51 protein-coding genes and 1 riboswitch are annotated in these 55,259 nt (G+C 70.7%); of the genes, 21 read left to right on the forward strand and 30 right to left on the reverse strand.

From position 1 onward, the window contains the following. Positions 1-371: 371 nt before the first annotated feature. Positions 372-1,940: a recombinase family protein gene (locus IMZ11_RS31145; RefSeq protein WP_228645999.1), complete on the reverse strand. Its 1,569-nt coding sequence runs from the start codon at positions 1,938-1,940 to the stop codon at positions 372-374. A gap of 64 nt (positions 1,941-2,004) precedes the next feature. On the opposite strand from IMZ11_RS31145, the gene IMZ11_RS31150 reads away from it, so the two are divergent. From IMZ11_RS31150 to IMZ11_RS31170, 5 genes are all read left to right on the forward strand, one after another. Continuing rightward, entirely contained in the window at positions 2,005-2,781 is a 777-nt protein-coding gene (locus tag IMZ11_RS31150) for an ABC transporter ATP-binding protein (protein ID WP_228646000.1), read from the forward strand. Beyond that, positions 2,781-3,506 (forward strand): ABC transporter permease, encoded by a 726-nt coding sequence (locus IMZ11_RS31155; RefSeq protein ID WP_228646001.1) that lies wholly within the window; start codon positions 2,781-2,783, stop codon positions 3,504-3,506. The genes IMZ11_RS31150 and IMZ11_RS31155 overlap by 1 nt, the downstream gene beginning before the upstream one ends. Before the next feature lie 10 nt (positions 3,507-3,516). Next, positions 3,517-4,650 carry a sensor histidine kinase gene (locus IMZ11_RS31160; protein ID WP_228646002.1) on the forward strand — a complete coding sequence of 378 codons (1,134 nt, stop codon included), beginning with the start codon at positions 3,517-3,519 and terminating at the stop codon, positions 4,648-4,650. Continuing rightward, the gene (locus IMZ11_RS31165) at positions 4,647-5,252 is read left to right on the forward strand and encodes a response regulator transcription factor (RefSeq protein WP_228646003.1); all 606 of its coding nucleotides are present in this window, start codon (positions 4,647-4,649) and stop codon (positions 5,250-5,252) included. The genes IMZ11_RS31160 and IMZ11_RS31165 overlap by 4 nt, the downstream gene beginning before the upstream one ends. 444 nt (positions 5,253-5,696) lie before the next feature. Beyond that, complete coding sequence (locus IMZ11_RS31170; protein WP_228646004.1) at positions 5,697-6,032, forward strand: hypothetical protein; 336 nt, start codon at positions 5,697-5,699, stop codon at positions 6,030-6,032. Positions 6,033-6,549: 517 nt separating this feature from the next. Here the strand turns inward: IMZ11_RS31170 and IMZ11_RS31175 are convergent. Next, positions 6,550-7,359 (reverse strand): SGNH/GDSL hydrolase family protein, encoded by an 810-nt coding sequence (locus IMZ11_RS31175; RefSeq protein ID WP_228646005.1) that lies wholly within the window; start codon positions 7,357-7,359, stop codon positions 6,550-6,552. A 152-nt stretch (positions 7,360-7,511) separates the two neighbouring features. Here IMZ11_RS31175 and IMZ11_RS31180 point away from each other — a divergent pair, with 152 nt between their 5' ends. After that, the gene (locus tag IMZ11_RS31180; protein ID WP_228646006.1) at positions 7,512-8,741 is read left to right on the forward strand and encodes an isochorismate synthase MenF; all 1,230 of its coding nucleotides are present in this window, start codon (positions 7,512-7,514) and stop codon (positions 8,739-8,741) included. Here IMZ11_RS31180 and IMZ11_RS31185 read toward each other — a convergent pair. Together IMZ11_RS31185 and IMZ11_RS31190 are read right to left on the reverse strand one after the other, a co-directional pair. Further along, on the reverse strand, positions 8,716-9,366 hold the full coding sequence (locus IMZ11_RS31185) for a YigZ family protein (protein ID WP_228646007.1): 651 nt from the start codon (positions 9,364-9,366) through the stop codon (positions 8,716-8,718). The two genes, IMZ11_RS31180 and IMZ11_RS31185, sit on opposite strands and share 26 nt — an antisense overlap. 61 nt (positions 9,367-9,427) lie before the next feature. Continuing rightward, positions 9,428-10,540, reverse strand: coding sequence for a winged helix DNA-binding domain-containing protein (locus IMZ11_RS31190; RefSeq protein ID WP_228646008.1), 1,113 nt, complete (start codon positions 10,538-10,540; stop codon positions 9,428-9,430). 121 nt (positions 10,541-10,661) lie between these two features. Between IMZ11_RS31190 and IMZ11_RS31195 the strand changes: the two genes are divergently transcribed. Further along, positions 10,662-11,405, forward strand: coding sequence for a GntR family transcriptional regulator (locus tag IMZ11_RS31195; protein WP_061258598.1), 744 nt, complete (start codon positions 10,662-10,664; stop codon positions 11,403-11,405). Here IMZ11_RS31195 and IMZ11_RS31200 read toward each other — a convergent pair. The 4 genes from IMZ11_RS31200 to menB form a co-directional block, all read right to left on the reverse strand. After that, entirely contained in the window at positions 11,392-12,021 is a 630-nt protein-coding gene (locus IMZ11_RS31200; protein WP_228646009.1) for a DedA family protein, read from the reverse strand. The two genes, IMZ11_RS31195 and IMZ11_RS31200, sit on opposite strands and share 14 nt — an antisense overlap. An 88-nt stretch (positions 12,022-12,109) precedes the next feature. Further along, positions 12,110-13,774 (reverse strand): 2-succinyl-5-enolpyruvyl-6-hydroxy-3-cyclohexene-1-carboxylic-acid synthase, encoded by a 1,665-nt coding sequence (gene menD, locus IMZ11_RS31205; RefSeq protein WP_061258600.1) that lies wholly within the window; start codon positions 13,772-13,774, stop codon positions 12,110-12,112. After that, a complete protein-coding gene (locus tag IMZ11_RS31210) occupies positions 13,771-14,706 on the reverse strand; it encodes an o-succinylbenzoate synthase (RefSeq protein ID WP_228646010.1) in 936 nt (311 codons plus the stop codon). The genes menD and IMZ11_RS31210 overlap by 4 nt, the downstream gene beginning before the upstream one ends. Beyond that, positions 14,706-15,536, reverse strand: a complete 831-nt coding sequence (menB, locus tag IMZ11_RS31215; protein WP_061258602.1) for a 1,4-dihydroxy-2-naphthoyl-CoA synthase — start codon at positions 15,534-15,536, stop codon at positions 14,706-14,708. Before menB ends, IMZ11_RS31210 begins: the two co-directional genes overlap by 1 nt. A gap of 219 nt (positions 15,537-15,755) precedes the next feature. Between menB and IMZ11_RS31220 the strand changes: the two genes are divergently transcribed. From IMZ11_RS31220 to IMZ11_RS31230, 3 genes are all read left to right on the forward strand, one after another. Next, positions 15,756-16,874 (forward strand): AMP-binding protein, encoded by a 1,119-nt coding sequence (locus tag IMZ11_RS31220; RefSeq protein ID WP_228646011.1) that lies wholly within the window; start codon positions 15,756-15,758, stop codon positions 16,872-16,874. A 35-nt stretch (positions 16,875-16,909) separates the two neighbouring features. Next, positions 16,910-17,269 (forward strand): hypothetical protein, encoded by a 360-nt coding sequence (locus IMZ11_RS31225; protein WP_228646012.1) that lies wholly within the window; start codon positions 16,910-16,912, stop codon positions 17,267-17,269. 131 nt (positions 17,270-17,400) lie between these two features. Then, entirely contained in the window at positions 17,401-18,714 is a 1,314-nt protein-coding gene (locus IMZ11_RS31230; RefSeq protein WP_228646013.1) for an RNA polymerase sigma factor, read from the forward strand. 138 nt (positions 18,715-18,852) lie between these two features. On the opposite strand, the gene IMZ11_RS31235 is transcribed toward IMZ11_RS31230, so the two are convergent. Continuing rightward, positions 18,853-19,251, reverse strand: a complete 399-nt coding sequence (locus IMZ11_RS31235; protein WP_228646014.1) for a hypothetical protein — start codon at positions 19,249-19,251, stop codon at positions 18,853-18,855. A 115-nt stretch (positions 19,252-19,366) separates the two neighbouring features. On the opposite strand from IMZ11_RS31235, the gene IMZ11_RS31240 reads away from it, so the two are divergent. After that, the gene (locus IMZ11_RS31240) at positions 19,367-19,951 is read left to right on the forward strand and encodes a TetR/AcrR family transcriptional regulator C-terminal domain-containing protein (RefSeq protein WP_374463024.1); all 585 of its coding nucleotides are present in this window, start codon (positions 19,367-19,369) and stop codon (positions 19,949-19,951) included. Positions 19,952-19,990: 39 nt separating this feature from the next. Here IMZ11_RS31240 and IMZ11_RS31245 read toward each other — a convergent pair whose 3' ends face one another. Genes IMZ11_RS31245 through IMZ11_RS31265 form a run of 5 tightly spaced genes read right to left on the reverse strand, consistent with a single transcriptional unit; the run spans position 19,991 to position 24,959 of the window. Further along, positions 19,991-20,896: a MurR/RpiR family transcriptional regulator gene (locus IMZ11_RS31245; protein ID WP_228646015.1), complete on the reverse strand. Its 906-nt coding sequence runs from the start codon at positions 20,894-20,896 to the stop codon at positions 19,991-19,993. Between the two features lie 52 nt (positions 20,897-20,948). Further along, on the reverse strand, positions 20,949-21,779 hold the full coding sequence (locus IMZ11_RS31250; protein ID WP_228646016.1) for a carbohydrate ABC transporter permease: 831 nt from the start codon (positions 21,777-21,779) through the stop codon (positions 20,949-20,951). After that, positions 21,776-22,744, reverse strand: a complete 969-nt coding sequence (locus IMZ11_RS31255; protein ID WP_228646017.1) for a carbohydrate ABC transporter permease — start codon at positions 22,742-22,744, stop codon at positions 21,776-21,778. Before IMZ11_RS31255 ends, IMZ11_RS31250 begins: the two co-directional genes overlap by 4 nt. Beyond that, complete coding sequence (locus IMZ11_RS31260) at positions 22,723-24,027, reverse strand: extracellular solute-binding protein (protein ID WP_228646018.1); 1,305 nt, start codon at positions 24,025-24,027, stop codon at positions 22,723-22,725. The genes IMZ11_RS31255 and IMZ11_RS31260 overlap by 22 nt, the downstream gene beginning before the upstream one ends. Continuing rightward, complete coding sequence (locus IMZ11_RS31265; protein ID WP_228646019.1) at positions 24,024-24,959, reverse strand: N-acetylmuramic acid 6-phosphate etherase; 936 nt, start codon at positions 24,957-24,959, stop codon at positions 24,024-24,026. The genes IMZ11_RS31260 and IMZ11_RS31265 overlap by 4 nt, the downstream gene beginning before the upstream one ends. A 688-nt stretch (positions 24,960-25,647) precedes the next feature. Here IMZ11_RS31265 and IMZ11_RS31270 point away from each other — a divergent pair. Further along, positions 25,648-25,848, forward strand: a complete 201-nt coding sequence (locus tag IMZ11_RS31270) for a DUF5999 family protein (protein ID WP_061258612.1) — start codon at positions 25,648-25,650, stop codon at positions 25,846-25,848. A gap of 125 nt (positions 25,849-25,973) precedes the next feature. Here the strand turns inward: IMZ11_RS31270 and IMZ11_RS31275 are convergent, their stop codons facing one another. The 11 genes from IMZ11_RS31275 to IMZ11_RS31325 all read right to left on the reverse strand — a co-directional run bounded on the left by IMZ11_RS31275 (position 25,974) and on the right by IMZ11_RS31325 (position 38,464). Beyond that, positions 25,974-26,570, reverse strand: a complete 597-nt coding sequence (locus IMZ11_RS31275; protein ID WP_228646020.1) for an alpha/beta family hydrolase — start codon at positions 26,568-26,570, stop codon at positions 25,974-25,976. A 19-nt stretch (positions 26,571-26,589) separates the two neighbouring features. After that, the gene (locus tag IMZ11_RS31280; RefSeq protein WP_228646021.1) at positions 26,590-27,102 is read right to left on the reverse strand and encodes a hypothetical protein; all 513 of its coding nucleotides are present in this window, start codon (positions 27,100-27,102) and stop codon (positions 26,590-26,592) included. A 114-nt stretch (positions 27,103-27,216) separates the two neighbouring features. Continuing rightward, positions 27,217-30,084: an aminomethyl-transferring glycine dehydrogenase gene (gene gcvP, locus IMZ11_RS31285; RefSeq protein WP_228646022.1), complete on the reverse strand. Its 2,868-nt coding sequence runs from the start codon at positions 30,082-30,084 to the stop codon at positions 27,217-27,219. 172 nt (positions 30,085-30,256) lie between these two features. Further along, a riboswitch (glycine riboswitch) is annotated at positions 30,257-30,348 on the reverse strand. A 41-nt stretch (positions 30,349-30,389) separates the two neighbouring features. Next, positions 30,390-31,007 (reverse strand): MerR family transcriptional regulator, encoded by a 618-nt coding sequence (locus tag IMZ11_RS31290; protein ID WP_061258616.1) that lies wholly within the window; start codon positions 31,005-31,007, stop codon positions 30,390-30,392. 151 nt (positions 31,008-31,158) lie between these two features. Then, positions 31,159-31,629, reverse strand: coding sequence for a bifunctional nuclease family protein (locus IMZ11_RS31295; protein ID WP_228646023.1), 471 nt, complete (start codon positions 31,627-31,629; stop codon positions 31,159-31,161). A 73-nt stretch (positions 31,630-31,702) separates the two neighbouring features. Continuing rightward, positions 31,703-32,359 (reverse strand): MerR family transcriptional regulator, encoded by a 657-nt coding sequence (locus IMZ11_RS31300; protein WP_061258618.1) that lies wholly within the window; start codon positions 32,357-32,359, stop codon positions 31,703-31,705. Positions 32,360-32,384: 25 nt separating this feature from the next. Beyond that, positions 32,385-32,888, reverse strand: coding sequence for an FHA domain-containing protein (locus tag IMZ11_RS31305; RefSeq protein WP_228646024.1), 504 nt, complete (start codon positions 32,886-32,888; stop codon positions 32,385-32,387). Positions 32,889-33,091: 203 nt separating this feature from the next. Next, positions 33,092-35,596 (reverse strand): mannose-1-phosphate guanyltransferase, encoded by a 2,505-nt coding sequence (locus IMZ11_RS31310; RefSeq protein WP_228646025.1) that lies wholly within the window; start codon positions 35,594-35,596, stop codon positions 33,092-33,094. Positions 35,597-35,600: 4 nt separating this feature from the next. Beyond that, positions 35,601-36,167, reverse strand: a complete 567-nt coding sequence (locus IMZ11_RS31315; protein WP_228646026.1) for a CDP-alcohol phosphatidyltransferase family protein — start codon at positions 36,165-36,167, stop codon at positions 35,601-35,603. Positions 36,168-36,176: 9 nt separating this feature from the next. Then, the gene (locus IMZ11_RS31320; RefSeq protein ID WP_228646041.1) at positions 36,177-36,881 is read right to left on the reverse strand and encodes a response regulator transcription factor; all 705 of its coding nucleotides are present in this window, start codon (positions 36,879-36,881) and stop codon (positions 36,177-36,179) included. Further along, a complete protein-coding gene (locus tag IMZ11_RS31325) occupies positions 36,881-38,464 on the reverse strand; it encodes a sensor histidine kinase (RefSeq protein ID WP_228646027.1) in 1,584 nt (527 codons plus the stop codon). Before IMZ11_RS31325 ends, IMZ11_RS31320 begins: the two co-directional genes overlap by 1 nt. Positions 38,465-38,597: 133 nt before the next feature. Between IMZ11_RS31325 and IMZ11_RS31330 the strand changes: the two genes are divergently transcribed. Beyond that, positions 38,598-39,218 carry a class I SAM-dependent methyltransferase gene (locus tag IMZ11_RS31330; protein WP_061258622.1) on the forward strand — a complete coding sequence of 207 codons (621 nt, stop codon included), beginning with the start codon at positions 38,598-38,600 and terminating at the stop codon, positions 39,216-39,218. On the opposite strand, the gene IMZ11_RS31335 is transcribed toward IMZ11_RS31330, so the two are convergent. Both IMZ11_RS31335 and IMZ11_RS31340 read right to left on the reverse strand, forming a co-directional pair. Then, positions 39,199-40,119 carry an alpha/beta hydrolase gene (locus tag IMZ11_RS31335; RefSeq protein ID WP_228646028.1) on the reverse strand — a complete coding sequence of 307 codons (921 nt, stop codon included), beginning with the start codon at positions 40,117-40,119 and terminating at the stop codon, positions 39,199-39,201. The two genes, IMZ11_RS31330 and IMZ11_RS31335, sit on opposite strands and share 20 nt — an antisense overlap. 84 nt (positions 40,120-40,203) lie before the next feature. Beyond that, the gene (locus IMZ11_RS31340; protein ID WP_228646029.1) at positions 40,204-40,887 is read right to left on the reverse strand and encodes a gamma-glutamyl-gamma-aminobutyrate hydrolase family protein; all 684 of its coding nucleotides are present in this window, start codon (positions 40,885-40,887) and stop codon (positions 40,204-40,206) included. Positions 40,888-41,223: 336 nt separating this feature from the next. On the opposite strand from IMZ11_RS31340, the gene IMZ11_RS31345 reads away from it, so the two are divergent. From IMZ11_RS31345 to IMZ11_RS31375, 7 genes are all read left to right on the forward strand, one after another. Beyond that, positions 41,224-42,300, forward strand: a complete 1,077-nt coding sequence (locus tag IMZ11_RS31345; protein ID WP_228646030.1) for a sialidase family protein — start codon at positions 41,224-41,226, stop codon at positions 42,298-42,300. Further along, positions 42,301-42,609 carry a hypothetical protein gene (locus IMZ11_RS31350; RefSeq protein WP_061258625.1) on the forward strand — a complete coding sequence of 103 codons (309 nt, stop codon included), beginning with the start codon at positions 42,301-42,303 and terminating at the stop codon, positions 42,607-42,609. 443 nt (positions 42,610-43,052) lie between these two features. Next, positions 43,053-44,114: a hypothetical protein gene (locus IMZ11_RS31355; protein ID WP_228646031.1), complete on the forward strand. Its 1,062-nt coding sequence runs from the start codon at positions 43,053-43,055 to the stop codon at positions 44,112-44,114. Positions 44,115-44,145: 31 nt separating this feature from the next. Further along, positions 44,146-46,077 carry a hypothetical protein gene (locus tag IMZ11_RS31360; protein WP_228646032.1) on the forward strand — a complete coding sequence of 644 codons (1,932 nt, stop codon included), beginning with the start codon at positions 44,146-44,148 and terminating at the stop codon, positions 46,075-46,077. Further along, positions 46,074-49,001 (forward strand): hypothetical protein, encoded by a 2,928-nt coding sequence (locus IMZ11_RS31365; RefSeq protein ID WP_228646033.1) that lies wholly within the window; start codon positions 46,074-46,076, stop codon positions 48,999-49,001. Before IMZ11_RS31360 ends, IMZ11_RS31365 begins: the two co-directional genes overlap by 4 nt. 26 nt (positions 49,002-49,027) lie before the next feature. After that, entirely contained in the window at positions 49,028-50,011 is a 984-nt protein-coding gene (locus IMZ11_RS31370; protein ID WP_228646034.1) for a MinD/ParA family protein, read from the forward strand. Between the two features lie 23 nt (positions 50,012-50,034). After that, entirely contained in the window at positions 50,035-50,751 is a 717-nt protein-coding gene (locus tag IMZ11_RS31375; protein ID WP_228646035.1) for a hypothetical protein, read from the forward strand. Here IMZ11_RS31375 and IMZ11_RS31380 read toward each other — a convergent pair. Further along, positions 50,738-51,442: a hypothetical protein gene (locus IMZ11_RS31380; protein WP_228646036.1), complete on the reverse strand. Its 705-nt coding sequence runs from the start codon at positions 51,440-51,442 to the stop codon at positions 50,738-50,740. The two genes, IMZ11_RS31375 and IMZ11_RS31380, sit on opposite strands and share 14 nt — an antisense overlap. Before the next feature lie 48 nt (positions 51,443-51,490). Further along, positions 51,491-51,868, reverse strand: coding sequence for a hypothetical protein (locus tag IMZ11_RS31385; RefSeq protein WP_228646037.1), 378 nt, complete (start codon positions 51,866-51,868; stop codon positions 51,491-51,493). On the opposite strand from IMZ11_RS31385, the gene IMZ11_RS31390 reads away from it, so the two are divergent. Next, positions 51,858-52,355: a hypothetical protein gene (locus IMZ11_RS31390; protein WP_228646038.1), complete on the forward strand. Its 498-nt coding sequence runs from the start codon at positions 51,858-51,860 to the stop codon at positions 52,353-52,355. The two genes, IMZ11_RS31385 and IMZ11_RS31390, sit on opposite strands and share 11 nt — an antisense overlap. A gap of 280 nt (positions 52,356-52,635) precedes the next feature. On the opposite strand, the gene thyX is transcribed toward IMZ11_RS31390, so the two are convergent. Then, positions 52,636-53,418, reverse strand: a complete 783-nt coding sequence (gene thyX, locus IMZ11_RS31395; RefSeq protein WP_228646042.1) for an FAD-dependent thymidylate synthase — start codon at positions 53,416-53,418, stop codon at positions 52,636-52,638. Positions 53,419-55,259: the final 1,841 nt, after the last annotated feature.

The raw sequence follows: 55,259 nt of genomic DNA on the forward strand, positions 1-55,259 counted from the left end.
GTTCGGGGGTGGTAGCGGTGTTCGGGGCGGCGGCTGCCACGGCGGGACCCCGGGCGGGTGGGCGGGATGGCCAGGGAAGGGGGCACAGAAAGCGGCGACCACGGAAACCGGACATAGGGGACGGAAACCGGGCGGCGAGAGAACACGGCACGGGGCGGGCGACGGAGAGAAGTCCCGTCAAGGGTTAGATCAGGAAGCGGAGAGCGCGCGTCTGCGGGCGGCTGCTCGGGCTCTGGTGGCGGACTGGCCGGAGTTGAGCGCGCGGGAGCGTAACCGGCTCGGGCTGCTGCTGTCCGGGCGGGTCGTGTAGGACAGTAGCGAGGCTACCCCCGCCGTGTGGGATCGGCGGGGGTAGCGGCGTTGCCGGGGTGTCAGGCGGTTGCGTAGGGCGTGACGGGGTCGATGATCACTCGCTCGTTGATGGGCGGGAGGGACTTCCTGCGGCCCCGACCGATCGGGACGGCGGTCACGGTGGCAAGGAGGGTGATGATCTCCCTCTTGCGGCCTCGGCTCAGACTGGCCCAAGTGGCGGCGGTGTCGTCGCTGGTGAGGAACACGGCGAGCGGGCTTTCCCCCGTCGCGGCCTTCAACTGCTCGTTGATGCCGCTCACCAGGCGGTCGGCCTCTTCACACGTCTCCTGGAAGGTCTCCTCATCGATGCCCCCACGCGCGTACATCTTCCCGGCGTTCTTCTTGCGGGCCTCGATCGCGATCACTTCGGCGCGTAGGGCGGCGACGTCCACCGTCGCGCGCTGAGGCAACAGGTCGGCCAGATCCGGCCGTGACAGCCGTTCGATCATGACGGCCTCTACCCATCGGTCGGTCTCCTCGGCGGGGGTGCTGCAATGCCCGCCCGCGCGGCACCGGTAGATGGGGAGTCCCTGGGAGTTGTTGCGGACGGTCATGGTCGTACCGTCGTTGCAGACGGGGCATTTCATGATCAGGCTGACCAGCCATTTCGGGGTGTTACCGGGCGCGGTACGCCGCTTGGGGTCGGTAAACAGATCAATCAACGCCTGGCGCTCGTCCTCGGTGATGATCGCGGGAAGCGCGTTCTTACGGATGATCTCGCCCCGGTAGACCTGGTGTCCGGCGGTGCGGGGGTGGGTGAGGATCTGCTGAACGGTCTTGCTGTTCCAGCCCTTCGCCTCGACGGTCTTGCCGTCTCGCCGCAGCTTACGCGCGTCCTTCTGGCTGACGGTCAACACTCCGCGCTCGGCCAGCGACCGAAGAACCTGGTTCATCGGTACCCCGGACAACAGGTCGCTTTTCCACGACGTGATCTCCTCGGCTTCCTCCGTGTTGTGCTGGCCCATGTCCAGTACCGGCCGGTTCTCGTACTGGCGCTCCATCGTGGGGGCCTTGGGGTTGATGCACACCGACCTGACGCGGCCGGTGTCCACGCCCCACCCGTAGGGGCGGACGCCTCCGCCGTAGTCGCCGTTGCGGGCCTGGCGCTTACGTGCGAGGGCTACCCGCTCGCCTTTCAGGTCGGATTCCTGCTCGGCGTTGACGGTGTCACGGATGAAGTCGGCGCGCCCTGCGGCGGTCTTGAAGTTGTACTCACCCCCTCGGGCACGGGAGTACAGGCGTACGTCGTAGGTGAGGGCGTGCCGGATGAAGGCGTGTGCCTGGTCCACGCGTCGATGTAACCGGGTCGCATCGAAGATGATCAGCTTGCCCACCTGGCCGGTGGACATATCGACCAACAGGCGTTCGTAATCGGGCCGGTAGGCGTCTTCGTCACGGGCGCTGATGTCGTTGTCGCTGTAGGTGCGGGTGATCTCGCCTAACTCCTGGTCGTCGGCGAAGTCCTGGTTTTCGAGGTGCTGGGAGCTGACTCCATGTTCGGTGCCGTCGCGGTCCTGGGACTTACGGGCGTAGTCGGCCAGTTCGCGCGGGCCGTCGATTCGCTGGACCCGAATCTTGGAGATCTGCATTCTGGGCTCCCGTGGTGTCTGCGTTGTCCGATCTACCTCTATTTTGTGCCCTAATTAGGTAGTCGTGAAGTCCACCGCGATCGGCATGCTCCTCGGGCTGTTCCCGCCCGACTCCGGAACGGTCTCCCTCTTCGGCCGCGACCCCGAGCAGGCCGTACGGCACGGCCGGGTGGGCGCCATGCCGCAGGAGGGCGGGATCATCACGAGGGTCACCGTCCGCGAACTCCTGTCCTTCGTCTCCCGGACCTATCGGGAACCGCTCCCGCTCGACCGGCTCCTCGCTCTCGCCCAGCTCACCGAGCTGCGCGACCGGCGCGTGGACAGGCTCTCCGGCGGCCAGGCGCAGCGGGTCAGGTTCGCGATGGCCATCGCTGGCGACCCCGAGCTGATCGTCCTCGACGAGCCGACCGCCGCGCTCGACGTCGAGGCCAGGCGCGAGCTCTGGGCGAGCATGCGCGGCTTCGCCGAGCGGGGCAGGACGATCCTGTTCTCCACGCACTACCTCGAGGAGGCGGACGAGCAGGCCGACCGGGTGATCGTGATCAACTGGGGCCGGGTGGCGGCGGACGGCACCAGTGCCGAGATCAAGCGGGCGGTGGCGATGACCACCGTCAGTGTGACCGTGGGCGGGGAGGCCGCCTGGCTGGGCCGGCTTCCCGGCGTGAACCGCATGGAGGTCGCCGGCGACCGGGCCCGCCTGCACAGCTCCGACCCCGACGCGACCGTCATGGCCCTCGCCCGGGCGGGAGCCGTACGGGACATCGAGGTGACCCCGGCGGACCTGGAGGACGCCTTCGTCGCCCTCACCGCCACCGGACCGCTCGCGAAGGAGAACGCGTGATGTGGGGATATATCCGGCTAGAGCTGATCAGGTCCGTGAGGGACGGCGGCTACATCGTCTTCGGCGTGGTCATGCCCGTCGTGATGTACCTGCTCTTCACCAACCTCGGTCTGGCACAGGGCGACAAGCACGACGCGGCGATCTTCACGATGGTCAGCATGGCCGCCTACGGCGCGCTGGGCAGCGCGTTCAACAACGGCAGCGGCATCGCGGAGGACCGCGCGGCGGGCTGGCTGCGCCAGCTCAGGCTCACCCCGATGACGCCCGCTCAGGTCGTCGCCGGAAAGGTCGCCACCGGCGTGCTGGGCGTCGTCCCGAGCATCGCCGCCGTCCTGCTCACCGGTGCGCTGGTCAACCACGTCACCCTCACTCCGGGCCAGTGGCTGGAGATCATCGTGCTGCTGTGGGTCGGGACCATACCCTTCTCCCTGCTCGGCCTGGGCAACGGATACCGCCTGACCGGGCAGACCGCGGCGATGGCCAACCTCGCCACGATGCTGGGCCTGTCCATCCTCGGCGGCCTGTGGATCCCGGCCACCGGCTTCCCCGGCTGGCTGCGCGCGATCTCGGAGTGGACGCCGTCGAACAGCTACGCCGCGCTCTCCTGGCACGCCGCGTTCGGCGAGGCGCCCGCCCTCCGCGAGATCGCGATCCTGGCCGGCTGGCTGGTCGTCTTCGGCCTCTACGCCATGTACGGTTACCGCCGTGCGGGCAAGACAGCCTAAAGAGCGACAGATGGGCGCAAACCCGGCCTCCGATCGAGATACCTGGCTGAACCCGCTCAGCGAGGGGGAGCGCGGCCCGGACGCCAAGGGCATGTACGTCTGGGTCCTGCTCACCACCGGCGGGGTGTGGGACATCTCGCACGGGCGCTCCCATCCGCTCTGGCTCGCCTGGACCGCGGTGGGTCTCACGACCGCGCTCTACATCGTGACGATCCGCTTCGCCTTCGCCGACAACCACCGGGCGCGGCGCCTCTGGCTGCCCCTGCTGGCCGTGGTCGTTCTCCCGAGCGCCGCCGCGTTCGGCGACAACTGGCTCTACCTCCTGCTCGTCCTGGCGGTCGCGCTCGGTGTGACCGTCAGGAACAGGACGATGCCGCTCCTGCTGTTCGTGCTCTGCGCCTGCGCCGCCGCGATCGCGTGGTCGCGGGGTGCCGGACTCGCGGCCGTCCTCACCCTGGACTGGGGCATCTTCTGCTCGGGCCTGATCCCCGCGATGATCATCCGCCTGTGGGAGGCCATCCGCGAGCTCCAGCGCACCCGGCAGGAGCTCGCCGAGGCGGCGGTCACCGAGGAGCGGCTGCGCTTCTCCCGCGACCTGCACGACCTCCTCGGCCACACCCTGTCGGTCATCGTCGTCAAGGCCGAGGCCGTACGCCGCCTGATCCCCAGGGACACCGAGGCGGCGGCCGGGCAGGCCGCCGACATCGAGCGGATCGGGCGCGAAGCGCTGACCGAGGTTCGCGCCGCCGTCACCGGCTACCGGGGCCGCGGCCTGGCCGCCGAACTGGACTCCGCGCGTACGGCACTGGCCGACGCCGGGATCGCCCTCACGATCCGCACACCGTCCCTGAACCTCCCACCCGAGACGGACGCGCTGCTCGGCTGGGCCGTACGAGAAGGGGTGACGAACGTGATCCGGCACAGCGGGGCGGCCCGGTGCGAGATCGAACTGGACGAGGAGATGGTGCTGCGCGTCACGGACGACGGCGGCGGCCTCCCCGGCAGGAACGACCGGACGCGGCCGCGAGGACAGGGAAACGGCCTCACAGGTCTGCGTGAGCGGGTTCGGGCGGCCGGCGGGCGGCTGTCCACCGACTCCCCGCCCTCCGGCGGGTTCCGGCTGCAGGTGAGCCTGGACGCATGATCAGGGTCCTGCTGGCCGAGGACCAGGGCATGATGCGCGGCGCGCTCGCCCTGCTGCTCGGCCTCGAAGAAGACATCGAGATCGTCGCCCAGGTGCCGACCGGGGACGGCGTGCTCCCGGCGGCGCTGCGCGAGCGACCGGACGTCGCGCTCCTGGACATCGAGATGCCCGGGAAGAGCGGCCTCGACGCCGCCGCCGAGCTGCGCGAACACCTTCCGGAGTGCCGGGTGCTGATCCTGACGACGTTCGGGCGGCCCGGCTACCTCCGGCGGGCGATGGAGGCGGGCGCGTACGGCTTCCTCGTGAAGGACGGGCCGGTCGAGGAGCTGGCCGCGGCGATCCGCCGGGTCCTGGGCGGAGAGCGGGTCATCGACCCCGCGCTCGCGGCGGCGGCGCTCAGCACCGGGCCGAGCCCGCTCACCGACCGGGAGCGTGACGTGCTCGCCGCCGCCGGCGACGGCTCCACGATCGCCGACGTCGCCGCTCGGTTGCACCTCTCTGAGAGCACCGTGCGCAACTACCTGTCGTCGGCGATCGGCAAGACCGGGACCCGCAACCGGATCGAGGCGGCGCGCCAGGCCAGGCACAACGGCTGGCTCTGACCCGCGCCGGCCCCGGCCTCTCCTCCGCGGACGCCGGCCCCGAACCGGACATGAAGCCACTGTGCCGAGGCCCTGACGGTCATCCCATGGGAATCCCGACCGATTTTCCCGGCACATCGCCATGCCCTCCGCGCCGCTGACCACTATCAATTACTCTCAGTAAATCGCCACAGAGGCGATATATCGGACACTCATTGACAATTAGGTACATCCAGTCAGGCATTTCGGTCCGCCAAGATCCGCTACGCTATCCACCGTTCGTACAGCCCCGGCGGAAACCATTGCGTGCCGAGTGCGCAAATGTCCCAGGAATCCCGCGATGTGTCGATCGCACACGCGGCTCCGAAACGACATCCGCCGATATGGCATGCACCATTCCGCTCTCGCGGTATTCACATCGGTCCACCGAATGGACCTCCCTTCTACGAAAGGTTTGTCATGCGCATGACAGACGTCCTCCGCACGTCCGCGCTGGGTCTCGCGGCGACGGCACTCGCCCTCGGTCTCTCCGCCTGCGGCGGGTCCGACGGCGGGTCCGACAGCGGGTCCGGTGGCGGCATCGACAAGACCGCATTCGTCGCGAAGATGAAGGCGGAGCCGGACCTCAAGGACATCCCCGAGAAGACGCTGACATGCCTCGCGGACGCGGCGATCAAGTACGGCGACAAGGACAGCATCCAGGGCTACCTCGATGGCTCCGTCAAGTCGGTGGACGACATCAAGGGCCTCGGCAAGGAGAACAAGGAGGCCGAGCAGGCCGGCGCGAAGTGCGTCGAATAACCCTGCCCGCCAGTCGGATCACGGTGGAGTCCGCCGACCCGTCCCGCAAAAAGGCATAGGCGGCGTGACGCTTGTCGAATCCATCATCCCGCCCACATAGAATGACGATAAATTTACGGGCGGTCATGAGGCCGGATCCGTTGAATTACTTTTGAGCGCATGAGATCCCGACCCGATTGCGGCAGCCGTTCCCATGACGGAGATACGAGGACTCCCGGCAAATCCGGGAAAGATGTACCGCCGGGGTCATCCCTTCTCAGGGAATCATTCTCGCCCGAGGGTGCCAGGGCGACCACCCTTAAGGGATTTTATGCCGATATATGTAGGTTTGGCGGCGCAATAAACGAGTGATGGTGTAAGTCGCGGTGGTTCCCCGCCCTGTCCGGCTCTGCTTGGCGGTGCGGGGGGCCGCCCTGACCATGGCCACGGCCAGGTGGACACCATGCCGCAAGAAGGGGACCAGCACGAGGCTCACCGGCGCCTGGCGCAGCCTGACGCCGTCGCGTTCCGGCGACGTTCACACGAGCGCGCCGCCGGAGAACACCGCGTCGAACGTCACCTCGGCGAGCGCCCGCTGGCCGTCGCCGCTGGGATGGAAGTAGTCCCACACGCTCACGTGCCTGAGCGTGTACGGGAAGGAGAAGACGGCGCCGCCGTCATAACGGCAGGCCGGGCCGTACGCCAGGCAGGACTCCCCCAGCCGCTCGTTGTACGCCATGACCCGCGCCCTGACCCGCTCCCGCCGGAGCCGGTCCTTCCGCGCGGTCGAGGAGGGCTCGGCCAGCATCGACGGGCAGATGTGCCCGACCGTCCAGAAGGCCCGCGCGACCATGCTCGCCTTCCCCACCGACCACAGCCGCCGGAGGTCGGGGATGCTGCCGACGATCACCCGCGCGCCGGTCGGCCGCAGCACGGCGAGCGCCTCGTCCACACGCCGCCCGAAGACGTCCACGGGCGTCATGTCCTTCTCCGAGCCCACGCACGCGTCCTGCGCGCCGATCAGGATCGTGACGTACGCGGCGCCCTTCGCGACCGCCGCGCGGGCCTGCCCGGCGAGGTCCGCGCTCGTCGATCCCGGGACCGCGAGGTTCACGTTGTGTCCCGCTACCGCCGGGACCAGTTCGCGCAACCGCAGATAGTGGCTGTTCACCTCGGCGTCGTCCCCGGTGGACCAGGACCGTGAGGCGCAGGAGACGTACCAGCCGCAGGCGTTGAACCCGGCGCTGATCGAGTCGCCCAGCGCCGCCATCACCACCGGACTGGTCTGGGCGTACGCCGTGCCCGGCAGCAGGAGGGCCGCGACGGCGAGAACGGACGGGATCTTCATGCGCCCAAAGGTAGGGAGCCTCGCCTGGCCTGCTCCATCACCTCCGGGGAAGGCGTGCCTTCTGTGACCAACTTCCTATCACCGCTTGACAAGGGGGTCCCGCGAAGGGGGCTCATGTCGAACACGTTCAGTTTCTGCGTAAAGTGGTTCAAGTGAGTGTCGCTCTGATCCGCCCCCTCGTGGTGCGCACGGTCTCCGTCAGCGATCCCGGAGAGCTCGTCTCCTGCCTGCCTGACGCCGCGCCGTACGCGTGGATCCGGCACGGAGAAGGACTCGTGGGCTGGGGCGAAGCCGCCCGCGCCACGATCCCCCCGGGCCCGGACCGGTTCCGCCGGGCCCGTGACTGGGTGTCGTCACTCTTCCGGGACGCGCGCATCGACGACGACGTGGAGACGCCCGGCTCCGGGCCCGTCGCCTTCGGTTCGTTCACCTTCGAGGCGGACGCCCCCGGGTCGACCCTCGTCGTCCCGCGCGTGGTGCTCGCCCGCAGGGGCGGCCGCGCCTGGCTCACCACGATCGGTGCGGACGATCACAGCCCCGAGCTCAGGACACCCCCCACCCCGCCGGGCCGCATCCGGTACGACGACGGCTCGCTGACCGCTCCCGAATGGCAGCACGCCGTCGCCAGGGCCGTCCAGCAGATCAACGACGGGAGGCTCGACAAGGTCGTCCTGGCCCGCGACCTGACAGCCGTCGCCGAGAACGACATCGACGTCCGGGTCCTGCTGTCACGACTGTCCGCCCGCTATCCCGAGTGCTACACCTTCTCGGTGGACGGCCTCACCGGTGCGACACCGGAACTGCTGGTCCGGCACCGGGGCAACGCCATCGAGTCGCTCGTCCTCGCCGGGACCACCCCGCGCGCCGACGAGCCCGCCGAGGACCTGGCCCGAGGCGCGGCCCTGTACGCGTCGCCGAAGGACCGGTACGAGCACGTCTGCGCCGTCAGCTCGGTCAGGGAGGCCCTCGCTCCCCTGTGCTCCACGCTCGACGTGCCGGACGAACCCGAGCTGCTCGTGCTGCCCAACGTGCAGCACCTCGCCAGCCGGGTCAGCGGCCGGCTGTCCGACGGCGCCTCCGTCCTCGACGTGGTGGCGGCGATGCACCCGACGGCGGCGGTCGGCGGCACGCCCACCGGCACCGCCCTCGACGTCATCCGCGAGCTGGAGGGCATGGACCGCGGCGGTTACGCCGGGCCCGTGGGCTGGATCGACGCCAGGGGCGACGGCGAATGGGGCATCGCCCTGCGCTGCGCGCAGATCTCCGGCAACCGCGCCCGCCTTTTCGCCGGATGCGGCATCATGGGCGACTCCGACCCGGTCGCGGAACTCGCCGAGGCCCACGCCAAGTTCCGCGTCATGCGCTCCGCTCTGGAGAGCTGACCGCCCGGTCCTCCCTGAGGTGGACGCCCTCGCCCGGAAGGGCGATGGCCCGCCCCGCCGTCACCCCCGCGAGCCAGCCGGCGAACCCGCCCCGCGCGTCGTCGGCGACCGCCACCTCGAACGTGACGTCCGCGCCGTAGTCCACGGCCCGGACGGGGTACGGCGAGGCGCGCAGGTCGTTCTCCAGCCGCCCCGAGTGCGCGTGGTCGACCACCACTGACATGATCGTCGCCGGGATCATCCGCACGCTCGTCGCGCGGTCGAGCGTCTCCCCCACGGCTCCGCCGTACGCCCGGACCAGGCCGCCCGCCCCGAGCAGCACGCCGCCGAAGTAGCGGGTGACCACGGCCACGACGTCGGCGAAGCCGCGCCGGTTGAGCACCTCCAGCATCGGCGTGCCCGCCGTACCGCCCGGCTCCCCGTCGTCGTCGGCCTTCTGTGCCCGCGACCCGATCACGTACGCCGTGCAGTTGTGGTTGGCGTCGCCGTACAACCGCCTGCGGCCGGCGATGAACGCCCTGGCGTCCTCCTCCGTCCCCACAGGAGCGAGCGCGCAGATGAACCGCGAGCGGCGAACCTCGGTCTCGTGCTCGATGGGATCGGTGATGGTCAGGTAGGAGGGCATCACGCCAGCGTAACCAGCCCACCGCCTTTACAATGTAGATTCATTACGCCGCCGGGTCCACTCACCCGACGACGAGCTCGGCGGGACGGCCGAGCAGCGCGGTGATCCGCTCGGCGGCGGCCTCCAGCGGCCCTCCCGGCACCGGTTCGATCAGCTCGACGGCCAGCCGCCCGTCCTTGGCCTCCCACACCCCGGCCACCCTCCCCCGGTGGACCACGACCGGGGAGATCCAGCCCGCCGCCCGGCTCACCTTGGCCCGGGCGGCCGCGGGCAGCAGAGCGTCGAGGTCGCGCGGAGCGCCCAGCACATATTGGTCGAAACCCGGCAGCAGGTGCACGGACTCCGACGGCCGGGCGGCGGCCAGCGCGTCCACGTGCTCGGCGAGCGCCACCATGGGCGCCCCCTCCACCTCGACCTCGGCGAGCTCCGGGCCGAGGTCGCGGAACCACCCGCGCAGCACCGCCTTGCGCATCGTGCCCCGCGACAGCCAGGCGTCGAACATCTCGGGGGTGGCCGGGCCGTGTGCGCCCAGGAACGCGCGCACGAGGGCCGTGCCCGCCTCCTCCGCGGACGGCGGCGCGTCCGGCCGGCCGGGCAGTCGGTCGGAGGGCCGGGCGAAGGTCACCCGCCCGTCGCGGGGCGGGCCGTAGCACAGCTCCCCCAGGAAGCTGAGCGGCTTGAGCAGCGCACCCCAGCCGGAGGTGAGCGCCTCACGCAGATGGCCGTCGCCGGTGGCCTCGGTCACGGCCTCGACCAGCTCCTCGCGAGTCAGGGAGCGCCCCTCGAGCACCTGCGGCACCGCGCCGATGATCGCCTCGACCTCGGCGGCGGTGACCCCGTGCCCCCGCTGCCACGACCCCTTCTCCCAGAACCGCAGCGCGCCCAGCGTCGCGCAGTACGTCGCCAGCTCGTCCGCCGGGACCAGGTGCAGCGCTCCGCGCATCAGCCACGTCTTGACGAGCGTGCGGTCCTCCCACAGCGCCTCGTCCACCGCACCGGACCTCGGGTCGGCCGATCGCACCGCCAGCGCCAGCTCGGCGGAGGAGGCCACCTGGGCCTGCACCCCGCACAACCGGCGGGCGATCGCCACCGGTCCGGATCCGGCGGCCGGCTCGACGAACTGGCGCTCCAGCCGCCATGCGAGCACCTGGGGCCAGGTCAGTTGAAGAGTCACGCCCGATGTTCTACACCCCGCCACCGACAGACGGCCGCCCCGCGCATCGTCTCCATGAGCGGGCATCCGACGGACACGGACCGTTTCGTCAGGACATTCTGATGTCCGCTAACCTCGACGTGTGACTTCCGAGCGCCTGGACATCGACCTGGACCGGTCGAGCCCCGTCCCCCTCTATTTCCAGGTCGCCGAGCAGATCTCGGAGGCGATCCGGCGCGGCGACCTCGCTCCCGGCTCCCGCCTCGACAACGAGATCCAGCTCGCCGACCGGCTCGGGCTCTCCCGTCCCACCATCCGTCAGGCGATCCAGTACCTGGTGGACAAGGGCCTGCTCGTCCGCAAGCGCGGCGTCGGCACCCAGGTCGTCCACGGCCAGGTCAAGCGGTCGGTGGAGCTCACCAGCCTCTACGACGACCTCAGGCGCTCCGGACAGGAACCCGCCACGCGGGTGCTGTCCATCGACACCGAGCCCGCCGACGAGAGCGTCGCGGCGGTCCTCGCGCTGCCGGAGGGCACCGAGGTGCTCAGGATCGAACGGCTCCGCTACGCCGCGGGAGAGCCGCTGGCCCTGCTCCACAACTGGCTGCCGCTCGGGCTGGCCGACCTTTCTGCGACGTCGCTCCAGGAGCGCGGGCTGTACGAACTGCTGCGCGCGGCCGGGGTCAGGATGCGGGTCGCCAACCAGCGGATCGGCGCCCGTGCCGCCACCCCGTCGGAGGCGCGTCTCCTCGATGAGCGGCGCGGCGCTCCCCTGCTGACGATGGTCCGCACGACCTACGACGACCAGGGAAGGGCCGTCGAGCACGGCTCCCACCTCTATCGGGCGTCGCACTATTCGCTGGAGGTCACGCTCATCGAGCGGTGACGGACTGCGGCTCGTCCTCGGCCGCCCGGACCTTCCGCTTGAGCCAGACCGTGGTGCCCAGGCCGAAGAGCAGGGCGGCGACCAGCCCGACCCAGGAGAAGCCCTTCAGCCACTTGTCGGCCACGACGCCCAGATAGTAGATGGCGGTCGTGGTGCCGCCCGCCCACACGATGCCGCCGAGCACGTTGGCGATCAGGAAACGCCAGTACGGCATGCGCAGCGCGCCCGCCAGCGGACCGGCGAGGATCCGCAGCAGGGCCACGAACCGGCCGAAGAACACCGCCCACATGCCCCACCGGTCGAAGAGCCGCTCGGCCTTCGCGATGTGGGCGGGCCCGAAGTGCTTGGGGAACCTCCGCCCCAGCCGGTCGAACAGCGGCCGGCCGCCCTTCCAGCCGATGTAGTAGCCGATCGAGTCGCCGATGATCGCCCCGGCGCTGGCGCACACCCCCACCACGATCGGGCTGACCACGCCCTTGGACGACAGCAGCGCCGCGCTGACCAGGACGATCTCACCGGGAAGCGGGATGCCCAGGCTCTCCAGCCCGATGACCACACCGACGAGGACATAGACCCAGACGGCTGGGATCGTCTGCAGCCACTCCTCGATGTGCATGTCACTCCTCATAAACGGGGCGGGTCGGGCACGCTCCATTCTGCCGTCGCCCCGGCAATGACACATCCATCGCGAGGACCACCGCGGGTCAGTCTCCGGTAGCACTCGCCATCATCGCGGAGCGTACGGCCTCGCCCATGGCGGCGTGTACCGCGGCGTTGGCGTCACGGCGCGTGCGCACCTCGACCAGGCGCATGCCGTCACCCTTGACGGCCCTGGGCAGCTCGTCGAGGTCCTCGACCCGCGTGTACGGCAGGCCGGTCGAGGCGGCGAGATATTCCAGATCGACCCCGTGGGACGTCCCGAAGATCCGCTCGAACGGGTCACCCACGGCCGCCTGCGGCAGCAGCGAGAAGATCCCGCCGCCGTCGTTGTTGACCACGACCAGGCACAGGTCGGGCCGCGGCTCCTGGGGGCCGAGGATGAGCCCGTTCTGGTCGTGCAGCAGCGTCAGATCACCGATCAGCGCGTACGACGGGCCGTTGTGCGCCAGCGCGGCGCCGATGGCAGTGGACACCAGCCCGTCGATGCCGGACGCGCCGCGGCTCGCCATCAGGCGCAGCCCCCGGCGGGGCCGCATGGCCTGGTCCAGGTCCCTGATCGGCATCGAGGAACCGCAGAACAGCAACGACCCGTTGGGCAGCAGCTCGACCAGGTCGCGCGCCACCCTCGGCTCGCTCAGGCCCGAGGAGTCGAGCACCGCGTCGATCGCCTCCCTGGCGACGTGCTCGGCGTGCCGCCACGACCGCAGCCAGGAGTCGTCTCCCGAGGTGACCGGGATCTCCACCGCCTGCGCGACCTGCGTCGCCGACCTGGTCGGGTCGGGCCAGCGGGTCAGGTCCGAGGCGACCACGATGTGCTCCTCGGCCCTGCGGATCCAGGACAGCAGCGGCCGCGACAGTCCGGGACGCCCGAGCGTCACGACGACGTCGGGCCGGTGGGCCTTGGCGAACTCGGGGTTCCCCAGCAGGAAGTGATAGGTCGAGATGGCGTGGTCGCCGTAGCGGCCGCCGCCGTTGGGCTCGGAGAGCACCGGCCAGCCGGCCATCCCGGCCGCCGCGACGTACCTGCGGACGTTGGCCGCGCCGTCGCCCACGACCAGCACGCCGCGCCTGGTCGGCGGGATGTGCAGCGCGGACGCGGGAGGCGCCACCCTCGCCCTGATCCACGCGCCGCCCGCGTCTCCGTCGAGCGACTCGCACCACGAGCCGTCACCGTCGGGGATCAGCGGCTCGCGGAAGGCCAGGTTGAGGTGGACCGGCCCCGGATCCGGCGGCCCGGCCGCCCGCTGGTAGGCACGGCAGGCGAGCGACCGCCAGTAGGCCGCCTGCCCCGGCCGGTCCTCCGGCACGCCGACCTCGGCGAACCACCGGACCGCCGAGCCGTACATCTTGACCTGGTCGATGGTCTGGTTCGCGCCGGTGCCGCGCAGCTCCGGCGGCCGGTCTGCGGTCAGCACGAGCAGCGGCACGCCGGACTCGGACGCCTCGATCACGGCGGGGTGGAAGTTCGCCGCCGCGGTGCCCGACGTGCAGATGATCACGACGGGCCGCTCCGAGCGCTTGGCCAGCCCGAGCGCGAGGAAGGACGCCGACCGCTCGTCGATCCGCACGTGCAGCCGCACCCGCGGCTCCTCGTGCACGGCCAGGGCCAGCGGCGCCGACCGGGACCCGGGAGCGAGGACGACGTCGGTCACCCCGCAACGCACCAGCTCGTCGACCAGCACCGTGGCAAGCGCGGTGGCGGGATTCACTGCCGCCCCTCTCCGGCCGTTCCGGCGGCCTCCTCCATCCGTCGTTTCCAGGCGGGCGACTCGATCTCATACGCCGCGAGGGCGCGCTGATCCACCTCCGGACGTCGTACGGCTATCGCCCCGCCGACGGGGACGAGGGAGTCCGTGACGACGTCACCGCTGAGCAAAGGCATCGTCCCGAGGCCGCAAGCGTACGGCAATTCGGGCAATGCGGCAGCTAGAGCCAGCCCCGCCGCCAGGCCGACCGACGTCTCGACGGCGCTCGACACGACGACGGGCAGCCCGCACGCCTCGGCGACGCGCAACGCGGCCCGCACCCCGCCGAGGGGCTGCACCTTGATCACGGCGATGTCCGCCGCCTCCGCCGCGCGTACCTTGAGCGGGTCCTCCGCACGGCGGATCGACTCGTCGGCCGCGATCGGGACGTCCACCCGCCGCCGAACCTCGGCGAGCTCGTCGAGCGTGGCGCACGGCTGCTCGGCGTACTCCAGGTCGAACCGGTTGAGCTCCTTGAGCCTGCGGACCGCGGAATCGACGTCCCAGCCGCCGTTGACGTCCACCCGGACCCGGCCCGCCGGGCCGATCGCGTCGCGTACGGCTTCGACCCGCGCCATGTCCTCGGCGAAGTCCTGCCCGCGCTCGCCGACCTTGACCTTGGCGGTCCCGCAGTGCGAGAGCCTGACGATCTCGAAGGCCTTCTCCGGGCCCACGGCGGGCACGGTGGCGTTGACCGGGATCCAGGCGCGGAGCGGCTCCGGCCACCCGTCGAACGCGGCCTCGTTCGCGCAGGCCAGCCAGCGGGCGCTTTCGGCGGGGCCGTACTCGGGGAAGGGTGAGAACTCCCCCCACCCGGCGGGCCCGTGGATCAGCACGCCCTCGCGGACGGTCTGCCCCCGGAACCGCAGGGTCATCGGGATACGGAAGACGTGCACTAGGGGCGGCGCGGGAACTTCGCGAAGTCCGGGGTGCGCTTCTCCTTGAACGCGTCGCGGCCCTCCTGGGCCTCTTCGCTCATGTAGTAGAGGAGCGTCGCGTCACCGGCGAACTGCTGCATGCCCGCGGCGCCGTCGGTGACGGCGTTGAGCGCGCCCTTGAGCATGCGCAGCGCGAGCGGCGACTTCTCCAGCAGCTCGCGCGCCCACTGGACGGTCTCCTCCTCCAGGCGCTCCAGCGGGACGACCGCGTTGACCAGGCCCCACTGCAGGGCGGTCTCGGCGTCGTACTGCCGGCAGAGGTACCAGATCTCGCGCGCACGCTTGAGGCCGACGGTCTCGGCCAGCAGCCACGAGCCGTATCCGCCGTCGAACGAGCCCACCTTGGGGCCCGTCTGCCCGAACTTGGCGTTGTCCGCGGCGATCGTGAGGTCACAGCAGACGTGCAGCACGTGGCCGCCACCGATCGCGTAGCCCGCGACCATCGCGATGACGGGCTTGGGGCAGCGCCGGATCTGCACCTGCAGGTCGAGGACGTTCAGGCGGCCCATGCCGTGCGTGGTCTCGTCGACGTAGCCGTCGTCACCGCGGATCTTCTGGTCACCGCCGGAGCAGAACGCCCGGTCGCCGGCACCGGTGAAAATGATCACACCGACGGCGGTGTCCTCCTGGGCCGTGTTGAACGCGTCCCGCAGCTCGAAGAGCGTCGTCGGGCGGAACGCGTTGTGACGCTCCGGCCGGTTGATCGTGATCTTCGCGATGCCTTCGGCGGTCTCGTAGATGATGTCCTCGTACTCGCCTGACCGCTTCCAGTCGACGCCGCTCGTCACACTCGCTCCTCACTCCAGCGATCCGCCCGTTCACCGGCGGTTCCGTCTGCCGGGACTAACCTTACGACCGTGCCCATCAGTCGCGAACACAAGCCCCGTGAACACAGCGGCGAACCCGGCGGCGCCCAGGTCCACGGATACGGCCACAGACACGGATACGGCCACAGACACGGACACGACCATGGCCACGGCCGCGGATCCGGCGGCGCGGAGAGGGCGGTGCACGCCCTGCTCCTGCCGTCCGGACCGGCGCTGTTCGCCGCCGTCGAGCGCGCGCTCTCCGGGGACGGCCCGGCGGTCCTGCCGCTGTCCCCCGACCTGCCGCGTCCCGCGCTCACCGCCGCGCTGGCCTCGCTCCGGCCCACGCACGTCGTCACCCCCGAGGGCGTACGGCGGGAGCCCGACGGGGCGCCGACCGGCGCGGCGGTGATCATCGCGACGTCCGGATCGACCGGCGTGCCCAAGGGGGTCGAGCTGACGGCCGAGGCGCTGACCGCCTCGGCGCGCGCGTCGCTGGAGCGGGTGGGCGCCGCACGGGGCGAGCGATGGTTGTGCTGCCTTCCTCCGTCGCACATCTCGGGGATGCAGGTGCTGGTCAGGTCGCTGCTGAGCGCGTCGGACCCGGTCATCCATCCGCGCTTCACCCCCGAGGACGTGGCCGGGAGCGGAGCCGAGCACGTCTCTCTCGTGCCGACCCAGCTCAGGCGGCTCCTCGACCTGGGCGCGGACGTCTCGGCCTTCCGCACCATCCTGCTCGGCGGGGCCGCGGCGCCGCGGGGCCTGCTCGCCGAGGCGCGGGGCCGTGGCGCCCGCGTCGTCACGACGTACGGCATGAGCGAGACCAGCGGCGGATGCGTGTACGACGGCGCCGCCCTTGACAATGTAGATCTCAAAATCGGGGCCGACGGCCGGGTCCGGATCTCGGGCCCGGTCCTGTTCTCGGGGTACCGGCTGCGGGAGGCGCGCGACGCGTTCGAGGGCGACTGGTTCGTCACATCCGACCTGGGCTCGATCGACGCCGGGCGGCTCACGATCCTCGGCCGGGCCGATGACGTCATCAACACCGGCGGCCAGAAGGTGGTCGCCGGCGCCGTCGCGCGCGTCCTCGCCGGGCACCCGGGCGTCCGCGACGTCGCCGTGGTGGGTCGCCCGGACCCGGAGTGGGGCGAGGTCGTCGTGGCCGTGATCGTCGGTACGGCGACGCTCGCGGAACTCCGCGAGTACGCCAAGGAGCGACTGCCCGCCTACGCCGCACCACGAATGGTGCAAACGGTGCAAGAGATTCCGATGTTGCCAAACGGAAAACCGGATATGGTCGCCCTGCGAAACCAAAAATGACCTCCACGCGTCACATATGTAGGGAGGACGTCCATATGAAGCCGGATCGCCGGATGCTGATCTCCGCGGGTGTCGTCACCGCCATCGTCGTGGGCGGGGTCTCCGTGGCCACGACCGCGTCGGCCGGCCGCCTGGAACAGGCGGTCAAGGTACGGACGGTCAAGGAGCCCGCGAAAGGCAGGGCGACGCCGAGCGCGTCCCCTGTCGCGCCGGCCGACGACCAGACGATCGAGCCCGAAGAGCTCATCGAGAACATCGCGCCCTACGTGGTCGAGAACCACCTCAGCATCGACCCCGGCGCGACCGGCGACTACTGGACGACCGAGCGACTTCAGGGCGCCGACCCCATGCCGATGCCCCAGGTGAGCATCAGCGTCATCACGCCGTCGAACTGACACCTCCCGCGTCCTGGGGGAACAAACTGGGCTCGGCGACGTTATCCATACAGGTGCGCCGCGCCGCCGCAACCGCCGCGCCCAGCCATTGCCACCCAGAACGACTACTCCGTCATGGAGGAGGTGTCCTCATGCCCCCGACCGCCGTGGCGACCCCGCCTGAGCGCGCGGCGACCCCGATGACGACCCTGGACCAACTGCTGGACCGAGGCCGCGCGCAGGGTCACCTTTCCCTGCCGGAGCTTCGCGAGGCGTTCGGCCAGGCCGGAGTCGCTCCCGCGGAGGGCCGCGCGATCCTGCGCGAGCTCACCGAGGCGGGTGTGGACCTCACGGAGGCCGCGCCGGCACAGAAGGCACCACGCAAGGCCGCGAAGGCCGCCAAGCCCAGGAAGTCCAAGCGCGCCAACGCGGCCGACGAGGCCCGTGACGTCCCCGACGAGGACGAGGAGTGGACCGCCGAGGGGCACGCCGAGGAGGAGTCAGGCGACGACAGCGCGCCGATCGACCTCGACGACAACTCCTCGGTCATGGGCGACTCCGTCCACACCTACCTCAAGTCCATCGGACGGCGTACGCTGCTCACCGCCGCGCAGGAGGTCGAGCTGGCCAAGCGCATCGAGGCCGGCCTGTACGCGGAGCACAAGCTGGAGACCGCGCTGGAGAACGGCGAGATGCTCCGTCCCGAGGTCCGCGAGGACCTCGAATGGGTCATCGAGGACGGCAAGCGCGCCAAGGACCACATGCTGGAGGCCAACCTCCGCCTGGTCGTGTCGGTCGCGAAGAAGTACACCGATCGCGGCATGGCCCTGCTCGACGTCGTGCAGGAAGGCAACCTGGGCCTGATCAGGGCGGTCGAGAAGTTCGACTACACCAAGGGCTACAAGTTCTCCACGTACGCCATGTGGTGGATCAGGCAGGCCATCCAGCGCGGCTTCGCGGACTCGGCCCGGACCATCCGGCTGCCCGTCCACGTGCTGGAGATGCTGTCCAAGCTGTCCCGCGTGGAGCGTGACATGCACCAGCGTCTCGGCCGGGAGCCCTCCCCCGAGGAGCTGGCGGTCGAGCTGGACAAGACCCCCGACCAGATCGAGGAACTGCTCCGTACGAGCAGGCAGCCGATCAGCCTCGACTCCACGATCGGCGAGGACGGCGAGACCCGCATCGGCGACCTGATCGAGGATGTGGACTCCCCCGAGGCGTCCGAGGTCGTGGACCGGCAGCTGCTGGCCGAGCAGCTCAAGGGCGTGCTCGGGAACCTGTCTCCCCGCGAGGCGAAGATAATGGCCCTGCGCTTCGGCCTGGCCGACGGCAAGCCGCACACCCTCGACGAGATCGGAAAGTTCCTCGGCCTCACGAGGGAGCGGATCCGCCAGCTCGAGAAGGAGTCGCTGTCCAAGCTGCGCCACCCGAGCAACACCCGGCCGCTGCTCGACTGGGCCAGCTGACCGCCGTCGGCCCATGCCGGCCGGACACGATCACACGGATACGGCCCGTGCCCTCATGAGGGCACGGGCCGTATCGGCGTTTCAAGGGGCGTCTCCCGAGGACCCGGCGGTCCGCCGGGGGCCGTTCCGGGAGACCGCTCAGCGGGCCACCGCGGCGGCACGCGGCAGCCGGACGATGCCGGTGAGCCGGTGCGCCTCCCGCACGGTGCGCAGGCGGTTCACCTCGGCGGTCCACATGGCGCCCTGGGGAGTGGCCTTACCCTTCCTGCGGCGGATGCGGTCGTCATAGGACTTCACGCCGAACGTGGCGCGCTGCGCGGCCTCCGCGGCCCGCAGGGCGTCGGTGAGCGCACGGTCGAGTTCGAGACCGGCCTCACGCAGCCCCTGCTCGGACGCCGCCACGGCCTGCTTCTCGCGCAGGGCGAGCTCGGCCACCCTCGCCTTCTCCAGGAGGTCGTGGTATCCCTTTCCGACCTCCTGGTCGGCGTGGTACCTGACCTCCGCCTCCCGGCTCACACGCGGACGGAAAAACGCCATCGACGGTCCTTCCAGATCGAGCACATATCGCTGGCCGTAGCGTACGCCGTTTCGCCGCGTCCCTCACATCCGGGCCGGGCCGCGTCCTTTACACAGTAAGGTGGACTGTGGCAGCATGATCGACATGCCTGCCAAGCGACCAGCGGTCCCGCTCTCCCTCGAACGCATCATCGACGCCGCGCTGCACATCGCCGACGGGCAGGGTCTGCGCCGGCTGACCATGCGCCGCCTCGGCGACGCGCTCCAGGTGGAGGCCATGGCGATCTACCACCACCTCCCCCGGGGCAAGGAGGCACTGATGGACGTCCTGGCCGAGCACGTGACCACGGTGCGGGTGGAGGCCGAGGGCACCTGGCAGGAGCGCGCCCGCGCCTGGGCCCGCGCCGGCCGGGCCGCCCTGCTCGACCACCCCGGCGTGTTGTCGCTCGCCCTCACCAAGCCCCCCAAGGGCACCGCGCTGATGGCGATCAGGGACCAGACGGAGCAGCTCGCCGAGGCCGGGCTCGCCGGCGCGGCCGACGCCGTACGGGCCCTGCGGGCGTACGTCTTCGGCAGCGTCGCGGTGGAGGTGCAGCAGTCGGGCTGGGCCGACCCAGACGCGACCGTGCGGGACGCGCGGACCGCCGAAGGCGAGCGGGAGTTCGAGCGCGGCCTCGACGCGCTGCTCGCCGGCCTCCAGGTCACCGGCCACGCCGCCTGAGAGGCGGGGTGGCCACGCCACCTGAGCCGCCGCCCGGGGTCATGAGCGCGGCCGCGCCCCCTTGCTCCGTCGGCCGCTGATCGCGCGGAAGGTGTCCTCCAGGGCGGTGAGGGTCTCGTCGTACGTGCGCTGGGCGGCCACCCCGACGAAGAGGCAGTCGACGACGGTGAGCTGGGCGATCCTGCTGCCCATCGCTCCGGGGCGGAACGGGGCCTCGCGTACCGCGGTCTTCAGCACGATGTCGGCCAGCTCCGTGATCGGCGAGGGGTGGAAGTTCGTGATCGCGATCGTGGTCGCCCCGTGGTCGCCGGCGAGCCGCAGCGCCTCCAGGACGTCGACCGTGGTGCCGGTGTGCGAGATACCGATCGCGACGTCGCCCTCGCGCAGCAGCGCGGCCGAGGTGAGCGCGCTGTGGAAGTCCGGCCAGGCGAACGCCACCAGGCCGATCCGGTGCAGTTTCTGGTGCAGGTCGGCCGCGACGTACCCGCTCGCCCCCGCGCCGTAGAGATCGACCCGGCGGGCCTCGACGATCACTTCGACCGCACGCTCCAGGGCGGCGACGTCGAGGTGCTCGGCGGTCTCCGCCGCCGCGCGGGAGTCGCTGTAGCCGATCTTGGCGACGATCTCCTCCAGCGGGTCGCCGGCGTTGATGTCGCCGTCGAGCGGACGGGCGCCGCCGGCCCGGGATGCCTCCAGCGTCGCCTCGCGGGCGAGCGCGAACCGCAGCTCGGGATAGCCGCGCAGTCCCAGTGCCCGGCAGAACCGCAGAACCGTGGTCTCCGAGGTGCCGCACTCGCGGGCCAGCATGCCGATCGACCGGTCGGCGACGCCCTGGGGGTCGGCCAGCACCGCGTGCGCGACCCGTTGCTCGGCCGGCCGCAGGGACGGGAGCGCGCCACGCAGCCGTACCAGGATGCCGCCCGAGTAGTCATTGCCGGGGTCCACGCCGCCTCCCTGGGAGTCTCTGAAACGCACCGCGAATGGCGCGGGTTGGTCACTACTTGCTCATGCCGGCGGTCAATCCGGCGATGATCTGCTTGGTCGCCAGAACGAACAGCACGAAGAGCGGCGCCGTGGCGAGGACCAGCCCGGCGAACAAGGCCGACCAGTCGGTCGTGTACTCGCCGAAGAACTGCGACAACCCGCGCGGGATGGTGAACTTCTCGTCGGAGCGCAGCAGCACCAGCGGGTAGAGGAACTCATGCCACAGCGGCACGAACTGGAACAGCATCACCGACGCCAGCGCGGGCCGCACCAGCGGCAGCATGATCTGCCCGAAGATCCGGAACTCTCCGGCGCCGTCGATCCGGGCCGCCTCGTCCAGTTCGCCGGGCAGGGAACGGTAGAACGCCGACAACACGAAGACGCAGAACGGCACCCCGGACGCGGCGTACAGCAGCGTGAGTCCGAGCAGCGAGTCGATCAACCCCATGGAGTCCATGAGGTAGAAGATCGGCACCAGGCCCAGCCGGATCGGCAGCATCAGCCCGGCCAGGAAGTACGCCCCGAGCACCCGGTTGCCGAAGAAGTCGTAGCGGGCCAGCGGGTAGGCCGCCAGCGCGGAGACGACCGTTCCGAGCAGCACCGCGCCGCAGGTGACGGTCAGCGAGTTCAGGAAGTACGTGCTGAACGACGCCTCGGTCCACACCTGGCGGTAACTGTGCAGCGTGGGGGATGCCGGCAGCCCCAGCGGCGCGGTGAAGATCTCGCCCGTCGGCCGCAGCGAGTTGAGCACCATGATGACCAACGGCAGCAGCGCGACGACCGCGTACCCCCACAGCAGCAGGTGGACGGCGACCCGCCCCGGAGCCCGGCGTCCGGCCGTCACACCAGCTTCCTTTCGCGGCGGCGGAAGTACGAGGTGGCCACCATCGACACCCCGAAGATGAACACGAACATCAGCACGGCGAGTGCCGACGACCGCCCGATCGCCTCCACACCGCCCTCCACGAACGCGACCCGATAGAACAGCAGACCGAGCACGTCGGTCGAACCCGCCGGGGACCCGGTCGAGCCGGACATCGCGTAGATCAGCCCGAAGGCGTTGAAGTTTCCGATGAACGTCAGCACGCTCACCACGCCGATCGCCGGCGTGAGCAGCGGCAGCGTCACCCGCCGGAACGCCTGCCATGCCGAGGCCCCGTCGACCCGGGCCGCCTCGTGGTACTCGGCCGGGATTCCGGCGAGCGCCGCGGAGAACAGCAGCATGGGGAAGCCCACCCACTGCCACGCGTTCACCAGGACGACGATCGGCAGCGCCGTACGCGTGTCACCCAGCCAGGGCAACGCCCACGAGTCCAGCCCGACCGCCTCGAGCAGCGCGTTGACCGGGCCGAACGTCGGGTTGAGCAGCAGGCTCCACAGGTAGCCGACGACCAGCGGGTCCACGAGGTACGGGGTGGTGAACGCGCTCTGCAGGAACCGCTTGCCGCGGCCGTAACGGAACAGCAGGAGGGCGAACAGCAGCCCGACCGTGGTCTGGATCAGCATCGTCCCGGCGAAGAACAGGGCGTTGTGCGCGAACGCCCGCCACAACTGCTGGTTGTACGGGTAGATGCCGAGCAGGTCACGGTAGTTGTCGAACCCGGCGAACCCCACCTGCCGGATCCCACGCCACTCGAAGAAGCTGTAGTCGAGCGCGCTGACCAGCGGATAGACGATGAAGACCGAATAGAGCAGGAGCGCGGGCAGCAGGAAGACGGCCAGCACCCGCCACCGCGGCACGTACCGGCGACCGGCGCCGGTACGTGCCGCGCGACGCCGGGGAGCGCTCAGTTCCCTGGCTTGAACCACTGCTCGATGCCCTTCTGCACACTCTCGGCGGCCGCCTCGGGGCCGGTCTGGCCCGCGAGCATCTTCTGCAGCTCGTCCCGGAAGATCGCGTCACCGTTCGGCTGGCCGTACCGGAAGTCGACGAGCAGCGTGTACGGCGCGCCGTTGGCGGCGTAGTTCTTGGCCATCTCGGCCAGCAGCGGGTCCGACGGCGTGACCCCGGGGACCGCGGAGAGCTGCTTCAGCTCGGTCGCGTAGAGCTGCCCGAACTCCGGCGTCGCCATCCACTTGACCAGTTCGAGCGCCTCGGCCTGGTGGGCCGACTTGGCGTTGACGCCGAACGAGCCGTCGGCCCAGCCCGGCGTGACGGGCGTGGTCTCGGGGGAACCGGGCGGCGGCGGCACCTGGAAGACCCCGATCTCCAGGCTCGGGTCGGCCTTGAGCAGGGGCGCCAGGTCGAAGGTGCCCGTCGGGTACATCGCGGCCTTCCCGGTGGCGAACAGCGCCTGGACGTCGGGGATCTTGACCGCCACCACGTCCTTGGGGAAGTACGGCTCCAGGTCCTTGACCAGCTTGACGGAGGCGGTGAAGTCGGGGTCGGTGAACTTCTTCTGGCCGCCGAGCACCGCGTCCCGGAACGCGGTGCCGCCGTAGCGGGCGTTGCCGAAGATCTCGTGGACGATCGGCAGCGTCCAGGTGGCTTCGGGGCCGGCCGCGACGGCGAACGGCGTGATCCCCGCGGCCTTCAGCTTCTTGGCCGCCGCGATCATGTCGTCCCAGGTGGCGGGGGGCTGGATGCCGTTGTCGCCGAACAGCTTCTTGTTGTAGAGCACCTGGAGCGTCTGGTACGCGAACGGCACGCCGTAGATCTTGCCGTCCTTGTGGCCCTTGGCGCCTTCCAGCAGCTTGGCGTCGAAGCCGGACAGCGCGTCCACCTTGCCGTCCAGCGGCAGGAGCTGGTCCGCCTCGACCAGCGGCTGGAGTCCGCCGTACGCCCGGAGCTGGGCGACGTCCGGCCCGCCGCTGCCGGACATGCCGGTCGCCAGGATGTTGTTGTACTCGGTGGCCTGGAACGGCTTGAACTCGACGTGGATCTTCGGGTGTGACTCCTCGAACGTGGCGAGGATCTTCTCGTACGCCTTGACGTCCTCCACCCGCCACGACCACAGACTCAGCGTGACCTTGCCGGCGTCCGCCTTGTCGCCCCCGTCGGACGTGCCGCCGGACGCGCCGCCGCCGGGTGCGCACGCCGCCAGCGCCACCGCGAGCACCCCGATCGCCCCCGCGATCCACCTTCTCTTCATGAGACTTCCCTTCGGCCAATAGCCAGTTCGGCGAGCGCCGCGCGGACCCTGCCGCCGGCTGCCTGTAATGCGATTCGCGCCTCTCCCACGGGGGCATCGGCGAGGAGGCAGACCAGGGCGACCTTCAGGTCCCCCTCTGCCGCGGTGAGCGTTTCGGCGCACTGCGCCTCGGTGCGGCCGGTCGCCTCTTCGAGGATCGTGACCAGGCGGCCGCGGAGTTTGGCGTTGGTGGCGGTCACATCGATCATGAGATTCGAGTACGTCCGCCCGAGCCGGATCATGACCGCGGTGGAGAACGCGTTCAGCACGAGCTTCTGCGCGGTTCCCGCCTTCATCCGCGTCGATCCCGCGATGACCTCGGGGCCGGTGTCGACCGCGATGTGGACGTCGACCTCGTCACCGAGCGGCGCCGCCGGGTTCGACGACACCAGGACGGTCGCCGCCCCCGCCGCACTCGCCGCGCGCAGCGCCCCCGCGACGTACGGCGTGCGGCCGCTTGCCGACAGCCCGATCGCCAGGTCGCCCTCCCCCAGGCCGAGCGCCTCGGCGGCGCCCGTCGCCGCGTCGTCCTCCACGTTCTCCATCGCCTGCTCGAAAGCGGAGGTGCCGCCCGCGTGGTGCGCGACGACCCACTCCGGGGCGATCGTGTACGTCGGCACGAGCTCGGCCGCGTCGAGCACCGCGATGCGGCCGGAACTGCCCGCGCCGAAGTAGTGGATCGACCGGCCCGTCAGCAGCGCGCTCACTCCGAAGTCGACGGCCGTGGCCAGCTCGGGGAGGACGGCGCGGACCGCGGGAGCGACCAGGCTGTCCTCGTCGTTGATGAGCTTCAGCATCTCCAGGGTCGAACGGAGGTCGATGTCGAGCGTGCGCGGGTTGGCGCCTTCCGTGGGGGCCGCCACCCTGACCGCCTCAAACTCGTCGTCCGTCACGAAGTTTTCCACCTCAAAGAAGAATGTGTTGGAAAATTAGTTTCACAATGAGCCGTGCGTCAATACCTGGATCCAGCCATCGGGGGCGTACGGGGCCCCCGCGCCGCGCGGGGCTCCGGCCCGCGGCGTGATGTCCTCCAACTCCTCAGATGTAGGAAAATGTCATACAAGGTCACCGCTTTGACTGGAAGTTACTTACATTCGACCCGGATGGTCAACGCTTGCTTGACTGAAATCTCACGCGAGCCGATCTCCGCACGGAAGGGGCCGACCCGGCGGATGCGGGCCCGGCCGCCACGCTCCTCGCCGCGGGCCGGCGGCCTCGATCACCCGGCGTCGACCCGCCCCGACCCGGCCGTCACACAGCGCCTGGACGATCTCCCGGACGACCTGGAGGCGGCTCCGGAAACCGTAATCCGCCGGTTATCAGACGGACGGCGTGTCGAGCTTGGACCGTTATCATCCCTGGGGCACCCTTGTGGGATAGCTCACAGCGTGGTGAGCGGAACCCGTATGGGCGCCCCCCGGCCCCCTTTCCAGGACCGGCGGAAACCGTCCTAACGGACTATGTCGCCACGAGGCGAGCGGACGGCACACTGGTCTCGTCCATTGTGCGGTTAGTCACACATCAACCCCAGACGCCCGCCGCCTCGCGCGACGGGCGAACGATAGACACGGAGCCCCGGCGATGTGCCCTCATAGCCCGTCCTGTCCGAGCGCGGAAGCGAAGGACCGAGAAGCCGCCCGCACCATCGCGGCGCACCCCGAGCAGGGGTGGAGCCTGCTGTGCAACGGCGTCGTCCTCTTCGAGGACACCGGCGAGCTGCTGCCCGACGGAGCGGTCATCGCCCCGCATCGCCCCACCGACCTGGCTTCCAGCGCCGCCTGATCGATCGCGGCCAGGTCACCCGGCTGGTCCGTCCAGCCGGGGCCCTCCCGTCCCTTCACCCGATTCCGCTCGCCCCGCCCCCCGCCGGTTCCACCGCTCGGGGTCCCGTGGCCGACCCCCGGCTCTCAGCCCGCTCTCCGGGCCAGCAGCCACCGGGCCACCTCCTCGCCCACCCGGGCGGGGTCCTTCTTCAGATCGTGTCCCTCCCCCGGCAGCACCACGAGCCGCGCCGCGTCGGACGCCGACGGCACGCCGAACGGATCACGATCCCCATTGATCACCAGAACGTCGGTTCCCGCCTGCCGCAGCTCATCCGCCCTGGAACGTTCCGGCTTGCCCGGCGGGTGCAGGGGGAACGCCAGCGCGACCACCGCGTCCGCCTCCACCGCTCGGGCCGTACGGCAGGCCACCCTGGCGCCGTTGCTCCGCCCGCCCTGCACGAGCGGCAGCCCCGGATGGCGGGCCCGCAGCTCCTCGATCATCGTGATCCACGACTCGTCCTGCCGGACCGCCGAGCCCGGCGCCCTCGCGCCCCTGAGCCGGAACGGCTGGGTCACCCGGGCGACCGTTCCTCCGATGGCCAGCACGGCATCCCGTACGGCGAGCAGGTCGGGCGCGTCCACTCCCCCGGCCGACCCGTGGGTGAGCACGAGCAGCAGCCAGGGATCGGCCGCCTCGTCCACCTCGACCGCTCCCGGGCCGTGCGGCGTCACAAGTTCCACCGTCCCAGATTCCACCCGGTCACGTTATCGGGGGGCGGACGTCCCTGCTCAGGCGGAGCCGTACCTCCTCGGCCAGCGCCGCGTCGGGGTGGGCCAGACCGTACCGCCAGACCGTCTCGGCGTCGTCGTCCCGGCCCCTGAGGGGCAGCACCCGCGCGAGCAGCTCGATGGCGAGCGCACCGGTGCCCGACTCGGCTCCGTCGCCCTCCTCGACCGCTCCGGCGAACTCCCCGCACGCCATGTCGAGATGCGCGAGACCGAGCAGGACCCGCAACCGTGCCGGATCCGTGACGCCGGGCACGGACAGCGCGCGCAGCAGGAGGTCGGCGGCCTGCCCCGGCTCGCCGTCCTCCAGCAACTGCTCGGCCATCCGTTCGGCGACGGCGGAGAGCCCCGCGGCGCCCTCCGCCCGGTCGGGTGCCTCGACGTCGACCGCGACCTCCGCGAAGATCGCCGCGGCGGCGTCGAGATCGCCCGCCTCGGCCAGCCTGCGCGCGTGGTCGATCTGCCGTCCGGGGTCGATGGCCGTCATGCCAGGCCCTCCATAATCGGGGATCACCAAGATCCTAACGATCGGCGGGCCCGTGCGGGGAAGACATGCGCATGATGGACGGTTCGGGTCCGCGAATCTTCCCCGCGGGCGTGATCAGTCCTCGTACGCCTCCAGCGGAGGGCAGGCGCAGACCAGGTTGCGGTCGCCGTAGGCCTGGTCGATGCGACGGACCGGCGACCAGTACTTGTTGTCCCGCAGCGCGGGCACGGGGTAGGCCGCGACCGTGCGCGAGTACGGGTGCGGCCACTCGTCGGCGACCAGGCAGGCCGCCGTGTGGGGCGCGTTGCGCAGCGGGTTGTCGGTCCTGTCGTACTCTCCGGACGCGACGCGGGCGATCTCCTCGCGGATGGCGATCATGGCGTCGGCGAACCGGTCGAGCTCGGCCAGGTCCTCGCTCTCGGTGGGCTCGATCATCAGGGTCCCCGCGACGGGGAACGACATGGTCGGCGCGTGGAAACCGTAGTCGACCAGGCGCTTGGCCACGTCGTCCACGGTGACGCCGGTCTCCTTGGTGATCTGCCGCAGGTCGACGATGCACTCGTGCGCGACGAGGCCGTCCCGTCCGGTGTACAGCACGGGATAGTGCGGGGCCAGCCGCCCGGCGAGGTAGTTCGCCGAGAGGATCGCCTGCTCGGTCGCCCGGCGCAGCCCATCTCCGCCCATCATCCGGATGTACGCCCACGAGATCGGCAGGATGCCCGCCGAGCCGTACGGCGCGGCCGAGACGGCACCGGTGCCCTTGCCAGGGAGGTAGGGGGCGAGGTGGGCCTTGACCGCGACCGGCCCGACACCCGGACCGCCACCGCCGTGCGGGATGCAGAACGTCTTGTGCAGGTTGAGGTGGCTGACGTCCGCGCCGAACTCGCCGAGCCTGGCCAGGCCGACGAGGGCGTTGAGGTTGGCGCCGTCGACGTAGACCTGCCCCCCGGCCTCGTGGACCCGGTCGCAGATCTCGACGATGGTCTCCTCGTACACGCCGTGCGTGGACGGGTAGGTCACCATGATCGCGGCGAGCGTGTCGCGATGCTTCTCGATCTTGGCGGACAGGTCGGCGAGGTCGACGTTGCCGCTGTCGTCGCAGGCAACCACGACCACGCGCATCCCAGCCATGACCGCGCTGGCCGCATTGGTGCCGTGCGCGGACGACGGGATGAGGCAGACGTCCCGCCCGGCCTCGCCCCGGCCGTGGTGGTAGGCGCGGATGGCGAGCAGCCCGGCGAACTCTCCCTGGGACCCCGCGTTGGGCTGGATCGACACCGCGTCGTAGCCGGTGACCTCGGCCAGCCAGCCTTCGAGGGTCTCGACCAACTCGACGTAGCCCGCCGCCTGGTCGATCGGGGCGAAGGGGTGGATCCCGGCGAACTCCGGCCAGGTGATCGGCTCCATCTCGGTGGTCGCGTTGAGCTTCATCGTGCAGGAGCCCAGCGGGATCATCGAGCGGTCGAGGGCGACGTCCTTGTCCTGGAGCCTGCGCAGGTAGCGCAGCATCGCCGTCTCCGACCGGTAGGAGTGGAACACCGGATGGGTCAGGAAGTCGGTGGTCCGGGCGAGGCCGGCGGGGAGCGCGTCGGGGGTCACCCGGTCCAGGTCGTCGATGACCACGCCGCCCGAGCCGCCCTGCGATCCGCCGGGCACGCCGAACGCCGCCCACACGGCCGCAAGGTGCTCGGCCGCCGTCTTCTCGTCGCAGGCGACCGCGACGTGGTCGGCGTCCACCAGTCGGAGGTTGACGCCGGCCGCCTCGGCGGCGGCCACGACCCCCGCGGCGCGCCCGGGGACGCGGGCCAGGACGGTGTCGAAGAACTCCTCGTGCACCACCTCGACACCGCCCTCGCGCAGCCCGGCGGCCAGGACGGCCGCGTGGCGGTGCACCCGCTGCGCGATCCGCCGCAGGCCGTCCGGCCCGTGGTAGACGGTGTACATCGAGGCCATGACCGCGAGCAGGACCTGCGCGGTGCAGATGTTGCTGGTGGCCTTCTCCCTGCGGATGTGCTGCTCGCGGGTCTGCAGCGCGAGCCGGTACGCGGGCTGTCCGTCGGCGTCGACGGACACCCCGACGAGCCGGCCGGGCATCTGCCGCTGGAGCCCTTCGCGTACGGCCATGTAGGCGGCGTGCGGGCCGCCGAAACCGAGCGGCACGCCGAAGCGCTGGGAGGAGCCGACGGCGATGTCGGCGCCGAGCTCACCCGGCGACGCGAGCAGCGTCAGGCCGAGGAGGTCGGCGGCGGCGATCACCTGGGCGCCGCGCTCGTGCGCCACCTCGGCGAGTACGCGGAAGCTCGCCACCCGCCCGCTCGCGCCGGGGTACTGCACCAGCACCCCGAAGCACTCGGGCAGCGCGGCGGGATCCGCGAGGTCGGCCTCGACCAGCGTGATGCCGAGCGGCTCCGCCCGGGTCGCGAGGACGGCCTTGGTCTGCGGCAGCGCGTCGATGTCGACCACGAAGACGTCGCTCTTGACCCGGCTCGCCCGGCGGGCCAGGGTCATCGCCTCGGCGGCGGCCGTGCCCTCGTCCAGGAGCGAGGCCCCGGCCACGTCGAGACCGGTCAGGTCGATGATCGCGGTCTGGAAGTTGAGCAGCGCCTCCAGCCGTCCCTGCGAGATCTCCGGCTGGTAGGGGGTGTACGCGGTGTACCAGCCGGGGTTCTCCAGCACGTTGCGCAGGACGACGCCCGGGGTGATCGTGTCGTGGTAGCCAAGGCCGATCATCGAGGTCAGCACCCGGTTGCGCCCGGCGATCGTGCGCAGCTCGGCCAGCGCCCGCGTCTCGCTCGCCGCCTCGGGGAGCGCGAGCGGGGTCTCGGTCCTGATCGCCTCGGGTACGGCGACGGCCACCAGGTCCGCCACGGAGGCGTATCCGACGGCCTCCAGCATGCGCGCCTGCTCGGCGTCGGACGGGCCGATGTGGCGGGACGCGAAGGGCGGGCCGGAAAGATCGCGAAGTGGTGACCGGTCGGTCATGGCAAGCCTCCTGGAGCGGTCGAGACCTAGGCGGCGCACGCGTGCGCCTGGTCTCCCCCTCTGTCATCGCGACCAGCCGACCGGCGGCGGGACCACGACCTGAGAGCTTCACCCCGAAGGGCTTGCACCGTCGGTGAGCACGCCTGGTGGACGTGCTGCTTTCCAGAGTTGCCTCTCCCGTGCGGTACGGGATGCCTGAGAGATTCCGGGGAGGGTTGCTCCTTCGGCGCCTCCACTTAAAGAGGTCTCTCCCGCACGGGGTCGCCAGCTTGTGCCACTCTACCGCCTACCCTGAGGCGGGCCGTTCACCCGGTCTTGCGGGACTTCCTGCGTCGTGCCAGCTCGTCGGCCGGATGGTCGGCCTCCGCATCGGAGCCGGACTCTGCGCGCTCTCCGGGCAGCTCGGCCAGCGAACCCTCGACCTCGCGCCAGACGCGCCCCAGGGCGATGCCGAACACTCCCTGCCCACCCTGGAGCAGATCGATGACCTCGTCGGCGGAGGTGCACTCGTAGACGCTGACGCCGTCGCTCATCAAAGTGATCTGGGCGAGGTCGTTCACCCCGCGGTCACGCAGATGCTGTACGGCGGTGCGGATCTGCTGGAGCGAGACGCCGGTGTCCAGAAGCCGTTTGACGACCTTGAGCACGAGGATGTCGCGAAAGCTGTACAGACGCTGCGAACCCGAACCGTGCGCGGCTCTTATGGTCGGCAGGACCAGCTCCGTCCGGGCCCAGTAGTCGAGCTGACGGTAGGTGATGCCGGCCGCCGCGCAGGCGGTGGGGCCGCGATACCCGATGTCGTCGGGCAGTCTCCTGGGCTGCTCGTCGAACAGCAGTCCTTGTTCACCGGCGCGCTCACGCGCTGACTCACGGACCGGATCATGCTGGTCGGCCGCTTTTCCCTCGCCGCTGCTGACCGCCACTGCGGACCTCCGGCTTTCTCTCATCCCACGGTCTGATCTGGGGGTTCATGAATTACAACCGTGGATTCCCTTGCACCGTAGGACCGGGGACATTCTCAGTCAACGACCCCGCACGGCGCGTCGTGAAGCGTTAAATTCCCGAAATCAACCCCTACCCGGCACGCCCGAAGTCCTCGGGCGTGATGTTGTCCAGGAACTCGCGGAACTTCTCCACCTCGTCCTCCTGGTCGTCGGGCATGCTGACCCCGGCCTCCCGGAGGACGTCCTCGCTGGCGTAGATCGTCGCACCGGTGCGGAGCGCGAGCGCGATCGAGTCCGACGGCCGGGCGCTCACCTCCACACCGTTGGAGAACACCAGGTCGGCGAAGAAGATCTGATCGCGTAGCGCGACGATGTTGACCGCACGCAGGCGCACCCCCAGCGCCTCCAGCACGTCACGGAACAGATCATGAGTGAGCGGGCGCGGCGGCGGTTCCTCCGCCTGGGCAAGCGCGATGGCCGTCGCCTCGGTCATGCCGATCCAGATCGGCAGGTACCGATCACCGTTCGTCTCCTTCAGGAGGACGATCGGCTGGTTGGTGGGCATCTCAACGCGAACCCCCACGACCTCCATCTGCAACACGGGCGACTCCGTCTCAAAGCGGCGCGGCATATCACCAGGACTTCAACGTAACACCCGGAGCGGGTCGGCCTGGTCACTGCCCCAGAACGCGGCGAACACTGCCACGAAGCAACGCACTGTGCAATTCGAGGAGAAGTCCGGATATTTCCCGAGCTGTCTCGTCGGCCTGCCCGATCGCGCCGGGCGCCCGGCGGCGCAGCAGCGGCGCCACCGCCTGCTCGACGAGGCTCGCCTCGCGTTCCGCGGCCGCCCGCACCGCGCGCAGATGGCGGGCGTGCAGGCCGAATCTGGCCAGCGAGCCGACGCTGCGGGCGATCTCCAGGGCGTCCGCGTCGTACCACCGGGCCACGGATGCCACCAGGCCGAAGCTCTCCAGCTCTGCCAGCGTGTCCTCGTCGATGTCGGCGGCCTGGAGCAGGTCCTCACGGCTGAGCCGTACGGGCGGGGCCTCCTGGGGCAGTGCCCTCGGCCGGGCCGCCTGCTCGTCCAGGTTCTCCTTGATCACCCGTAACGGAAGGTAGTGGTCACGCTGCGCGGTGAGGATGTAGCGCAGCCGCTCGACGTCACCATGGGTGAACTTGCGGTATCCCGACGGGCTTCGCTGCGGCTCGATGAGCCCCTCGCCCTCCAGGAAACGGATCTTGGAGATCGTCACGTCGGGGAACTCGCCCTGCAGTAGCGCGAGCACCTCCCCGATGCTCATGAACGCCCGTAACGCCTGCGCGCTCATGACTTACCCGCCCCTCCCTCAGCGATCACTGGCCTCCAAGGCCACGCGCGAAGAACACCAACCGGAACTTGCCGATCTGCACCTCGTCGCCCCCCGCGAGGGGGAACTCCTCGATGCGCTCCCGGTTGACGTACGTCCCGTTGAGGCTGCCGACGTCGCGGACGGTGAAGTGGCCGCCCCGCCGGTAGAACTCCGCGTGCCTTCTGGACACGGTCACATCGTCCAGGAAAATGTCGCTTTCGGGGTGGCGACCCGCCGTAGTGAGATCACTGTCCAGCAGAAAGCGGCTGCCCGCGTTCGGGCCCCGCATGACGACCAGGAGTGCGGTGCCCGGCGGGAGCTGCTCGATGGCCGCCCTGTCGGGCAGCAGGGTCTGCCCCGTCTCGTTCTCCAGCGCCTCGAGCGAGATGGTCGAGGTGGTGTCGGGAGCGGCCGGCGCCGGAGCGCTCAGCGGCGAACCGCATCTGGAACAGAAACGGGCATCCTCGGGGTTGGCATGACCGCACTGCGTGCAGTAGACGCTGGGCATCGAACGGCTCGGCCTCTCTTATGACTTGCTCAGACGGCGAATGCCGCAACTTACGCTGATCACGCACAAAGGTCAAGAAAGCGTGCTCGACATGGACTGACCAACGCTACAGCCCAGCGCGGTCCAAGGTCCATCCCGCCACACCGTTTCCTGGTTTCCCGAAGGTGACCTCCAACAATATTTGTACATGATCACGGAGATTGTTATTGTGCTCCGGCGGCCTGCTCCACCACGCGGGCCCAGCGTTCGAGCAGGGCCTGGGCGGTGTCCACGTCGCCTCCCTCGGCCCACAGGTGGGTGACCGCCTCGGACGGGTCGGGCAGGACCAGGGCCCAGCTGCCGTCCTCGCCCACGACCCGTACGCCGTCGGTGGTGTCCACGTGCAGGCCCTCGGCGGCCTCCACCACCGAGCGCATGACCGTGCCCTTGTGCGCCCACGGAGTGGGAATGGTCCGCCGCAGCAGCTTCGCCTCCGGGATCCGCGCGTCGATCTGGCTGAGCGACAGGCGGGTACGCGCCACCAGGCCCAGCAGCCGCAGGAACACCGCGAGCCCGTCCACGGTCGGCCCGAACTCCGGGACGATGAAGCCCCCTCGCCCGTCACCCGCGAAGATCATGTCGCTGTGCGTGGCGGCGGTGGTCAGCGCGTCGAGACTGGTGGGCGTCCAGTCCACCTGCACCCCGTGGAACCGGCAGACCATCTCCGCCACCCTGGTGGTGGTCACCGGCAGGGCGACCCGTCCGCCCCTGCGCTCGGCCGCCACCAGGTCGAGCACCACGAGCAGCGCCCGCTCCTCGCTGATGAGCTGGCCCATCTCGTCGACCAGGGAGACCCGCTCCCCGACCGGATCGAACCGTACGCCGAAGGCGGCGCGGGAGGAGCCGACCAGCTCGGCGAGGCGCTGGAGGTCGCGGCGGCGCTCGGCGAAGGTCTCGGTGGGCGAGGCGTCGTCGAGGCGGTTGTTCACGGTGAGCACGTCCACCCCGACCCGGCCGAGCAGGCTCGGCAGCACCAGGGACGACGTGCCGCCCGCGCAGTCGACCACGACCTTCATCTCGGCGTCCTTCACGCCGCTCATGTCGACGCAGCGCAGCAGCTCACGCGCGTAGGTGTCCACCGCGCGGGCCGGGAAGGTCAGCTCGGCGATCTCTCCCGGGAAGGCGCGCCGGTACTCCTGGCGCGAGAAGATGCGCTCCAGCTTGCGCTGGGCGCCCTGGGAGAGGTCCGCTCCGGTGCCGTCCATGAAGACGATGTCGACACTCTGGGGGTCGCCCGCGCTGGTCCGCAGCGCGATGCCGCCCTGCGCGCTGCCCCTGGAGGTGTGGAAGCGGGCGACCGGGAGCGCGGACGCCTCCAGGTCCACCACGTTGATCGCGCTGGAGTTCAGGGCGCTGATGACCGCCCGCTTGAAGGCGCGGGCCGCCCGGGAGGCGTCACGCGAGGTGACGATCGTGTCGCCCTTGCTGACCATCGTGGCGTACGCGCTGGCCAGCCGTACGCACAGCTCGGGGGTGATCTCGACGTTGACCAGGCCGGAGACGCCGCGCGGGCCGAACAGGCTGCGCTGGCCGCGCGACTCCCAGATCACGCTGGTGTTGACGACGGCGCCCGCCTCGACCGTCTTGAACGGGTAGATCTTCACGCCGGACGAGACGTACGCCTCCGACTCGATCACGCACTCGTCGCCGACGACCGCGTTCTCCTCGATCCTGGCGCCGGTCATCACGTCGGTGTTCTTGCCGATCACGCATCCGCGCAGGTGGGCGGCAGGGCCGACGTAGACGTTGTCGTGGACGACGGCGCGGTGGAGGAAGGCCCCCTCCTTGACCACGGCGTTGCTGCCGAGGACGGTGTACTCCCGCAGCTCGGCGCCGGCCTCCACCTTGGCGTAGTCGCCGATGTAGAGCGGTCCCTTGAGCACCGCGTCGGGATCGACGGAGGCGCCCTCGGCCGTCCAGACGCCGGGCGCGAGCTCGAAGGCGTCGAAGTCGACCTTGACCTTGCCCTCCAGGACGTCGGCCTGGGCCTTGAGGTAGCTCTCGTGGGTGCCGACGTCCTCCCAGTAGCCCTCGGCGACGTATCCGAACAGCGGCAGGCCGCGCTCGAGCAGCTTGGGGAAGACGTCCGAGGACCAGTCCACGGACCGCCCGGCGGGGACCTCGTCGAGGACGCTCGGCTCCATGACGTAGATGCCGGTGTTGACGGTGTCGGAGAAGACCTGGCCCCAGGTGGGCTTCTCCAGGAAGCGCTGGACCCGGCCGTTCTCGTCCACGATGATGATCCCGAACTCCAGGGGGTTGGGCACCCGCTTGAGCCCGATCGTGACCAGGGCGCCGTTCTCCTCGTGGAACCTGAGCATGTCGGTCAGGTCGATGTCGGTGAGCGCGTCACCGGAGATGACGAGGAACCGCTCGTCCCTGAGCCGGTCCGCCGCGTTCCTCACGCTGCCCGCGGTGCCGAGCGGGATCTCCTCGGTCGCGTAGTGCAGGCGCATCCCGAGCTCGTCGCCGTCGCCGAAATAGTTGCGGATGAGGGCGGCGAGGAACTGCACGGTCACCACGGTCTCGGTGCAGCCGTGCTTCTTCAGCAGGCGGAGTACGTGCTCCATGATGGGCCGGTTGATGATGGGGAGCAGGGGTTTGGGCTGGTTGGCGGTCATCGGCCGCAGCCGCGTTCCCTCCCCGCCCGCCATGACGACGGCCTTCACGGGCTCACCCCCTTATTAGCTGGCGGACCTGTACCACATACAACACCCCGGCCCACCAGTACAGACCAGTCCCCCATATGGCGAACGCCCAGCCGAAGATCCCCGTGATCTCGGCGTACCACCCCTGATGGGACGCGAGGAACAGGAGGGGAAAGGCGTACATGAGGCAGGCGGTCGCGGCCTTACCGAGGAAATGTACGGGCAGCGCCGGGCCGTAGCCGTGGCGGCGCAGGATGGGGACGGTGAAGAGCAGGAAAACGTCCCGTCCCACGACCAGGAGCGCCAGCCACCACGGAATCACCTCGCGCAGGACCAGCCCGACGAGGGTGGCGAAGATGTAGAGCCGGTCGGCGAGGGGATCGATCAGCCGCCCGAGCTTGCTGGTCTGGTTCCACGCGCGGGCGAGCTTCCCGTCGAGCCAGTCGCTGATCCCCGCCGCTATGAGCAGGAGTATCGCCCAGCCGTCTGCCTGTGGCCCCAGCACGAGCCAGAGAAACACCGGAACGCCGAGCAACCTCAGGAAGCTCAGCAAATTGGGCAGGGTAAAGATCCGATCCTCGGCAGACTCCACGGTCAGACCCTACATCGCACCCCTGTGCCGCCCCGCGCTCCGGTCGGCGGCAGGGCTGGGCACGGGCCGGAACCCGGCGTCCACCAGCCCGAGCCGGTGCGCCACCACGGCGGCCTGGGTGCGATTGCGCAGCTCCAGTTTCTCCATGACGGCGGCGACGTGGCTCTTCACCGTCGTCACCCCCACGTGCAGCCGCTCGCCGATCTCGGCGTTGGACAGTCCCATGCCGACGAGGGTGAGAACCTGCACCTCGCGGTCGGTGAGCCCGCGTGGGAGGGGGACGGCTTCCCGCTCGGCGGCCAGCGCCCGCTCCACCACCCGCCGCAGCACGGACGGCGCGAGCAGGGGCTCCCCCTGGGCCGCCCGCCGTACGGCGTCGACGATCCGCTCGGGCGAGTCGTCCTTGACGAGGAAGCCGAGCGCGCCCGCCCTGAGCGCGCCGTAGACGTTCTCGTCCTCGCCGAACGTGGTGAGCACGACGATCCGCGCCGACGGGCGCGCGGCGAGGATCCGCCGGGTCGCCTCCAGCCCGTCCACGCGGGGCATGCGCAGGTCCATCAGGATCACGTCGGGCAGGAGCTCCTCCGCGAGCCGTACGGCCTGCGCCCCGTCGGCCGCCTCGCCGCAGATCTCCGCGTCCCCCGCGGCGTCCAGCATCATCCGCACTCCCGCGCGGACCAGTGCCTGGTCGTCGGCCACCAGCACCCGGATCATCAGCATTTCCTCCTCGTCCGCACGGGCAGCGCGGCGGCCAGCCGCCAGCCGCCGTCCTCCGCCGGTCCCGCCGTGAGCCGGCCGCCGAGCGCTCGGGCCCGTTCCCGCATGCCCGGGATGCCCTGCCCGGTGGAGGGCAGCTCGCCGGGCGTGGCCGCCGCACCCGGCCCGTTCCTGATCTCCACGGCCAGCTCGCCACCGGTGATGCCCACGCGGACCTGGGCGTCCGTTCCCGGCCCCGCGTGCTTGAGCACGTTGGTCAGGCCCTCCTGGACGATCCTCGCCGCGGACGCGCGCACGACGAGCGGCGCACGCTCCGTGTCCGGCGCGAGATCGAGCGCGACCCGCAGTCCCGCCGCCGTCATCCGGGCCACGGCGTCCCGTACGACGTCGTCGGGGTCGACCGACGGGATGTCCTCCTTGGTGGGGTCCCTGAGCACGTCGAGCAGGCCGCGCAGGTCCTCGAGGACGCGGTGCCCGGTGGCGCGGATGTCGGCCAGTGCCTCCCCGGCGGGGCCGTCCGCCCCCGCGTATTGCGCCGCGCTCGCCCGGAGCACGATCGCGCCGACGTGGTGGGCGACGATGTCGTGGACGTCGCGGGCGATCTGCTCCCGCTCGGCCAGCCGGCTGGCCCGGGTGCGCGCGGCGGCGAGCTCCACGGCCTGACGCGCGGCGGCCTGCCGGGCCCGGATGTAGCCGCCGATGGCGACCGGGGCCGCCACCATGGCCGTGAGGGCGAGCCCCCGCCAGACCGTGATCTCCGTGGTGTCGTCGACGATCGTGATCACCGACGCGGCGCAGGTCAGCAGGTAACCGGCGACCACCCAGACCCAGTTCGCCCGCGTCACGAACACTCCGAGCGCGACGAACAGCAGGATCTGCAGGGTGGTGCCCACCTCACCGGCGTACTGGTCGGCGAGGATCACCAGGCCGCTCTCCAGGAGCAGCACGGCTCCGGGCAGGCGGCGGACCACGCCGAGGGCGAGCCCGGACGACATCGCCAGCAGGCCGACCCCCCAGACGGGAACGGCGCCGTCATCCCAGTTCGGCCAGGTCGCCAGCACCGCGAGCGCCACACCGCCCCCGGCCATCAGGAGGTCGAGCAGCGGGGCGCTCTCCTCCTGCGGCCGGCGGATCGCCGTACCGCGCAGGTAGCGGCCGATGATCACCGGGACGGCGACGATGGCGACCGTGTAGAACCACGCGCCGCGGGTGAACGCGATCCCCGGGTCGGCGAGGTTCAGGCCGGTGGCCACGCAGGCGAGGACGGCGACGGGGACCGTCCACTTCCAGCCGCGCAGTCGCGCCAGCACACCCACCGCGACCGGGAGCAGGATCTGCACGGCGTCGACGGTCGAGGCGTCGAGCTGGTCGTAGACGACGAGCAGCACCGTGAGGCAGAGGGCCGCGTGGCCCGGCCGACGGCGTAGCAGCGCCAGCGGGAGCCCGCCGAGCAGCGCGAGGAGCACCGCCACCCAGGACGGCGCCGACGGGCCGCCCCAGGACGAGCTCGCCACGAGCACGTTGAGCACGACTCCCGAGGCGGCGAGAGAGACGTCCAGGTATCCGCCGCGCCATCGCATGGGTGAACGTTATCGAGGCCGCCGCCCCCGTCCTTCCTCCTCAGGGAGGACGGCGGCCCTCCTCCAAGTGGCCACCGAAATGGGCTGCTCGGCGGATGATCAGTCGTTCGGCGGCGCCCTAGTGTCCTGGGACATGGCGAACGAATCAGCTCTCTTCCTGAGCGAATTCCTCAGGTCTCCCACCGCGGTCGGCGCGATAGCGCCCAGCTCACGCCGGCTCTCCTCGGCGGTGGCGGCGCCGATCCCCGAGCGGGGCGACCCCGTGGTGGTCGAGCTCGGCGCGGGCACCGGCCCGTTCACGGCGGAGATCCAGCGCCGGCTGGGCGGCCGCGGCCGCCATCTGGCGCTGGAGATCAACCCGCGGCTGGCGGGCCACCTCCAGGCCCGGCACCCCGGCCTGGAGGTGGTGGTCGACGACGCCGCGCGGCTTCCCCATCTCCTCGCGGAGCGGGGCGTCGAGGCGGCGGACGTGATCGTGAGCGGGCTGCCGTGGGCGGCGTTCTCCCAGGAACGGCAGGCCAGGCTGCTGCGCGCGGTGGTCGACGCGCTCGGCCCCGACGGGGCGTTCACGACCTTCTCCTATGTGCACGCCCGGATGCTCGGCCCGGCGGTGCGGTTCCGGCGGCGGCTGGGCCAGGCGTTCGAGGAGGTCGTCCCCGGGCGCACGGTGTGGGGCAACCTGCCGCCCGCGTTCGTCTTCCACGCCAGGAGGGCCCGCGCGGCGGCCGGCCCGGCTACGCGAAGGCTTCCTTGAGTCGCGCGGCGACGTACTCGCGCGCGTCCTCGGCGTCGTCGAAGAAGCCGGGAACGCCGAAGAACCCGTGCAGCAGCCCGTCGTAGCAGCGGTACTCGACGGAGACGCCCGCGCCGGACAGCTCGCGCGCGTAGGCCGCCCCCTCGTCGCGCAGCGGGTCGCACTCCGCGGTGATCACCGTGGCCGGAGCGAGGCCCGACTTGTCGGCCAGCCGGAGCGGCGAGAGCCGCGGGTCGAGCGGGTCGGCGCCCCTCGCGTACTGCTCGACGAACCAGGCCATCTCCACCGCGTCCAGGCCGAACCCGGAGGCGTACGACCGGTAGCTCGGGGTGTCCATCGCCACGTCGGTGATCGGATAGAGCAGCACCTGGTGGGCCAGCGCGAGACCGGCGTCCCGTGCCCGCCAGGCCGCGACGGCGGCGAGATTGCCGCCCGCGCTGTCACCGATCACCGCGACCCGTCCCGCGTCGCCGGTGTAGTGCTCCGGCCGGGCGAAGACGTCCCGCACCACCGAGAAGGCGTCGTCCGCCGCGGCCGGGAACGGGTGCTCGGGCGCCAGCCGGTAGTCGACCGAGACCACGACGGCCCCGCAACGGAAGGCCAGATCACGTCCCAGCGCGTCGTTGCGGTCCACGCTGCCGAACACCCAGCCGCCGCCGTGGAAGTACACGACCACGGGCAGCGGGCGGTCGCCCGGTTCCGGCCGGTAGACCCGCACCCGGACACCGTCCACCACGTGGTCGCGGACCTCCGGTAGTGCCGCCGCCCTGCCGCGCTGCTCGGCCACGCCGTCCAGGCCGCGCATCCGGACGATCTCCGGGAGCGTGAGGGCCGCCAGGTCCACGTTGAGGTCGGCGGGGAAGAGCTTCAGATAGGCCGCGGCCTGAGGATGCAACGCCATGGCCGCACAGTAACAGCGCCTGTGGGAGTCGCCCTGCGGAGACCGTCCGTGGCGGATCAGGCGTCGCGGGCCCGGCTTCCCGGCTCAGGGCCGGGCGGCGTCGACCAGCGCCTCGATCAGCCGGTTGTCCGCGCCGCGCTCGGGGTGCCACTGGACGCCGACGCCGAACCTGTGGCCCTGGAGCTCGACGCCCTCGACGATCTGGTCGTCGGCCCACGCCACCGCGAGCAGGCCTGTGCCGAGCCGCTTCACGGCCTGGTGGTGGGGGCCGGTCACTTCGGCGTGGTCGCCGATCGCCTTGCCGAGCTTGCTCGACACGCTGACGGTGACGATGTGGCGTGCCGTCCCGTGACGTTCGTGCGCGACGGCCTCCGGGAGCCAGGGGATGAGACTGCCGCCCTGGGCGACGTTGAGCACGTGCATCCCACGGGAGATCGCGAGGAACGGCAGGTCGGCCCGGACCGCCGCCTCGGCCAGCGCCATCTCGAAGCGGTCACGGTGCGCCTGCGGCTCCTCCACCCGGTCGTCGCGGCTCTCGCCGTACAGCGCGGGGTCGACGGGGGCACCGCCGGCGAGGATGAGGCCGTCAAGCCCGCGCGCATAGTCCCCGGCGGCGTACGGGCTCATCGGCGGCAGCAGGACGGGCGCGCCACCGGCCTTCTCCACCGCGCGTGCGTAGGCGTGCGGGGACAACACCGCCTCGCGCACCCACGTCCCCCACCGGGCGGCCTCGAGGTAGGCGGTGATGCCAATGAGCGGACGGGGCATGGTGTTCTCCAGCGGACTCTCACATTCGGGCACGCCCATAATGGCGCACCTGATTTCGGTTTTGTCACCTATCCGCCGCATCGGTGACGTCGCCCCAGTTCAGAGTGGATCTTCCGCTTGGCGCGTATCCGAATTGACACCTCCGACACCCGGATCCGGCGACCGCCCGAATCTGTCGGGGCGGCCTGGCACGATGGCGATAGCCGTACGCCATGGACCCGGGAAGCAGGTCCGGACCGGGACGTGGGGGCGCGGCCAGGAAAGCCGTGAACGACAGTCCGTACAAGTCAGTGCAAGTCCGTACAAGTCCACACAACTCTGTACATGGAGGTCTCCATGGATGCGCTGCTCGCCGTCGGGACCCGCAAGGGGCTCTTCCTCGCCTGTTCCACGAACGGCGGGCCGTTCGAGGTGGAGCCGGTCAGGTTCACCACCGTCGGCGTCCCGTCCGTCGCGATCGACACGCGCGGTCCCGTCCCCCGGCTGCTCGCCGGAATCGAGTACGGCCACTTCGGCCCGTCGGTGATGTGGTCCGACGATCTGGGCGCGACCTGGCAGGAGGCCGACCGGCCGCCGGTGGCGTTCCCCGAGCACACGGGCGCGGCCCTGGCCAAGGTCTGGCAGCTCCAGCCGTCGCCGACCGAGCCGGGCGTGGTCTGGGCCGGCGCCGAACCCGCGGCGCTGTTCAGGTCCGAGGACCGCGGCGCCACCTTCTCCCTGGTCGAGGGCCTCTGGAACCACCCGACCCGGCCGATGTGGCAGGCGGGAGGCGGCGGCCTGTGCCTGCACACGATCATCCCGCATCCGGTCGATCCCGAGCGGATCGCGGTCGCCGCCTCGGCCGTCGGGTTCTTCCGCAGCTCGGACGGCGGCGCCTCGTGGGAGCCGTCCAACAAGAACATCCGGGCGCCGTTCTTCCCCGAGGGCGCGCAGTACCCCGAGTTCGGGCAGTGCGTGCACAAGGTGGCCATGCATCCCGCGCGCCCGGAGCGGCTGTTCCTCCAGCACCATTTCGGCGTCTATCGGTCGGACGACTTCGGCGGGTCGTGGCGCGACGTCGGCACCGACCTCCCGTCGGACTTCGGCTTCCCGATCGTGGTCGACCCGACGCGGCCGGACACCCTGTACGTGTTCCCGTTGCGTGCCGACGTGGACCGCACGCCCGTGGACCACCGCTACCAGGTGTTCCGCAGCGACGACGCCGGAGTCACCTGGAAGGGCTTCGCGCACGGCCTCCCCGACGAGCCGGTCCACTCCGCCGTGTTGCGCGACGCCATGTGCGCGGGCGAGGCGGGCGTGTTCTTCGGCACCCGCGACGGTGAGGTGTACGGCTCACGCGACCACGGCGAGACGTGGACGCTCATCGCCAAGCACCTGCCGGACGTGCTGACGGTGCGCACGGCGGTGCTCTGAGTGGCCAAGCCGGTCACCCTCGTCACCTTCGTCCTGCCGAACACGCTGCGACGCTGGGTGAACGACCAGAACGAGGTCCGGGTGTTCGCCGTGGCCGCCTCCGACCACGGCATCCCGACGCTGGGTGGGGCCCTCGACACGCTTCGCCGTACGCACCCGTCCCTGGAGGAGCGGCTCCGCGACGAGTACGGGCACATCAGACGGCATATCGCCATGTTCGTGTGCGGTGCGAACGCGAGCCGCCTCGGCGGGTTGGACTGCACCCTGCCTCCGGGGGCCGAGGTGTACGTCCTTCCCGCACTGGCGTGAAAATCCGGCGCATGCGCGCGCATTTGCAATTGCAGCGGAATTGGACGTCAATTAACCGGCGGGCATCCGTCCCCAACAGCGGGGCCTTTCCTCGTTCCTCGATCCGGATCACGAACCGGGAATCTCCGGTCGAACGCGGTGTTAATCTCTAGAGAACCCCTTGTCCCACAAGGGCAGGGATTGCGGGTTTCGGCTGGCCCGAAGAGTGACTTTTCGGTTACTTATTCCCATAAGGTATTTGCGGTCTTCATTTACCTTCCCAACGAATCAGTGTCAGTCTAATATCTGGTTCTATGTCTCGGTATGCATCAGATTTCCCAGACAGGGGAGCACGCCGCAATGATGCGCACGCCGAGCATGCATGGGAAGCCATCGGCCCACCAATGGAGTGGGAACCCGAGCAACTTTCTGATTCTCGATGGCGAAAGATCGTCCCGGTCGGCGTGGCCGTGGCGACTCTCGTCGGATTGGGCGTCGTCGTCATCGCGGTACGCGCGGGCGACTCGCCACCGTCTTCACCACCCCAGCGTGCCGCCGCGGGATGGGACGCCGAGCGGTCCTCCGCATCACCGTCGTCACCGTCACCATCGTCGTCGAGCTCGAAACGATCGACGGCCAAAACCGCGGCGAAGTCCACGTCACCCCAGCTCACCGCCAAGAAGGCGAGTGAGATTTACGACCATTTCCAGCACGGGATCTCATCCGCTCAGGCCGGGATGGACGAGAAGGCGATCGGAGGGCTGGAGCAGGGTCTCGCACAGGAGATGACCCGAGCCAGCATCTCGACCGCGCGCATGGAGGGGACCAAGATCGCGTCGGGCATGTGGCCCAACACGCGGGTGTGGGTCCCCCGCCACATCGAGGGCCTGGCCGACTGGTTCGTCGCGGTTTCGTACGAGCCGGAAGTGGCCCGGATCAGCGACGTGATGACCAAGACCGGCAGCGGATGGCGGCTCGTCGTCTCCGCCGCCGACGCACGGGTCAACGCGGCGGAACTTCCCGCCATCGCGACCGACTCCGCGGGCTACGCCGTCAGCCTGCCGGAGAACGCCGCCGGCCTGGTCGGAACCCCCCGTCAGATCGTCCGTGCCCACCTGGCCAGCCTGGAGAAGGCACAGCCGGACAAGCGGTTCGCCCAGGGACGGTGGACCAGTGACGCCGCGCTGTTCTGGCAGCGGGAGCGCGAGCAGCTGGTCCAGGCCGGCTGGGGCCTCACCCTGTCGTACGAGCCGGAGGGCGCGGTGCGCGCGCTGCAGACCACGGATGGCGGCGCGCTCGTCTGGTACGCGGCCCGATCGACCGACACCCGCACGGCCCGGCGCGCGGGCGCCAAGGTCTCGCTGAAGGGGTCGGCCGCGGTGCGCACCGCGCACAAGGCCTTCGGCCGCTGGGTGAGCGCGACCTACGGGCGGATGTACGTCGCCTACGTGCCGCCCGCCGGTTCCAGCGACCCGGTGCGGGTGCTCGGCGAGTGGAGCGAAGTGTTGGAGACCGACGGCGCCTGACGTCACCACCAGCAGAGGAAGAGGTGGATCCATGTCGACACCCTCACGCGCGACGGTGATCACCGCGAGCGTCGCGATCGGTGTGTTCGGAGCCGGTACCGCGGTGGGAACCGTCATCGCCACGGGCTCCCAACCCGCCGACCTGAACACGGCACGCCTGATCGCCGGTACCTACCGGCTGGACGACGGGGCGGACGCCTGGACGTCCCTCGCCTCGGACGGCACGGGCGGGCCCTCCTCGCTCTCCGGCGCGGACGCGGGCAGCACGATCACGGCGGGCTCCGGCAAGCAGCGGGTCTGTCTCGCCACCACCACCGACGGCCGCGCCGTGAACGCGGCGGCCGACGGCTGCACCTCGCTGCCCGTGCTGGCCGCGAGCCAGTTCGCCGCGCTACGCCGGCCGGCCAACCCCAACGCGACGGGATCGGCGGCGCCGAAGAGCACTCCCGAGAGCAAGCCGAAGAGCACCCCCAAGGAAACCGCCAAGAAGACGGGTACCTCGTCCGCGCCCCGGCCCACGGCCAAGGCGGCCACGAAGCCGCCGGTGGTCACGGCGGCGCCCACCCGGGCCCCCGCGGCCACGACCGCGCCTCCGGCGACGACCAAGACGATCGGCGCGACCGCGGCTCCGAGTCCGACACAGGGGTTCGTCACGGTCACGGCCACCCCCGTCGCGACGACCTCGGCCGCGCCCGTCGTGACCTCGTCCGCCGCCAAGGGCTCGAACGACTCCAAGGGTTCTAGCGGCACGAATGGGTCGAACGGCACAAAGGTCACGAACGGCACCGCCTCCGGGTCGCCCGCGCCCTCACCCGCCGCCCAGTGGGGGAAAGTCATCGGCACCACACAGAACGGCACCCGGCTGGTGGAACGCGCCGACGGCAGCCGGGCGATCTTCGGGCCGGACAACAAGCTGATCCGGGTCATGCCGGGGCCGTGGGCCACGGGCGTCAAGGTGCTGCCGGACGGGAACTGGCTCCTGCTCCGGCCCAACGGCGACCGCATGATCGTGAGCCCGGCCGGCCAGGAGCTCGCCCCCCAGCAGAACACCGCCACGCCGACCCCGTCACCGGCGGCCGCCGCCGGAACGGGAACAGGAACGGCGGGCGCGGCCGGAGCGACGGGTAACGGCACCACGGGGACCACCGGCGGCACCGGCAGTGGCGGTGCGACAGGCGGGACCACGGGCGGGACCACCGGAACGACTGGCGGAACCACCGGAGCCACTGGGGCCGGCGGGACCACCGGGGCCGCCGATACCACCACCGGATCGACGATCACCGGCGGCGGCACCTCGACCGGGACCGATCACGGGGACCGGCACAGGACCACGCACGGCGGTGAGCACCGCTCAGAGCGCGACACCCAGGGTGGCGCCGAAGGCGGTGCCTACACCGGGACCGGGACCGCGACCGGAGGCTCTGACGGAAGCACTGCCGGAAGCGCCGCCGAGACCGTGGGTGGAACCACTGACGGAACCGCGGCTGGGACCGTCACCGGTGACGGCACCGGAGCCGGGGCCGGAACGGGCACCGGCACCGAAGCCGCCGGCGGCGGGACCGTGCCCGTACCCGGCGCCGACGGCTCCCTCCCCGTTCTCCAGGACCCGGCACTGCTCCAGCAGGCGTCCGAGGCACTGGGACTGGACCAGGGCAGGAGCTACACCGACGAGAACGGCGTCTGGGACCTCAACATCGCTCCGCCCGGCACTCCGGCCTGCCGGGACTACTCCTCGAGCGAGCTCTCCCGGCGCGGCATCCCCCGCGACTCCTGCGCGCTGCCGGCGTTCGTCCGCTGGCTGTACGCGGATCCGGCGCCTGGGCAGGTGAGCAACTGGACCAAGTTCACCGGCCTGCCCGAACGCAACCTGGAGCTCGTGGTGATGAGCCCGTCGGCCATGCCGTCGCCTGCCGGAGAGCCGGGCCGGATCGAGCCTGACACCACCGGGTACGCCGGCTCATGACCATGCCCGAATGGGTGAACGCGCACGGGTCGCACCTGCTCGACTACGCCGGCGGCCTTCTCGGGCCCGCGAGGGCGCCGGTCGTGGTCGCCTCCGTGCTGGCCGCGTGCCGTACGCAGGGGGGACCGCCCGACGGCGTCTCCCCTGCGGCGTGGCTGCTCGGGTCGGTACGGCAGCGGTGCCGTACCGACCCCGAGTACCGGACGGGCTACGTGCCCGGTCCGGGGCCGGGCGTCCCGGACCTGCGTTCCGTCGAGCGCGCCTGGATGCTCGCCGATCCCCTGGGCGCCGAGGCGCTCCGGCTGATGTACCGGCACGAGCTCTCTGTCGGGGACGTCGGCCACGTGCTGGGACTGTCCGTGGAGGACACCGGGCGGCTCGCCACCCGCACCCAGGATCTGATCGAGATCATGGTGAGCGCCATGGACGCGCTCGTCCATGGCCGTGCCGTCTGCCCCGAACTCTCACCGCTGTTCGACGTGCTGTTCCCGGATCCGCCGGGCGCTCCCACTCCGGCGGAGTTCGCCGACGGTCGCATGGCGTTGATGACGCACATCGTCGGCTGCGCCGTGTGCAAGCGGCCGATCAACATCCGCTACACGGTCCCGCAGATGACCTCTCACCCGCCGATCCCGCGTCTCACAGCGGAGTCGAGAGCGCAACTGGAGGGCTCCGCCCCGTCCCGCGTTGACCCGTACGGACCTCCGTCCTTCCCCGGAGGCTTCGCCCAGCGCCCGGTTGACATTCCGCGGCCACGCCGGCCTTCCGCCTTCCCGGGGATGGGCGGGTCCGATGAGCCGCCCCCGGCCGTCGCTCCACCACCGCGGGACGATCCGCCGTGGACGCTTCACACGGTCGCGGGTGATCTCGGCGTTCCCCTGACACCGCTGGTCATCCCGCCTATGGACGACCCCGCTGTCGCAGGCCCCGGTACGCCTGCGGGCGCCCCGGGATCCGCCGCGAAAGGCCCGGTCCCTCCCCCCGATCGTCCCGCGCGGGCACGGCATGCTGCCCCGGATGACCCGTCGCTGACGAGTGCCGACCATGCCGCGAGCCGCACGGATCACAAGGGTGTCGGCACAGGCGATGATCGGGCCACGGGCAGTGGCGGGGGCTCAGGGGCGGGCGACGACCGCGTCATGGGCCCGGATGGCGACCATGCCGCTGCCTCGGACGGCGAGAGCGCGGAGGGGGCGAGCACAGGCGCCCCTGCCTCCGGTGGTGCCGTCTCGGGTGGCGCTGTCTCGGGTGACACCGTCTCGGGTGGTGCTGTCTGGGGTGGTGACATGTCCGCCACGGCGATGGACCACTCGGATCGGGCCACCGCCGGCACCGCCCCCAGCGGGGACGACACCGCTCCTCCGGCGAATGATGGTGCTCCGACGGGTGACGATCTCGTCCCGGCCGACGACGCCCGGACTCCGGCCATCACCTCAGGCACCGCTTCGGGCACGAGCGGCTCCCCGCCGACCGGAGGCGACCGTGAACTGAAGCGCGACGCTTCCGTCGCTGCCGATTCCGTCGCTGTGGATTCCGTCGCTGTCGGCGATGACGGCGGCTCGGTCGGTGACAGCCTCGGCACGGACACCCCTGCCGGGAACAGCACCACCCTGACAGGTGACGACCACCTCGCGGCCGACGGTGATCCCGCCTCGGACACGGACGGCCCCACTCCGGCGAGGGACGACCGTGGTTCCACGGAGAACGACCGTGACTCGGCGGACGCCGCCGACGGGACCGTACCCGAACCTTCGGACGCGAGCACGGCAGGAGACGGCTCCGCCGAGCCCCGTGCTTCCTCTACGGGCCCTCTACCTGACGTGCCCGGGTCACAGGCGAACCGGTCTCCCCTGACGCGGCCGTCATCGCCGGAACCCGCCGCCCCCGCTGAGACCGGGGCCGGTTATGACACACCGCTCTACAACGCCCTGCGCACCCAGGCGTGGGCACGCGAGGTTCTCGCCCGAGCCGCGGAGACGACCGCGGCCACTCAGCCGATCCCCGCCGTACCACCGGCGCCATCGGGTGGGGCACCGGCCGCCTCGAACTCGCCTCCCGCCTCGATACCTGCCTCGCCTCCCACATCACGACGGACCGCACGGTCGCCCAAGCCGCCGAAAACGCCGCTGAAAACGCCGGCGAGTACGGCGCAACCGCCGGGACGGCCGGTACCACCCGATTCGTCGCCTACGTCGATGCCGGTCTCGTCGGCCGCCGGGGCGTCGGCCTCCCCCCTCTCCGCACCGCTGCCGTCCCCGCTGCCCGCCGAGCTGACGGGACCGCTGCCCGCCGAGCTGACCGGGCCCCTGGAGGAGCGGCGTGACCGGTCACGAGGCGGGCGCCTGGGCGGGGGGCGGAACCGGCCCCTGTCCGGCCAGCCGACCCGGCCGGTCCCGGTCGTCCCGAAAGAGCGGCCGATCGCCAGGAACACCTCCCTGAAGATCGCCGTCATCGTCCTCGCCGGCGCGGCCGGGACCGTGACAGGAATCAAGATCCTGGGGCCGGCACTCGATGGAGAGGCGCCCACCGCCCGATCGCTCCAGTCCGCCGTGGTCGAGACCGCGCGGAGCGACCAGGGAACGCAGGGGGTTTTCGGAGATCCCGGTGACGAGGCGGACCAGAGCATGGGCGACGGTCCACTGCGGATACCCGCGACGGTGACACTCGACGAGTTCGGCCAGGGCACCATGACGCTCACCGTCTCGGAGGGGGCCGAGGCCTCGGTCACCTGGCGGATCTCCGCTCCCGGCCTGGTGGTGACGCCCTCCAAGGGCACCCTCAAGCGAGGCGGCAGCGGCGTGGTCAGCGTGCGCGCGCTGAGGGTCCGCTACTGGTGCGGCGCCCCCGAAGCGATGACCACGCCGCTCACCGTCCACGGACCAGCCGAGTCGATCACCACAACGGTGCGCTGGCGCACCTGCTGATAGCTCACGTTCGAAAGGACCGTGCCTTGACAGAGATCCATACCTCGGCCGACGCCCCGGCCGAGCAAGTCCCCGAGACGGTCCCGCTCACCGCGGAACACTTGCTCACCAACCGGCGCCCCGAACCCGCGGGCGGATGGCGGCGCGTCGTCTGGCGGCTCTCCGGCCGGAAGTACATCCCCTCGGAGTCCACCGCCGAACGCGAGCGGCGTACTCTCATCGCGCAGGCCCAGACGCCCGTGGCGAGTGGGCACCACCGGATCGCGGTCATGAGCCTCAAGGGCGGGGTGGGCAAGACCACGACGACGGCCGCCCTCGGCAACACGCTGGCCTCCTTGCGGGGGGACCGGGTGATCGCGATCGACGCGAACCCCGACCGTGGGACTCTGGGAATCAAGGTCAAGTCCGAGACCGCCGCGACCATCCGCACGCTGCTCGCCGAGGCCGACCACATCGTCCGTTACGCGGACGCGCGGGCCTTCACGTCCCAGTCCCCCGCCCGGCTGGAGGTGCTCGCCTCCGACACCGATCCCGCCGTCAGCGAGGCGTTCAACGCGGACGACTACCGGACGGTGGCAGGGCTGATCGAGCGCTACTACTCGATCTGCATCACCGACTGCGGAACCGGACTGCTCCACGGCGCGATGCGCGCCACCCTCGAACTGGCCGACCAGATCGTTCTGGTCAGCCTGCCCGCGGTCGACGGGGCGAACTCGGCCGCCGCGACGCTGGACTGGCTCACCGCCCATGGGTACGCCGACCTCGTCAAGAACGCGATCGTCGTACTGAACGCGGTGGAGAGCAAGTCCGACGTCGACGTCGACCTGCTGGAACGCCACTTCCGCGCGCGCTGCCGGACGGTGATCCGCGTGCCGTACGACCCGCATCTCAAGGAGGGCGCCGAGGTGGACCTGGTCCGCCTCCGGCCGACGACGCGGGGCGCCTACCTGCGGTTGGCGGCGGCGGCCGGGCAGTCGTTCGGCCTGCGGCCGGAACGGGCGGGACGATAGTGCCCCCGGTCGTCGAGGATCCCGTGCTCAACTGGGATCTCGGCCCCCCTCGCCGTGTCCGTACCGCGACCGTGATCGTCATCGCGGTGGCGGTCGCCGTCGTGGCGATCGTCGTCACCGTCGGGATGTCGCGGGGCGTGGAAGCCACGTCGACATCGACGCCCACGCCCACCCCCACCGCCATCGCGCTCGCGCAGCCCCTGGCGTACGAGGGGGACGCGGGGTATCCCATCAGCTTCCCGCACACGGAGCTGGGCGCGGCCTCCGCGGCGGCGGCGGCCCTTGAGGCGGCCTGGACGCTGGACGACGCCCAGGCCGAGCAGGCCGCGGCCCTGTACGCCCCGCCCGAGCAGCGCAAGGCCGCCAGCGACGGCGCGCGGGCCGCCGTGAGCGGGTGGCGCGAGACGCTCGGCCTGCCGAAGGAGGGCAAGCTGCCCGAGGGAGCCTCACTGCGTACGCAGACGATCGGCGTACAGTGGCGCGCCCGCGCGCAGGACCAGATCCAGGTGTCCGTCCTGGTCCAGGTCACGGCCACGACGGGCGCCGGCGCCGACGGCAAGACGTACTCCAGCCCTTACGCGATGACCCTGCTCATGGCCTGGTATCCCGGCGTACGCGGTGACAACCAGGGCGACTGGGTCAACATCCCCGATCCCACGCCACCCACCGTGCCGCAGACCGCCCTTCCGGGCACTCCCGAGTTCGCCGCGGCCGGCTGGAAACCCCTCAAAACCCCCTGATACGAGGAAGAGCCCCCATGTCCCCTCGCACCTCTCCCCGGCGTGCCGGTCTGCTCTCCAACCTCCTCCTTGTGGGGGTGTCCGTGGCGACGGGCGCGATCGTCGCCCAGCCCCTGGCCGCGGGCGCCGACCCCGGCCCGGACGCCCCCGCTCCCGCCGCTCCGGCGGCCGACTCGTCCACGCCGGACTCACCCGGATCGGGCTCGACCGGATCGGACTCTGGCGGATCGGACTCCGGCGGTTCGAGCTCCACCACACCCGACTCGGCCGGATCAGGCTCGACCGGATCGGACTCCGGCGGTTCGAGCTCCACCACACCCGACTCATCGGGATCAGGCTCGACCGGATCGGACTCTGGCGGATCCGGCTCCACCACACCGGACTCGGCCGGATCGGGCGATACCACCTCGAGTTCCCGTGACGCCGCGTCGCGCTCCACCGACTCCGCTCCGGACGCGGGCTCGTCCGGCTCGGGGAGCTCCGACACCCCCTCCTCCGACACGCCTTCGTCCGACGGATCCCGGTCGGACGCGAGCAGGTCGGACGCGGCGTCTTCGGACACGGGATCGTCGAGCACGGACTCCTCGGGCGCCGCCTCCACGGGAACGGGTTCGCCCGCCACCGGCGACAGCACGGCCGCCTCGGCCGCGGATTCGCCGGGAAGCACCGGCTCGTCCGCCGCCACAAGCACCGGCGACAGCGGAGCCCGGCCTGACTCAACGGCGAGGACAACCGCGGATCAGGACACCCGTTCCACAGCGGCCAGGTCCACTCCGGAGGCGTCCGGTGCCGCCGCCCGTGACAGGACCGCCGCGACTCCCGATCCGACGCCCACCACGCCCACCACGGCCACCACGTCGTCCGCTCCGGCCGCGACGCCGACGGACACGGGGAAACCCGTGGTGAGCACGACGCCGACGACCGGCTCCACCCCGGCCACGACCCCCACGGCGGGGACGACGACCGCCGCGAGCCCCGCGCCCACCACCAGCGGCGCGCCCGCACCTACGGCGACCACCTCGTCCAGCTCCACACCCAGTCCGACGCCGTCGAAGAGCACCGCCCCGAATCCCTCGCCGTCTCCCAGCGCGAGCGGTACGGGTGGCGTGGCCGGCACCCTTCCGAAACCGACGGTCGGGGCCTCCAGCGCTCCTCGGCCCACGCAGCCGAATCCCCCCGCCAAGGCGAACCCGGCCAAGGACGCGCCCAGCCCCGCCGCCGAGCTTGCCGGTGACCCGGGTGACACGACGGGAGGGGCTACCGGAGACGTCACCGGCCTGCCGATTCTCGAGACGCATGTCTCGGAGTCGATCCCACTCGTCGTTCCCCTGCCGCCGCTGGCGGTCTCCTTCGCGGAGTCCTGCCAGTCGGTGACCGACGCCGCGTGCTGGAGCCTCGCTCCCTGGCGCGGCCGTACGGGCGACCAGCCTCCGGCCGCGGCCGTCGCGGGCCAGGGGTCGGCGGCGCCTCGGTGGGCCTTCGCGCCGCCCCCGCACCGGATCGCCCCCGCCAGGGTCGCCCCGGCGTCGTGGGGTCCCGCACCGGCTCGGTCGGGCTGCTGGATCTTCAGCCCCTCCGAGGCCTGCGCCCGTCCTCAGCAGTAACCGCGAAACCCCCGTAGAACCCGCTCCACCGAATCATCTCGTCGAAGATCGGCTTTGCTGAACGACCTTCCGTGAGGAGCCGTTGCCACTCGTTGAGAACCGTGCTCACCGAGACCGGTAACTCCTCGGGATCGCCGGGCAAGAGTCCGATCTTCGACGAATGACCGGCACATCCGACCTGGGCCCGCATGCTCAGACCCCCATCCGGCTCGGCGTCCAGGCCGTGCGCGTACGGCTGCGCAGGTGTGCGGGTGCCCTCTTCGGGGGCGGGCCCGCGTCGTCAGACCTTCCGCCAGCCGGGAATCCACGCGCCGTCCTCGACGACGTAGTCCCCGAAGAGCGCCGGAGCCTCTTCCTTCATCAGTTCACCGATGCGCTGGAAGACGAGGCGGATCTCCTCCTCGGCCCCGACCGCCGTACGGGCCTCGATCGTGTGCCTGAGGGTGCGGACGTTGGCGGTCCAGACGAGGCCGGTCGCGACGCCCTCCGGGGCGAACCGCCGCATGAAGGAGGTGCGGTGTTTCTTCTCCGCGAACGGCACGCCTTCCTCGTCCAGCCCGAAGTGCTCCGCCATCCAGGTCTGGAACTCCTCGAGCTGGTCGAGCACGGCGCTCGCTCGCTTCATCAGCTCCGAGTCCTCCCGGGCCCACTCGGGGAACCAGAACGGGATCTCCGACAACCGGACGAAGCGGAGGGACTCCTGGGAGATGGCGACGCCCGGGCGGTGCCGTACCAGCTCGTGGGTGAACACCCTGCTCACGTTGTGCAGCACGAAACTGAAGCTGATGTGCTCCAGAACCGAGCCGTGCGCACTGGCGAGGATGTTGCGGAGGTAGTCGGTCTGGTCCTTCCTGATCCGGGTCACGTTGGGGTTGAGTCCGGGCTCGAAGGATCGGTAGCACAGGCGTCCGGCGAACTCGGCGAGGTTCTGCGCGTCGAACTCGCCCCGCTCCAGCCGCTCCAGCCAGGTCTCGCCTCCGATCTCCCGCAGGTAGCGGGCGAGCTCGTCGTAGTCCAGCTCGGGCCGGGCGACGAGAAAGATCTCGGGGTCGACGCTGTGCATGGTGATCCTCATGTGTTGGTGGATGTGGCCGTCCAAGCAAACCAGCCGTCTGGCCTGGGGAGGAAACCAGGGGACGTCGTCAGGCACCTGAGGTGCCCGTCCGCGTCGTCGTCCGTTCGTGGTCGTCCCGCAGCGGGCCGGAGTGCCCCAAAGCGTACGGTCAAACAGTGGGTGGAGAGGAACGATGGACGGCCCTCGGCGAGATGGATCTTCCTTGCTCCACCGGGTCTCGTTGTCGAAACGCCTCGACGCTGGATGTTGACGTTCGTCAATCTGGTTGCGACCGACGACCCCTGTTCGACACCCCAGGCTGGAAATTTCTATATATAGCCGAATTCCGTCGCTGGAATTGCGGACGCGCCAAATGGACACTCCGTCCCCGTACACACCCGGGCCTGCCAGGAAAGCAGAAAGCGCGCCACGGCGAGCGTGTACACGTCGGGCGCACTCACGCTGATCATGCACACGGAGCGCGGAGCGACGCAGGTGCACGAGCACAGACACGACACACGAAGACGACGCACGAACACGAGCATGGACGCGAGCACGGACACGCAGCACGGACACGCAGCACGGACACGCAGCACGGACACGCAGCACGGACACGCAGCGCCGATGAGGCCGCGACCGGGCGTCCGAGGACACAACGCGCAGCCAAGGCCGACACCCCCCAGAACCGGGCTTGCACCCGACCGCCGCAGCCCCGAACACGCGGTCCGGCTGATCGCCCATCCCGCCCCGACCAGGCGGCACGGACCCAGCACGACGCCAAACTGATTTCGACCAATTAACCCATATACGCCATTTACTACTATCGGATATTCATACAACCATGGACATCGGGCACTATTTCCTAATGAAGGCATTCAAAGTCCGTCGCCGAATTGGATTGCGAATGCCTGTTCGATGTGCCATCATTCATATACGCGTTCGAATAGACGAGGGGGTGGGCATGTCCATGCATTTCAGCTCTTTCGAGTACGCATCGCAAAACCAGTCGCCCTTCCCCGACTCGGGTCCGTGCGACGCGGACTGGTGGGCGCAATTGACCTCAATCCGCCCGACTTGGGCATCCAACGGCAGTTCCGCGCGCGCCGTCGGCGAGCCTTCGTACGACACGGACGACGCTTTGGAGCACGCCGAGGCCGCATTGCCGCTTCCAGGACGGCCCGGCGAGAGGGCGATCTTCCGGAGCCGACCATCCACGTGGCCATCACCGAAGGCCACGTCAACCCCGACACCCCCTGCACCACAGGATCAGCCCGAGCCTTCGCCCGGGGCGCCCTCATCGGCTCCACTTACTCTTTCGCCGCCCACGCTCTCGACGTCCACCAATGAATCTTGTTCTCCGGCCCTTGATCACCCGATCGCGCCGGTGAGCGGCGTGTCCTTCTCGCCCGCCGAGTCCAGTGTTTGTAAGCCCAGTGTTTGTAAGCCCAGCGCTCGTAGGGCCGGCGTCGGCGTCGGCAAGGCCCGCGGTTCGTTCCTTTCGGACACATCCGGCCTGAGCGATGGCAGGCTATGCCCGTCCGTTACTTCCGGCGTCTCCGACCGCGTCGACGCTGCTGGGGCATCGGGCAGATCGTCCGCCGACGACGGCTCCCCTATGAGCGGCTCCGCCAGTGCCGGCATTCCGGCAGGTGGCCACAACCCCTCGGGCACCGGCGATGCCCCTGGGGGTTCTTCTCCCGGTGCGGGTCGGGTGTCGTGGCCGTTGGTGGCGTCGGTTCGGGAGGCGGCGTCCGCGTTGGCGCTCGCGGTGGTGCCGGAGTCCGCGGGGGTGTGTCTGGCCGAGGCGGAGGATCTGTTGTTCGCGCGGGATCGGCTGGTTTCGGCGGTCG

The sequence above is a fragment of the Microtetraspora sp. AC03309 genome, assembly GCF_020826795.1.
GTDB classification, from domain to species: Bacteria; Actinomycetota; Actinomycetes; order Streptosporangiales; family Streptosporangiaceae; genus Microtetraspora; species Microtetraspora glauca.

What these genes read in the sequence shown, in the direction of transcription:
- IMZ11_RS31300 (WP_061258618.1), bottom strand. Translation starts at nt 32,359, where the DNA reads ATGAGCGCGCAGGCGTTACGGGCGTTCATGAGCATCGGGGAGGTGCTC.
- IMZ11_RS31175 (WP_228646005.1), bottom strand. Translation starts at nt 7,359, where the DNA reads ATGAAGATCCCGTCCGTTCTCGCCGTCGCGGCCCTCCTGCTGCCGGGC.
- thyX (WP_228646042.1), bottom strand. Translation starts at nt 53,418, where the DNA reads ATGCACAGCGTCGACCCCGAGATCTTTCTCGTCGCCCGGCCCGAGCTG.
- IMZ11_RS31185 (WP_228646007.1), bottom strand. Translation starts at nt 9,366, where the DNA reads ATGCCCTCCTACCTGACCATCACCGATCCCATCGAGCACGAGACCGAG.
- IMZ11_RS31365 (WP_228646033.1), top strand. Translation starts at nt 46,074, where the DNA reads ATGACCATGCCCGAATGGGTGAACGCGCACGGGTCGCACCTGCTCGAC.
- IMZ11_RS31280 (WP_228646021.1), bottom strand. Translation starts at nt 27,102, where the DNA reads ATGACGGCCATCGACCCCGGACGGCAGATCGACCACGCGCGCAGGCTG.
- IMZ11_RS31155 (WP_228646001.1), top strand. Translation starts at nt 2,781, where the DNA reads ATGTGGGGATATATCCGGCTAGAGCTGATCAGGTCCGTGAGGGACGGC.
- IMZ11_RS31335 (WP_228646028.1), bottom strand. Translation starts at nt 40,119, where the DNA reads ATGGCGTTGCATCCTCAGGCCGCGGCCTATCTGAAGCTCTTCCCCGCC.
- IMZ11_RS31230 (WP_228646013.1), top strand. Translation starts at nt 17,401, where the DNA reads ATGCCCCCGACCGCCGTGGCGACCCCGCCTGAGCGCGCGGCGACCCCG.
- IMZ11_RS31165 (WP_228646003.1), top strand. Translation starts at nt 4,647, where the DNA reads ATGATCAGGGTCCTGCTGGCCGAGGACCAGGGCATGATGCGCGGCGCG.
- gcvP (WP_228646022.1), bottom strand. Translation starts at nt 30,084, where the DNA reads ATGACCGACCGGTCACCACTTCGCGATCTTTCCGGCCCGCCCTTCGCG.
- IMZ11_RS31225 (WP_228646012.1), top strand. Translation starts at nt 16,910, where the DNA reads ATGAAGCCGGATCGCCGGATGCTGATCTCCGCGGGTGTCGTCACCGCC.
- IMZ11_RS31325 (WP_228646027.1), bottom strand. Translation starts at nt 38,464, where the DNA reads ATGCGATGGCGCGGCGGATACCTGGACGTCTCTCTCGCCGCCTCGGGA.
- IMZ11_RS31160 (WP_228646002.1), top strand. Translation starts at nt 3,517, where the DNA reads ATGGGCGCAAACCCGGCCTCCGATCGAGATACCTGGCTGAACCCGCTC.
- IMZ11_RS31170 (WP_228646004.1), top strand. Translation starts at nt 5,697, where the DNA reads ATGACAGACGTCCTCCGCACGTCCGCGCTGGGTCTCGCGGCGACGGCA.
- IMZ11_RS31235 (WP_228646014.1), bottom strand. Translation starts at nt 19,251, where the DNA reads ATGGCGTTTTTCCGTCCGCGTGTGAGCCGGGAGGCGGAGGTCAGGTAC.
- IMZ11_RS31200 (WP_228646009.1), bottom strand. Translation starts at nt 12,021, where the DNA reads ATGCACATCGAGGAGTGGCTGCAGACGATCCCAGCCGTCTGGGTCTAT.
- IMZ11_RS31345 (WP_228646030.1), top strand. Translation starts at nt 41,224, where the DNA reads ATGGATGCGCTGCTCGCCGTCGGGACCCGCAAGGGGCTCTTCCTCGCC.
- IMZ11_RS31270 (WP_061258612.1), top strand. Translation starts at nt 25,648, where the DNA reads ATGTGCCCTCATAGCCCGTCCTGTCCGAGCGCGGAAGCGAAGGACCGA.
- IMZ11_RS31145 (WP_228645999.1), bottom strand. Translation starts at nt 1,940, where the DNA reads ATGCAGATCTCCAAGATTCGGGTCCAGCGAATCGACGGCCCGCGCGAA.
- IMZ11_RS31240 (WP_374463024.1), top strand. Translation starts at nt 19,367, where the DNA reads ATGATCGACATGCCTGCCAAGCGACCAGCGGTCCCGCTCTCCCTCGAA.
- IMZ11_RS31305 (WP_228646024.1), bottom strand. Translation starts at nt 32,888, where the DNA reads ATGCCCAGCGTCTACTGCACGCAGTGCGGTCATGCCAACCCCGAGGAT.
- IMZ11_RS31360 (WP_228646032.1), top strand. Translation starts at nt 44,146, where the DNA reads ATGTCGACACCCTCACGCGCGACGGTGATCACCGCGAGCGTCGCGATC.
- IMZ11_RS31330 (WP_061258622.1), top strand. Translation starts at nt 38,598, where the DNA reads ATGGCGAACGAATCAGCTCTCTTCCTGAGCGAATTCCTCAGGTCTCCC.
- IMZ11_RS31340 (WP_228646029.1), bottom strand. Translation starts at nt 40,887, where the DNA reads ATGCCCCGTCCGCTCATTGGCATCACCGCCTACCTCGAGGCCGCCCGG.
- IMZ11_RS31260 (WP_228646018.1), bottom strand. Translation starts at nt 24,027, where the DNA reads ATGAAGAGAAGGTGGATCGCGGGGGCGATCGGGGTGCTCGCGGTGGCG.
- IMZ11_RS31320 (WP_228646041.1), bottom strand. Translation starts at nt 36,881, where the DNA reads ATGATCCGGGTGCTGGTGGCCGACGACCAGGCACTGGTCCGCGCGGGA.